The organism is Kribbella jiaozuonensis (assembly GCF_005233875.1).
Classification (GTDB): Bacteria; Actinomycetota; Actinomycetes; order Propionibacteriales; family Kribbellaceae; genus Kribbella; species Kribbella jiaozuonensis.
Map to the genome: position 1 here is coordinate 168,116 of NZ_SZPZ01000002.1, position 57,671 is coordinate 225,786.

Annotated in this window: 41 protein-coding genes, 1 tRNA gene, 1 pseudogene and 1 riboswitch (2 of these 44 running past the window's edge); of the genes and pseudogenes, 26 read left to right on the forward strand and 17 right to left on the reverse strand. The window is 68.5% G+C overall.

Annotated elements, in window-relative coordinates:
• Positions 1-679, reverse strand: partial view of an aldo/keto reductase gene (locus FDA38_RS12485; protein ID WP_137253992.1) — the 5' portion only. 194 nt of this gene lie to the left of the window's left edge; 679 of the gene's 873 nt are visible here — the first part of the coding sequence; it begins with the start codon at positions 677-679; its stop codon lies beyond the left edge, outside the window.
• A gap of 755 nt (positions 680-1,434) precedes the next feature.
• Here FDA38_RS12485 and FDA38_RS12490 point away from each other — a divergent pair.
• The 8 genes from FDA38_RS12490 (at position 1,435) to FDA38_RS12525 (ending at position 11,829) form a co-directional block, all read left to right on the forward strand.
• On the forward strand, positions 1,435-2,397 hold the full coding sequence (locus FDA38_RS12490; RefSeq protein ID WP_170989672.1) for a conjugal transfer protein: 963 nt from the start codon (positions 1,435-1,437) through the stop codon (positions 2,395-2,397).
• Positions 2,398-2,449: 52 nt separating this feature from the next.
• Complete coding sequence (locus tag FDA38_RS12495) at positions 2,450-2,734, forward strand: hypothetical protein (RefSeq protein WP_233714649.1); 285 nt, start codon at positions 2,450-2,452, stop codon at positions 2,732-2,734.
• On the forward strand, positions 2,734-3,297 hold the full coding sequence (locus tag FDA38_RS12500; RefSeq protein ID WP_137253994.1) for a hypothetical protein: 564 nt from the start codon (positions 2,734-2,736) through the stop codon (positions 3,295-3,297). Before FDA38_RS12495 ends, FDA38_RS12500 begins: the two co-directional genes overlap by 1 nt.
• A complete protein-coding gene (locus FDA38_RS12505; RefSeq protein WP_137253995.1) occupies positions 3,294-6,614 on the forward strand; it encodes an ATP-binding protein in 3,321 nt (1,106 codons plus the stop codon). The genes FDA38_RS12500 and FDA38_RS12505 overlap by 4 nt, the downstream gene beginning before the upstream one ends.
• On the forward strand, positions 6,611-8,638 hold the full coding sequence (locus FDA38_RS12510; protein ID WP_137253996.1) for a YgjV family protein: 2,028 nt from the start codon (positions 6,611-6,613) through the stop codon (positions 8,636-8,638). The genes FDA38_RS12505 and FDA38_RS12510 overlap by 4 nt, the downstream gene beginning before the upstream one ends.
• Positions 8,639-8,788: 150 nt before the next feature.
• Positions 8,789-9,568, forward strand: a complete 780-nt coding sequence (locus tag FDA38_RS12515) for a hypothetical protein (RefSeq protein ID WP_137253997.1) — start codon at positions 8,789-8,791, stop codon at positions 9,566-9,568.
• A gap of 15 nt (positions 9,569-9,583) precedes the next feature.
• Positions 9,584-10,729: a hypothetical protein gene (locus FDA38_RS12520; protein WP_137253998.1), complete on the forward strand. Its 1,146-nt coding sequence runs from the start codon at positions 9,584-9,586 to the stop codon at positions 10,727-10,729.
• A gap of 44 nt (positions 10,730-10,773) precedes the next feature.
• On the forward strand, positions 10,774-11,829 hold the full coding sequence (locus FDA38_RS12525) for a M48 family metalloprotease (RefSeq protein ID WP_170989673.1): 1,056 nt from the start codon (positions 10,774-10,776) through the stop codon (positions 11,827-11,829).
• 452 nt (positions 11,830-12,281) lie between these two features.
• On the opposite strand, the pseudogene FDA38_RS43660 reads toward FDA38_RS12525, so the two are convergent.
• Positions 12,282-13,082, reverse strand: a pseudogene (locus FDA38_RS43660) (winged helix DNA-binding domain-containing protein); the annotation flags it as partial.
• Positions 13,083-13,130: 48 nt separating this feature from the next.
• Entirely contained in the window at positions 13,131-13,688 is a 558-nt protein-coding gene (locus FDA38_RS12535) for an RBBP9/YdeN family alpha/beta hydrolase (RefSeq protein WP_137254001.1), read from the reverse strand.
• Positions 13,689-13,770: 82 nt separating this feature from the next.
• On the opposite strand from FDA38_RS12535, the gene FDA38_RS12540 reads away from it, so the two are divergent.
• From FDA38_RS12540 to FDA38_RS12575, 8 genes are all read left to right on the forward strand, one after another.
• A complete protein-coding gene (locus FDA38_RS12540; protein WP_137254002.1) occupies positions 13,771-14,226 on the forward strand; it encodes an Lrp/AsnC family transcriptional regulator in 456 nt (151 codons plus the stop codon).
• Between the two features lie 133 nt (positions 14,227-14,359).
• Positions 14,360-15,826, forward strand: coding sequence for a M4 family metallopeptidase (locus FDA38_RS12545; RefSeq protein WP_137254003.1), 1,467 nt, complete (start codon positions 14,360-14,362; stop codon positions 15,824-15,826).
• Between the two features lie 40 nt (positions 15,827-15,866).
• A complete protein-coding gene (locus FDA38_RS12550) occupies positions 15,867-16,796 on the forward strand; it encodes an oxidoreductase (protein WP_137254004.1) in 930 nt (309 codons plus the stop codon).
• A gap of 58 nt (positions 16,797-16,854) precedes the next feature.
• Entirely contained in the window at positions 16,855-18,432 is a 1,578-nt protein-coding gene (locus FDA38_RS12555) for an alpha/beta fold hydrolase (protein WP_137254005.1), read from the forward strand.
• Positions 18,429-19,583, forward strand: coding sequence for a lactonase family protein (locus FDA38_RS12560; protein WP_233714650.1), 1,155 nt, complete (start codon positions 18,429-18,431; stop codon positions 19,581-19,583). The genes FDA38_RS12555 and FDA38_RS12560 overlap by 4 nt, the downstream gene beginning before the upstream one ends.
• A 79-nt stretch (positions 19,584-19,662) precedes the next feature.
• A complete protein-coding gene (locus FDA38_RS12565; protein ID WP_137254006.1) occupies positions 19,663-22,143 on the forward strand; it encodes a LamG-like jellyroll fold domain-containing protein in 2,481 nt (826 codons plus the stop codon).
• A gap of 68 nt (positions 22,144-22,211) precedes the next feature.
• A complete protein-coding gene (locus FDA38_RS12570; RefSeq protein ID WP_137254007.1) occupies positions 22,212-23,012 on the forward strand; it encodes an aldo/keto reductase in 801 nt (266 codons plus the stop codon).
• Between the two features lie 3 nt (positions 23,013-23,015).
• A riboswitch (guanidine-III (ykkC-III) riboswitch) is annotated at positions 23,016-23,083 on the forward strand.
• Between the two features lie 26 nt (positions 23,084-23,109).
• On the forward strand, positions 23,110-23,358 hold the full coding sequence (locus tag FDA38_RS12575; protein WP_137254008.1) for a CBU_0592 family membrane protein: 249 nt from the start codon (positions 23,110-23,112) through the stop codon (positions 23,356-23,358).
• On the opposite strand, the gene FDA38_RS12580 is transcribed toward FDA38_RS12575, so the two are convergent.
• Positions 23,355-24,206 carry a hypothetical protein gene (locus FDA38_RS12580; RefSeq protein WP_137254009.1) on the reverse strand — a complete coding sequence of 284 codons (852 nt, stop codon included), beginning with the start codon at positions 24,204-24,206 and terminating at the stop codon, positions 23,355-23,357. The two genes, FDA38_RS12575 and FDA38_RS12580, sit on opposite strands and share 4 nt — an antisense overlap.
• Before the next feature lie 240 nt (positions 24,207-24,446).
• On the opposite strand from FDA38_RS12580, the gene FDA38_RS12585 reads away from it, so the two are divergent.
• The 4 genes from FDA38_RS12585 (at position 24,447) to FDA38_RS12600 (ending at position 28,107) form a co-directional block, all read left to right on the forward strand.
• A complete protein-coding gene (locus FDA38_RS12585) occupies positions 24,447-25,481 on the forward strand; it encodes an AAA family ATPase (RefSeq protein ID WP_137254010.1) in 1,035 nt (344 codons plus the stop codon).
• Positions 25,482-25,510: 29 nt separating this feature from the next.
• Positions 25,511-26,473, forward strand: coding sequence for a DUF58 domain-containing protein (locus tag FDA38_RS12590; protein ID WP_137254011.1), 963 nt, complete (start codon positions 25,511-25,513; stop codon positions 26,471-26,473).
• Positions 26,473-27,426 (forward strand): VWA domain-containing protein, encoded by a 954-nt coding sequence (locus tag FDA38_RS12595; RefSeq protein WP_137254012.1) that lies wholly within the window; start codon positions 26,473-26,475, stop codon positions 27,424-27,426. The genes FDA38_RS12590 and FDA38_RS12595 overlap by 1 nt, the downstream gene beginning before the upstream one ends.
• A 183-nt stretch (positions 27,427-27,609) precedes the next feature.
• Positions 27,610-28,107, forward strand: a complete 498-nt coding sequence (locus tag FDA38_RS12600; RefSeq protein WP_130446981.1) for a DUF3145 domain-containing protein — start codon at positions 27,610-27,612, stop codon at positions 28,105-28,107.
• A 211-nt stretch (positions 28,108-28,318) separates the two neighbouring features.
• Here the strand turns inward: FDA38_RS12600 and FDA38_RS12605 are convergent, their stop codons facing one another.
• The 6 genes from FDA38_RS12605 to FDA38_RS12630 form a co-directional block, all read right to left on the reverse strand.
• Entirely contained in the window at positions 28,319-29,743 is a 1,425-nt protein-coding gene (locus FDA38_RS12605) for a carboxyl transferase domain-containing protein (RefSeq protein WP_137254013.1), read from the reverse strand.
• Between the two features lie 16 nt (positions 29,744-29,759).
• The gene (gene fabF, locus FDA38_RS12610; protein WP_137254014.1) at positions 29,760-30,995 is read right to left on the reverse strand and encodes a beta-ketoacyl-ACP synthase II; all 1,236 of its coding nucleotides are present in this window, start codon (positions 30,993-30,995) and stop codon (positions 29,760-29,762) included.
• A gap of 115 nt (positions 30,996-31,110) precedes the next feature.
• Positions 31,111-31,359, reverse strand: coding sequence for an acyl carrier protein (locus FDA38_RS12615; protein ID WP_130446978.1), 249 nt, complete (start codon positions 31,357-31,359; stop codon positions 31,111-31,113).
• A gap of 90 nt (positions 31,360-31,449) precedes the next feature.
• Entirely contained in the window at positions 31,450-32,439 is a 990-nt protein-coding gene (locus tag FDA38_RS12620; RefSeq protein ID WP_137254015.1) for a beta-ketoacyl-ACP synthase III, read from the reverse strand.
• The gene (locus FDA38_RS12625) at positions 32,436-33,629 is read right to left on the reverse strand and encodes an acyltransferase domain-containing protein (protein ID WP_137254016.1); all 1,194 of its coding nucleotides are present in this window, start codon (positions 33,627-33,629) and stop codon (positions 32,436-32,438) included. Before FDA38_RS12625 ends, FDA38_RS12620 begins: the two co-directional genes overlap by 4 nt.
• A gap of 78 nt (positions 33,630-33,707) precedes the next feature.
• Complete coding sequence (locus tag FDA38_RS12630; RefSeq protein ID WP_233714651.1) at positions 33,708-34,904, reverse strand: PucR family transcriptional regulator; 1,197 nt, start codon at positions 34,902-34,904, stop codon at positions 33,708-33,710.
• A gap of 48 nt (positions 34,905-34,952) precedes the next feature.
• Here FDA38_RS12630 and FDA38_RS12635 point away from each other — a divergent pair, with 48 nt between their 5' ends.
• Together FDA38_RS12635 and FDA38_RS12640 are read left to right on the forward strand one after the other, a co-directional pair.
• Positions 34,953-35,996, forward strand: a complete 1,044-nt coding sequence (locus tag FDA38_RS12635; RefSeq protein ID WP_137254018.1) for a PHP domain-containing protein — start codon at positions 34,953-34,955, stop codon at positions 35,994-35,996.
• On the forward strand, positions 35,993-37,000 hold the full coding sequence (locus tag FDA38_RS12640; RefSeq protein WP_137254019.1) for a pirin family protein: 1,008 nt from the start codon (positions 35,993-35,995) through the stop codon (positions 36,998-37,000). Before FDA38_RS12635 ends, FDA38_RS12640 begins: the two co-directional genes overlap by 4 nt.
• Here the strand turns inward: FDA38_RS12640 and FDA38_RS12645 are convergent.
• The 5 genes from FDA38_RS12645 to aceE form a co-directional block, all read right to left on the reverse strand.
• On the reverse strand, positions 36,966-37,499 hold the full coding sequence (locus FDA38_RS12645) for a hypothetical protein (RefSeq protein WP_137254020.1): 534 nt from the start codon (positions 37,497-37,499) through the stop codon (positions 36,966-36,968). The two genes, FDA38_RS12640 and FDA38_RS12645, sit on opposite strands and share 35 nt — an antisense overlap.
• Positions 37,500-37,573: 74 nt before the next feature.
• Positions 37,574-39,208 (reverse strand): LuxR family transcriptional regulator, encoded by a 1,635-nt coding sequence (locus tag FDA38_RS12650; RefSeq protein WP_137254021.1) that lies wholly within the window; start codon positions 39,206-39,208, stop codon positions 37,574-37,576.
• 35 nt (positions 39,209-39,243) lie between these two features.
• Entirely contained in the window at positions 39,244-40,329 is a 1,086-nt protein-coding gene (locus FDA38_RS12655; RefSeq protein ID WP_137254022.1) for a flavin-containing monooxygenase, read from the reverse strand.
• Positions 40,330-40,397: 68 nt separating this feature from the next.
• Positions 40,398-40,931: a GNAT family N-acetyltransferase gene (locus tag FDA38_RS12660; protein WP_137254023.1), complete on the reverse strand. Its 534-nt coding sequence runs from the start codon at positions 40,929-40,931 to the stop codon at positions 40,398-40,400.
• A gap of 98 nt (positions 40,932-41,029) precedes the next feature.
• On the reverse strand, positions 41,030-43,756 hold the full coding sequence (aceE, locus tag FDA38_RS12665; RefSeq protein WP_202877664.1) for a pyruvate dehydrogenase (acetyl-transferring), homodimeric type: 2,727 nt from the start codon (positions 43,754-43,756) through the stop codon (positions 41,030-41,032).
• Positions 43,757-44,065: 309 nt separating this feature from the next.
• Between aceE and FDA38_RS12670 the strand changes: the two genes are divergently transcribed.
• The 3 genes from FDA38_RS12670 (at position 44,066) to FDA38_RS12680 (ending at position 45,066) form a co-directional block, all read left to right on the forward strand.
• Positions 44,066-44,509, forward strand: coding sequence for a DUF3052 domain-containing protein (locus FDA38_RS12670; RefSeq protein ID WP_137254024.1), 444 nt, complete (start codon positions 44,066-44,068; stop codon positions 44,507-44,509).
• On the forward strand, positions 44,506-44,970 hold the full coding sequence (locus FDA38_RS12675; protein WP_202877621.1) for a peroxiredoxin: 465 nt from the start codon (positions 44,506-44,508) through the stop codon (positions 44,968-44,970). The genes FDA38_RS12670 and FDA38_RS12675 overlap by 4 nt, the downstream gene beginning before the upstream one ends.
• 21 nt (positions 44,971-44,991) lie before the next feature.
• Positions 44,992-45,066 (forward strand) — tRNA-Val (locus FDA38_RS12680).
• Between the two features lie 7 nt (positions 45,067-45,073).
• On the opposite strand, the gene FDA38_RS12685 is transcribed toward FDA38_RS12680, so the two are convergent.
• Together FDA38_RS12685 and FDA38_RS12690 are read right to left on the reverse strand one after the other, a co-directional pair.
• Positions 45,074-46,162, reverse strand: a complete 1,089-nt coding sequence (locus tag FDA38_RS12685; protein ID WP_137254025.1) for a serine hydrolase domain-containing protein — start codon at positions 46,160-46,162, stop codon at positions 45,074-45,076.
• Between the two features lie 85 nt (positions 46,163-46,247).
• Positions 46,248-47,705: a carboxylesterase/lipase family protein gene (locus tag FDA38_RS12690; protein WP_137254026.1), complete on the reverse strand. Its 1,458-nt coding sequence runs from the start codon at positions 47,703-47,705 to the stop codon at positions 46,248-46,250.
• A gap of 413 nt (positions 47,706-48,118) precedes the next feature.
• Here FDA38_RS12690 and FDA38_RS12695 point away from each other — a divergent pair, with 413 nt between their 5' ends.
• Positions 48,119-57,671: the 5' portion of a non-ribosomal peptide synthetase/type I polyketide synthase gene (locus FDA38_RS12695; protein WP_137254235.1), read on the forward strand. Its footprint extends 1,130 nt past the window's final position; 9,553 of the gene's 10,683 nt are visible here — the first part of the coding sequence; the start codon lies at positions 48,119-48,121; its stop codon lies beyond the right edge, outside the window.

The following is a 57,671-nucleotide window of genomic DNA, read 5'->3' on the forward strand; positions in this document are numbered from 1 at the left end:
AGCGCTGTTCGTCGAACGGCCGGTACCAGGTGTCGTACGCCTTGTCCTCGCCGTCCTGCCAGTTGCGTCGGGCAATCATCTTGATCGTCATCAGCGCTGCGTCCGACGCCTTCACGGCCTCGACCAGGCCGGCGTAGTCAGCTGCGTACTGCGGGTCGGTCGAGAGCTTGTAGTTCAACGGGGTGAGCACGCTGTCGAAATCGAACCGGCGCAGGCCCTCGGTGTGCACCGACGGCGCCTGCTCGGTGTGACCGGTGATGCCGATCGCCCGGACCATACCTTCGTCCTTGGCGCGGATGGCCGCTTCCAGCGAACCGCCCTTGCCGGTGACGAGATCGAGGTTCTCCATGTCGCAGACCGCGTGCATCTGAATCAGATCCACGTGGTCGGTCTGCAGCCGCTCGAGCGAGCGGTTGATCTCGCTCCAGGCCTCCTCGACCGTCCGGCGGCCGGTCTTGGTGGCGAGGAAGATGCGGTCCCGGATCTCCGGCATCCGCGGCCCGAGTCGCAGCTCGGCGTCGCCGTAGTCCGCGGCGACGTCGAAATGATTGATACCGGCATCCAGAGCTTCCTGGATCGAGGCATCCGCCCGGTCCTGGTCGACTCCGCCGAGCGACGCGGCGCCGTAGATCAGTACCGAGCTCTGGTGTCCGAGTCTGCCCAGTCGGCGAGTTTCCATCCTGGTCCTCCACGGGGTAGCAGGGTCACTCCGACCCTATGCCCGGAAGCCTCTTCGGCAAGCGGTTGTCCACAGGCTAATTTGACCCCCTCGCCACGGGAGAGTTTTCCACAGGCGGATCGTCGCATCGGTTACTCTTTGTGATCAGTTGGTGCATTCTTTACCATGTTGTTCGCACGGATATTCGAAACCTGTCCACGGCGTGTGGCATGGTGTGCGCTGCCCGGTCGACCTGAACGGTCATGAGAGAGGAGCTATGACGACGGTGCCGAAGGTGTCACGCTTGGCCGGTAATAGTGACGGTGAGGGTGACACTGCCCGCGAGCGGGGTAACAGTATGGCTGCGGGGAGCGATGGACCATCCGGATCCTGGGCTCAGGTCTCCCAGTGGACGGTTGCTTGCCGTATCCTCCCGGCTACTGTCCGCGTAACTGCTGTCTGAGGGGCGGGTAGGGATGAGTTGGTGGCGCACAGTACTGAATCTGCCGCCAAAAGGTGAGCATTGGTCGGACCAGCGCCGGACTAAGAAGCCCGGCAAGGGACGCCCGCAGAGCACCGCGCCGGAGTGGTGGGCCCACCCCGGTGGCCCGGTGCAACCTACCCCTCGGCAAGCGCAGGGCGTAGCAGCGCAGTATTCGGCTCCGCAGCAGCAGACACCGCCTCCGCCCGGTGGCGTGATGGCGCCGCCGCGTCGGCCGGCAGCTCGTCCTGCGGACGTGCCGCAACAGGATCCCGCGCACCGTACACCCGAACGTTTGAAACAGCGTTCCCCGCACGGCGCACATGGTGCACACGCCGCGCCGGGGCCGGTCCGCGAAGTGCTGGAGCCTGGGCAGACACCGTGGTCGACCGAGCCGGAGTCCTCGTTCTCCACGTGGGCCAGGCGATTCTTCCGCGGCCTCGTGGTCGTCGTGCTGCTGCTGGCAGCGATCAGCGGCATCCGTTCCTGGATCGCTCCGAACAAGGCGCCGGAGACCGTCGTCAGCGGGCAGAGCAGCTTCCCGGCCGACGAGTCGCGCGCGGTCGCGACGCGGTACGCCGTCTCGTACCTCTCCTGGGACGAGAACAACCCTGACGCCCGCCCGGCCCAGGTCGGTCTCGACCTGGCCGCCGGACTGGACAGTCGCGCGGGGTGGAACGGCCGCGGTAAGCAAACGGCTGATGTCGCCTACCCGGGACAGGTCACGGCCGACTCCAACGGTCTGACCGCAGTTGTCGATGTCCGGGTCCGGGTGCATACGTTCACCCGGCTGGGCAAGGGCTGGAAGACCGGACCGGTCGTCTGGGAACGCGTGTCGGTCCCAGTGGCCCGGACCGCGGCCCGGGTCGTGGCCAGCGGACCGCCGACGTTCGTGCCGGACGTGCGGGCAGCGCTGCCCGACAACATGCCGTCGGCCGGAGCTCCCGACGACGATCTGACCGCAGCGACGCAGAAGGACGCGGAGGCGTTCTTCGGCGCGTATGCGGAGTCGGACAACAAGGTGTCGGCGGTGACCGCGCCGGGCTCGACCATCCGTAGCCTGAACGGTGCGGTCAGGTTCGGTGAGCTCAAGGATTGGCAGGTCTACACGGGCAACGACGACGAGCGGCGGGCGACCGCGGCCGTCACCTGGGACGGGGTCGGTGACACCACCTTGGACCAGACGTACACGCTCACGTTGAGGCGTACTGTCGCCACCGACGGAGCAGAACGATGGCAAGTGGCTGCCGTCGGATGAATCCAGCGACCGGCCATCGGATGACCGAGGTAACAAGGGAGACACCGCAATGATGACGCACGAACTGGCTGCGAGCGTGGTTCAGCTTGCCGTGCCCATGGCCGACCCCAATGTCCCAACGGGCGCGGACTTCAAGGACTGGGTCCTGGTCATCGCGGGGAACATCTTCATCGCGATCCTCGTGTTGCGTGCCATCGGCCACTACTTCAAGCGCGAGTGGGGCGAGCTGTTCGGCCACATCGCGGCCGGGGTACTGGTCGGCGGGCTGATCTACGCGAACAACCAGACCATCAACGTGCTCAAGGGCTTTTGGGGATTGCTGTCCGGAGGTAATTGATGCGCGTCGGCCGTACCCTTACCCACCACTTCGAGATCGAGACCCGGCAGTACGACCTGCTCGGGATCGACCTCGGAGAAGGCGCCAGGCGCCGGATGATCATCTTCGGTGCGGTGATCATCATCCTCTGGATCGCGTTGCTGTTCCCGTTCATCGGCGTACCGAAGAAGCCCACGGTCAGCCTGTACGTCGTGCCGCCGTTCGTGATCACCGCGTTCGGCTGGCGGCCGGGCAAGTTCCACGAACGCCGCCGCCGGGTGACGGAATGGGCGCTGGCCGTCCGGTACGCGTTGCGGGCGCATCGCCCGATCATCGGTCTCGGCGCGCGGGCCGCCGACAAGACGGAGTACCTGCCGTGGCGTGAGCGCGTCGCGACCCGGAAGGTGGCCGACCTGGCGAAGGCCAGAGTGACGCCGGAGTGGGAACGCGAGGTCGTGGTGGAGCTCGATCCGATGGTCCGCGCGGGTGCGGACATCACCGTGAACCAGCGGGCGCGATTGCTGGGTTCGGATCACGTACAACGGGTGAGTCGCAGGACGTCGTCAGGGAAGGGCCGCGAATGAAGATCGCTGACAAACTCCTGAACCTGGTGGGGGTCGGCCGCGAGCGCGGCCTGCCGCCACCTCGTCTTGTTGCCATCGCCGACGGCCTGCTCGTGACCGAGCGCAGCGCCGAGGCATGGTTCCTGATCTCGGTGGCGAACACGGACCTGGCCACCGAGTCGGAGCAGGACGCGGCTCTGGATGCAGCCGTCAGCGCGGCCGCGACGATCCTCGGCGACCGGCTCAGCCACCTGAAGGTGGTGTGGGGCCGTTCGACCGGTCAGGACTACATCGACTCGGTGGCCGGCCATTACCGGCTGGGCGATCACGAGTCGTGGGCGCAGACGCGGGCCGACCGGATCGACGAGATGCGGATGCCGGAGCGGTACGTGGCTCTCGGCGTACATCTGAGCGACCGTGACCCGCGGGCGACCGCGCAGGTGCGGGGTTCGATCAGTGACGCTCTCGGTACGACGTCTTGGCGGGTCAGTGCGCGTGAACTCGCGCACCTCGACGAGCGGGTGCGCAAGCTCGCTCGCCAGCTGGGCTCGACGGTCTGGCGTGCGCACACCGCGCCGGCCGAGGTGATCTCCTGGCTGATCAGCCGGGAGATGCATCGTGGTGCGGTCGCAGCGCCGCGGCGTGGTCTGATCACGGGTGCTTCGTTGGCTCGGCTGACGTCCGGGCGCGTGGTGCCGTACACCGATCACCTGCGGATCTACGACACGCGTGGGCAGATCGCGGCGTACACGACGGTGCTGGCGATGACCGATTTCCCCGAGGAGCTCGAGACGCCGGGAGCGGGGGAGTGGCTGCGGACGCTGTCCGAGATCAAGGCGATCGATGACGACGGCGACGAAATCGACGTCACTGTTGAGGCGTCGGTCCGCTTTCGGGTGCTGACGAAGAAGACTGCGCGCCACCTGGTCGACGAGACCCGGAAGAGCGCGAAGGAGCAGCGCCGTTCGGCCGCGAAGGGTACGGCGGAGGAGACCGCCGACGAGATCGTGGAGACCGAGCGCGTGATGCGTGAGGTCAAGCGCGACATCAACCGCAGTGGCCTGACTCTGGTCGAGGACCACCCGCGGTTGCTGGTCAGCGCGGACACCCGTGAGGACCTCGAGGCGTACGTCGACGCCGTCATCGCGCACTACGCGGACCGTGGCATCACGGTCGCCGCGGGCGCGGACGAGCAGCGCGACCTGTGGCTGGAGTCCTTGCCGGGCGACCAACTGCGCGTGCCGGACCTCGGGCATGTGCGCGAGTCGACTGCGTTCTTCGGGTCCTGGTTCTGGGGCGGCGCGTCGATCGGTGACGCGACCGGTCCTGCCATTGGCTATCTGACCGGGTCTACGCCCGGCCTGGTGCGGTTCGACGCGGCTGCCGGTTCTGCGCTTGGTGACGCGACGACGACGCTCTTCCTCGGCCGGTCGGGTCGAGGCAAGACGACAGCCGCGATGCTGGGCGGTCTGGACTCGGCGTTCGCCGGCGCTTGGGTGCCGTTGCTGGACCTGAAGGGCGATGCTGCAGGTGTGTCGGCGGTCGCCGCGGAGTACGGCGTACCGACCGCCGTCATCGAGATCACTGCCCAGTTCTCAGGTGCTGCTGACCTGTTGCGGGTGTTGCCTGTTGATGACGCGTTGCTGCAGGCGCCGTCTCAGCTGATGCTGCTGCTGCCACCGCATCTGCGTGGTGCGGCCGAGGCTCCGGTCATGGCGGCGACCCGCGCCGAGATCCAGTCGCCGGACCCCTCGTCGTGGGGCGTCATCCAGCGGCTTTGTGCTTCCGACTCGGAGACCATTCGTACGGTCGGCTTCGCCCTGCGCGACCTGGTCGAGACCGGTCTCGGCTCAGTCGTCGCCGGGCCGCCGTCCGGCCTGTCGTCCCTGACCACGAACCCGGGCCTCTGGGTCGTGCAGATGCCCGGCCTCACGCTGCCGTCGCCCGAGTCGGCGCCCGAGTCGTGGTCCCCGATCGAACGCGTCGGCATGGCCTGCCTGCGCGGCTGCCTCGCCTGGATGGTCCGTACGACGGGCCGCCGCGAGTTCCGCGGCCGCTCGAAGGTCGTCATCGTCCCCGAGGTCCACCTGCTGACGAAGACCCCCGACGGCGCGTCCTTCCTGGACTACATCGCCCGTGTCGGCCGTGCGCTGGGTGCTTCGCTCGTCCTGGACACCCAGGACCCGGCGTCGATCTTGAAGCTTCCTGGTCTGGTCGAGCAGATCACGACGCTGTTCGCGTTCAGCCTGCGTTCGCGCGAGCAGGTCGATTCCCTGCTCGAGCTCCTCGGCCGCCCGCAGACCGCGCCGTACCAAACCCTGGTCCGCGGCATCAACACCGCCGCCAACGGCAAATCCATCCGCCACGGCCACTGCATCATGCGCGACCGCTGGGACGAGGTAGCCACCGTCCAGATCGACATCCCCAGCGAACGCGTAGCAGCCCTCCTCCGCACCACCCCCGAATCCGAACACGCCAACACCCCCGCCCAACCGGCGATCCCCGCGGCCGCCCCCGAAGACCCCTTCGCCGAAGACGAGGCTCTCTTCGAGCCAGCCGCCACCGCCACAGCCCAATCCGAGGCCCACACACAACAGGCCCCGGCCTACGACGCCACTCCAGCGTCGCCGTACGAGGGCGCCTCGCCTCAGGACACCGTGCCTGTCTCACCCCAGGACAACGCCGCTAGAGCGCCGCACAACGGCGGCTCACCTCGGGACACCGCCGCTGCCACGCAGTACGGCGCCGCTGCCTCACCTCGCGACACCGCCGCGGCCGCGCAGTACGGCGCCGGTGTCTCACCTCGGGACGCCGCCGCGGGCCAGCCGCCCGCTCCGCAGCACGCCACACAGCACCCAGCTGCCGCGCCTCAGCAACCAATCGCGCCGTCGCAGCCCACTCCGTCAGCAGCGCCGTCCGCGCCCGAACCGACGTACACCCAACCGGCACCCCAGCCCGCCGCGCCGGCCACTCCGCCCCTGCCCCAGCAAAACGGTCACCCCCCGGCCCCCAACGGCCAGGACCCCCACCCGGCCACCAACGGCTCACACCCCCAGCACCAGCCCCAACAAAACGGCCAGGCCCACGAACCCGCCCAGCCCCTCCAAAACGGCCAGGCTCACGACCCCGCCACGCCGCACCAAAACGGCCACCAGCCTCAACCCAACGGCCAAGAACCCCGCCGCAGCCTCCGCCACGAGTCCCCGATCGGCCCCGACGAGGTCTACGACCAAGAGGCCGACGAAGCCGCGTACAACGAAGCCATGTACCCGGCCCACGGCGACGACCCCACCCCCGACCCAGACCGCCCCACCGGCAACAAGGAGCACGTCGCATGAGGTGGCCCCGCCGCCTCCGAACCGCGGCCACCGTCCTCTCCATCTCCTTCATAATCACAGCCCAAGTAGCCCTAGCCGCCGACCCCAACCAGGGCCCCACCAACCCCACGGGCTTCGCCGACCTCCTCCCCACCCCCGACCTAACCCACGGCGACACCCGAACTCTGTTCGAGCAGTACAGCCCGATGAATTACGGCCTGGATTTCGACACAGGTCTGACCGACACCTTCAACATGATCTTCAACGGGTACGCCTACATCGTCATGATGTACATCCTGGCGATTACCCGCGCGGCGATCTCTGTCGGTTGGTGGCTGTTCTCGTTCACCGACGTCAAGCCGCTGACTGATGCGACCGCCACCACGATCGGTGCTACGGGAACGCAACTCGTCGGATGGTTGTTGCCGTCGGCCCTCGCATTCGGTGCGGTGGCTGCGTACACGCAGCGTCGTGCAACAGGCAGTGCGCTGGGGCAGATGGTTTGGGTTCTGGTCGCGGGTGTGCTGAGTGTCAGCTTCGCAGTGGCACCGGCAACGTGGTTGCGCGGAGTGGACGGCGCGCGCCAGCTCGGGGCAGGTGCAGTGATGAGCGCATCGTCAGATGCTTTAGGGCCGACGATCCAGAGCCCGATTCCCTGGCCCGAGCCGGGTTTCACCGGCACACCTAGAGACACCCTGCTGCGGAAATCAGCCGACGCCAGTTGGCGAGGGTTCGCCGTGACGCCCTGGTGTATCGCAGAGTTCGGATCGATCTCGGCCTGCGAGCGTTACGGAAAGGGCATGCTCGACGTCGGTGTGAGCGCGGACGCACGGAAGGACTACGTCAACAAGGTAATCGTTCCGGCCGAGGGTGGTGATGACGCTCCAACGGTCAAGTGGGTCAAGGGTGACAATCCCTTCGGACGTACAGCTGTCGTCATGCTCGCCGCGATCGCGGCCACACTGTTCGGGTTCTTGAACATCGGCTTGGCGTTCACGGCGCTGATGGCGTTCATCGGCGCACTCCTGCTTCTTGTTGTGGGAGTGTTCTTCGCTTGTCTTTGGATCATCCCTGGTCGTCCCCGGCAATGGGGATTGAACTGGTTCGAGGCACTAGTGGGCCTCGTATTGCAGTCCTTCTTGGCGATGCTTGTCTTCGGAACCGCGCTGACCCTTGTCACAGCCGTGTTCACATTGACCGGCCCGTTGGGATGGCTGCCGGTTACAGGCCTGGCAATTGTCGTGTTGATCGTCGGATTCCGGCTGCGGCGTTTGCTGGATAGCCTTACGACGATGATGCGGCCTGGTGCCGGCAGCATCATGTTGGGTGGGCTTGCGCGTCGTGGCGCGATGGGTGCGGTCAGGCGAGTTATGGGTGCCCTGAGCAGTCGGGGTGCGGCGCCGGCACCTGCGGAGCGGAGTCGGGATCGCATCCGGACCACCGAGCCGGCTTCTCAGCGGGTCTCATCTGTGCGTGTGTATCGACAGGCTCCTGTGGTTGGTTCTCTGGCGAGGAGTTCTGCGGGTAGCTCGCCACATGAGCTCACCTCGGGTGCTAGCGGACGCCGCATGGATGGTGCGGGAGGAAGTCCGAACGGGCAAGGTCCTGGCGGTCAGCATGCGGCCGCTGCTGGTGCTGCCGGTGGGGCAGCTGGTCGGCTCGCGGCTGCGGCCAACCCGACGCGCTCAACCTCGGGTCTCAACCTCGCTCGCGCGCGTTCGCAATCGAAGGACGCCGATAGGCGTCCGACGATCACGGTCACAAGCGCGGGAGTCGCGTCGTCGAACAACTCTTCGTCGGGTGGAGCACGGCGCGCTAGTGGTGACGCGCAGAAGGCCCGGCATTCTCGGCGGCCCATTCCTGCGCCCTCCAACGACGTCCGTTACGAGCCGCGTGCCCATACGCACTCCGCGAGCCTGCGCGAAGGTCCGCCGAAGGGCCAGCGGGTACGGCGGAAGGCCGCCAGCTCGCAGCCGCGGAGGTTCCGCGAGTACTCGACTGTCACCAAGGACGGCGTGACGGTGCACGTGCCGACGCGTAGGTGATGTCGGATGGCCCGGAAACCACGATCGCCCCACGACCGCCGGGAAGGCGCCAGTCAGTCCCGGCATCGTGCACCTGACCCCGACGGTTCGGATTCGGACCGTCGGGACGGTCGGCCGCGCCCGGATGCCCCCGAGGGCTGGCGCTCGCTGATGAGCAACGACTACGACTATCCGGAAGAGTTGGACGAGCTCAACGGCCGCGAGCGACGCCGCGCGAAGAAGAACTGGCGCCGTGACGATCATGCGCAGCGCATGGCCTGGCTGCGCAATCAACGCCAAGCCGAGCCGACGAGTCCCGCGGCAATTGTGGTCCTGGTGGTCATCCTCGCCGTGGTCATCCTCGGTGTCGGCGGTGGACTGCCGCGACTTCTCGGCAGTAAGGACAAGGACAAAGAGACACCGATCAGCTTGCTGACGCCTGGCCGCTCGGTGGTCCTCCCGACTGCGCCGTCGACCGAGTCGAACCAACCCGTCGCCCCCACGAGCTCTGCACTCACGACCCCACCGCCCCAGACCCAGCGACCGGCAGCCGAGGCGACGGCCATGGCGAACGATGTCGTTGGTGCGTGGGCGCGAGCCTTCTACACCCGCGACCCGGCAACGGAGACGTATGCCGCCCTCGTGGCGAAATGCGCGAAGTACATGACCTCTGAGGTGGCATCGAGCTTCACCGCAGCCGGTGATCCGACGTACGAGGCGCTCAAGACCGATGGCGGTAAGTCGACGGTCCTCTCAGCTCCGGTCACTGCTCCACCCGCGAATGCGCAAGCCCCGGTCGACACTCCCAGCCGCATCACCCGTTTCGTCAAGGTCACCATCGACGTCACCGGCAAGCACGCCCAGCGATTCGACGTACCTCTGCTCATCACGCTGGCCAACGAGAACGGCCAGTGGGTCATCAGCGACGTGTCCGGCGGGACTGGACCGTGACGGCGGAGGACTGCGATGTTCGACGAGCGTGATCTCAGTCGTGGGCTCCTCTCGGTCGTCGGGCGCGGATGGTTCGCCAAAGGTGCAGCCGCGCTGGCGGTGATCGGAGTTGCGAGCCTGCTGATGCTCGCTCCGTTCGGTGGCGGTACGACGACCCAGGCCGCTTGCCCCGCTGGGATTCCCGGTCAGCCCGGTGATCCGAAAGCTAGCGGGCCGCTTCGTGGCACACAGGTCGCGTTCGCCAAACTGATCGACAGCGTTGCGGTGCAGCGAGGCCTTCCGGGCAAGGCGACGCTGATCGCATTGATGACGGCATTGGTGGAGTCGGATCTCCAGAACCTCACCTACGGTGATGCCGACTCGGTCGGTCTGTTCCAGCAGCGACCCGCGGCCGGCTGGGGCTCGCGAAACCAGATCATGAATCCGCGGTACGCCGCCAACGCGTTCTTCGGTGGGTCCCAGGCGCCAGATCCGCCTGGACTCGTGGACATCAACGGCTGGCCCTCGATGGCGCTCGGTGATGCTGCTCAGGCGGTCCAGGTATCCGCGTTTCCCGACAGGTACGCCGTACGTGAGCAAGAGGCCCGCGACATCGCCTCCGCAGCCGGCATCGATCTGACCAGAGCTGGGAACCCGTACGCCGGTCGCACCGGCGCGCCGGCCGGAGGGTCGGTCGTCGACGGATTGCAGGACGACGACAACTGCGGGCAATCGGGCGGACTGACCGCGGGCAAGCCTGTCAATGGCGTCTGGCCAGAGCAGAAGGCGACCGTCGCAGACCCGACCGGTACCGGAGGTCTGGTGACGCCGCGTACGGCGGCCTGGGTCGCGGCGGCACGCAAGAATCTCGGCAACCTGAGCATGAGCTGCTGGGACGCGCACGCATGGAACCCGACCAGCGACCATCCACGCGGCCTGGCCTGTGACGTCATGGTCGGCACCGACTCCAGAAAGTCCGCGCCCGCTCGCGCCCGCGGCGACCAGATCGCAAACTGGGCCGTGACCACCGCCGGCCAGACCGGAGTCCACTACGTGATCTGGTACGGCAAGATCTGGTCCGCCCGCCGCGGCACCTGGATCCCCTACAACGGCGGCGGCGTCTACAACCCATCCGACGCCACCGGCGGCCACTTCGACCACGTCCACGTCTCCCTGTACTGATAATGGACGGACCCACCCCGCCCAACCCCGAGGAGAAGCATCCAATGGCCGGCCCCGGTGAACCCCACGACCCGAATGGTGCTGAGGGGTTCAGGCCCGGCCCGGTGCCGCCGTATCCCGGCGCACAAGGCTACAACCAGCCGCCGCCGCAGCCGCAGCCACAATTGCCTGGTCCGGCCGGGGGGCATTCTGAATCTCGGCCACGCAACTTGCCCGAGGCCTCTGCCTGGACGGCGCTGTTGTCGGCCGTACCGTGGTTTTTCTGGAGCCTGGTCCTCGTCATCTGGATCGCAGGTGCGATCGGGTTCAAGTGGGGCTGGATCGTCATCGCACTCTGGATCCTGTCCGGCGCCATGATCCTGCTGCCGTCAACCGAGGAACTGCTGGCGAAGTATCTCTTCCGACTGCGTCGGCCGACCCTTGTTGAGCAACAACGGCTCGGACCGGCCTGGCAGCACCTTCTCGGCCGAGCGGGCGTGCCCGAAGGACGGTTCTCATTGTGGATTCAGGAGTCGGATGAGGTCAGTGCGACACCGACTCCCGGCCACACCGTCGCGGTTACGCGATGGTCGCTTTACACCCTTCCTCCACAGCACCTGGAAGCCGCTCTGGCGCACGAGCTGAGCCACCACCTCGGCGGGCGGGCATGGCTGAGCCTGGTCAACTTCTGGTACTCGATCCCGGCGCGCTGCGGGTTGATCGTCGTGCGCGCCATAGCCCGCCTGATGAGGCGCGTGCCCGCCCTTGGATGCATCATCGGGGGCTTCATGATCATGGCGTACGCCGGAATCGTGCTTGCGGCGTTCACCTTCGGCCACGGGTATATCTGGCCGGTCCTGTTCCTCACCCCGTTTATCGCCCCGCCACTCCTTGCGTGGCTCAATCGCTGGCATGTCAAGGAGGCGGACCGGAAAGCGGCGATGCTCGGCTACGGCGCCACATTGGTGCAGGTCTTGTATGGATGGCAGATGCAGCATCAACAGGATCTGGGTCGCGAGACCAGCCGTCGAGCGCAGGTGATGTCGAGCACGCCCTCGTTGGTGGAGCGAGTCCACACCCTTGAGCAAGCCGGCGGCATTCCACCCGCCGCATGGAGCTGACTGTCACAGAGCTGGATCAGGCGTCGAATCAAAGGATGAGCAGACCGCGGCGCACGGAGTCGGATCCGAAAATGCGCCGCGGTCTCATCGGCATCAACGGTGTTTGGCGCACCTCCGCCGACAGCCGAACCATATCGGCTCGCCGGAGAGGTTGAGTTCGTCAGGTCTCGGCGCGGGTGAGCGTGTGGGTGGCTTCTGGGTTGGTGAAGGTTAGGAGGTTGTGGGCTTCTGACTCGATTGATTGCCAGGCGTTGTGGGGGAGGTTGGTGAAGGGGGCTATCTCGAGGGTTGCTTGGGACTTGGTGGTTTTGGTTAGTTTCCAGAGGGCTTTGGCTTGGCCGTTGTGGAGGATTGAGCCTTTGGTGAGGACCTCTTGGAGGGTTAGGCGGGGTGTCTATCCAGCGGGTGCGGTCGGCGTGGGAGAGGAGGAGGTTGTCGTATTCGGGGAGGAAGCGGGTGGGGGGTTCGGTGTCTTCGGGTGGGAGGGGGATGTGGGGGAGGTCGTAGAGGGGGCGGTTGGAGTCGGGGGTGGTGTAGGTGCGGAGGTCCAGGCCGTCGAAGATTTCGGTGAGGTGGGTGAGGCCGGACCAGGTTTGGGCGTCGGCTACCGTCGCGGGGCCGTAGGCGGCCAGGTAGCGGAGTACTAGGTCTTCGGCGGAGGGCTTGTCGGTGACGGGGGAGTTGAGCCAGAGGTCGGCGGTGGTCATGGTGGGGTTGCCGCCTTTGTTCCAGATGCCTCGGGGTGGGATCTGGATGGTGGGGAGGAGGCAGCGGACGGCGTGGGCCAGGGCGGCGGGGTCGCGGTCGGGCCACAGTGGGCCGAGGTACTCGCGGAGTTGTACGGCGGTCGCGGGGCTCTCGGTCATGCGGTCGATGCCGGCCTGGAGTACGGCGTCCATGTCGAGGCCCTCGAGGCGGTGCCGGCCGTAGGTGATGTTCTGGTAGATCTCGCGGTCCAGCCGGGGCTGGATGAGCGGGCGGAACGCGAGGAAGTCGCGGCTCGAGACCAGGTGGATGGTTGCCCGCATCAACGAACCGCGGACGGCCTGGCGGTCCTCCAGGAGCTTGACGAGTTCGGCCGGCTGGAAGTTCGTCAGCCGGGTCCACAGGCCGACGTACGGCGCCAGCGGGGCCTGGGCCTGCATGCCGGCCAGGTGTTCGATCGCTTCCAGGGCGGTTGCGTCGTGGCGTTCGAGCAGCCATTGGCGGTCGAGCGTGGCACGGTTCAGTGCCTGCAGGCTCAGCTTCGTCATGACGGGATCCTCTCCTGAGTGTTGCTCCAACGCTAGGAGAGGTAGCGGTCAGGACCTGTCCGCTAACCCGAGTCCGGCGACGAATGCACGCAGGAGATGACGGCCCTCGGTCCAGGAGCCGATATTGCTGTCGCTGTTGATGTGGCCGAGTTCGTCGAGCGCGATGAGCGGGGCCGCCCAGCCGTCGGCGAGGCGGGCAGCGGCGTCGATGCTGCAGTACGGGTCGTCGGTGCTGGCGACCAGCAGGGACGGGACGGAAAGCGGTACGGCGGGAAGCGCGGCGAAGGTCGGCAGCCGGTCGACGGGAAAGGTCGGCGCGAGCGGGTCCGGGGGCGCGACCAGGAACGAGCCACGCAAGCGGGCGTCGACCCTGCCGATCAACCAATGGGCGAGTGCGTGGCAGCCGAGGCTGTGCGTGACGAAGACGATGTCGTCAGCCGTGCTCTCGACGGCCCGCGTGATCGCGAGGGACCAGTCGTCCAGGTCGGGAGCGGACCAGGAGGACGGCTGGATCCGGCGTACATCCGGCAGCCATTCGTCCGACCAGCGGGACTGCCAGTGGTGTTCGTCGGAGCCGTCGAGGCCGGGGATGATGACGAAGGTCATGAACTCTCCTTTGCGGGTCAACGCCTGCCATCATGGAGGAGTCATCGCCGTACGGCGCCGTGAGCTGATGAAATGAAGGTCGATGAGCGAGGCAACGACTGGTTCATTGGACGCGATCGACCGGGAGATCCTGGCGATCCTGCAGTCCGACGGCAGGTTGAGCGGGGCCGATATCGGCCGGAAGGTGAACCTGTCGCAACCCGCCGTGTCGGCGCGGATCCAGCGGCTGGAGCGGTCCGGCGTCATCACCGGGTATCGCGCGGTGGTCGATCCGGCCAAGGTCGGGCTCAACATCCACGCCGTCGTACGTGTCCGGACGACGCATGCCCGCATCCCCGAATCGCTCGAGTTGTTCGCGACGTTGCGGGAGGTCGTCTCGACGTACCGGCTGACCGGTGAGGACTGTTTCCTGCTCGACGTTCACACCCCAGATGCGGCGCGGCTCGAGCAGGTGGTCGACGCGATCGGCCGGCTGGGGCCGGTGAGCACCTCGCTGGTACTGCGTGAGTACCCGGCGAAGCCGCTCGCCCTCGGATAACAAGGATTTCCCTTGCCGCCGTGAATTCCGCAGAATCACGCGGAGTTCCGCTTCCCAGCGGGCGGTACGCCGAACTAGGGTTCGACGGATCGTAGTGGTTGCGTTACGCAACAGGAACGTGGGAGGGAAGCGTATGTCGAAAAGCCGCAAGGCACTTGTGGCCGCCACCGCAGGACTGGCTACTGTCGCGCTGGGATTGTCGTTCACCAGCGCCGCGGGGGCCGCGCCGGAGGCAGCGGCAGCCAATCCGAACGGGCTCAAGCTGATCAAGACGAAGACGTCACTGCTCGGCAAGCACTACTGGTACCAGCAGACCTTCAAGGGCCTGCCGGTCGTCAACGGGTACTACGCCAAGCACGTCGACAAGAGCGGGTCCGTGCAGATCGCCGACGGGCGGGACGCCGTACCGGCGAACCTCGACGTCAGCGCGAAGGTCGCACCCGCATCCGCGACACAGGCCGCGAACGCCACCGTCACCGCGCAGGCGAACCGCGCGCGGATGGCCGGGCCGAACAAGAGCTTCGCCAAGCAGCCCGAGGCGACCAGCGGTGCCGCGCAGCTCGCCGTGGTCGGCGGACCGGACGCCCGCCTGGTCTGGAACGTCACCAGCCGGTCGACCGAAGGCGTCAGCCAGTCGCTCGTCGACGCGAAGACCGGCAGTGTGGTCGCGTCGAAGGTGATCAGCGACAACGTCGACGGCCGCGGCTCGGTCTTCGATCCGAACCCGGTGGTCAGCCTGAAGAACGAGAAGCTGACCGACATGAACGACAAGAACCAGGACATCCTGTTCACCGCGCAGAAGAACGTGATCCTGCGCAACCTGGACGGTTCCGGCAAGCTCAACGGCGCCTTCGTCAACATCAAGGAAGGCAACGGCGGGGTCGCGCAGAACAAGAACAACACGTTCGTCTACCAGCGCGCGAACAACAAGTTCGAACAGGTGATGGTGTACTACCACATCAACCAGGCGCAGGAGTACATCCAGTCGCTCGGGTTCAAGGACGCGAACAACGAGTCCCAGGACTTCTCGGTCGACACGATCCGCGACGACAACTCGTTCTACGACCCGTCGACGGACATGATCACCACCGGCGACGGCGGTGTGGACGACGCCGAGGACGCCGAGGTGATCTGGCACGAGTACGGTCACGCGATCCAGGACGACATCGTCCCGGGGTTCGGCGAGTCCGAGCAGGGCGGCGCGATCGGTGAGGGCTTCGGCGACTACTGGGCCGTCACCATGTCGGTCCCGGTCAGCAAGGGCTTCAACCTGCCGTGCGTGATGGACTGGGACGCCACGTCGTACACGACCGACGAGCCGCACTGCCTGCGTCGTACCGACACCGGCAAGACCACCGACGACATCGACGGTGAGGTGCACGACGACGGTGAGATCTGGTCGAACGCGCTCTGGGACATCCACCAGGCGCTGGGCCGGACCAAGGCGAACAAGCTGATCCTCGAGGCGACGTACTTCTACGACCCCGACACCTCGTTCGCCGCCGCGGCCCAGGACACCGTCCAGGCTGCCCGGCTGCTGTACGGCAAGGCCGCCGCGCAAACGGTGACCGACGCCTTCAAGGCCCGCAAGATCCTGTAGTGACGATTCCAGCTCGTGCGCCCACGACTACTGTGGGCGCATGAGCTGGAGTACTGCGGACATCCCTGACCTGACCGGGAAACTGGCGCTCGTGACGGGCGCGACGAGTGGACTCGGGTACGAGACCGCGTTGGAGCTGCTGAGACACGGCGCGGATGTGCTGGTCGCCGCGCGCAATCCGGAGAAGGCGGCGCAGGCCGCGCAGACATTGACGCAGCAGGCGGGGAGAGCGCCGACGGTGCTCGAGCTGGATCTCGCTGATCTTGCGAGTGTCGAGAAGGCCGCGGGCGAGGTCATCAGGTCGTACGACCGGCTGGATCTGTTGATCAACAACGCCGGTGTGATGGCGCCGCCGCATCGGGAGACCATCGACGGGTTCGAGCTCCAGATCGGGACCAATCATCTCGGTCACTTCGCGCTGACCGGTCGGCTGATGCCGGTGCTGGTCGGCGGCAGTCGCGTGGTGACCGTGAGCTCGTTCATGCACAAGACCGTGCGCGGCATCAGCGAGGCCGATCTCCGGCGGCCGGCCGGCAGCTACCGCAAGTGGGAGGCGTACGGGAAGTCGAAGCTCGCCAACCTGCTCTTCATGCTCGAGCTCGATCGCCGGGCGCGCGCGGCCGGGGCCGATCTGCTGAGTGTGGGCGCGCATCCCGGGTACGCCTCGACTCATCTGCAGGCCGCCGGGCCTGAGCTCGCGGGCAATCACCGCCAGGCGCGGCTCTGGGCCGCTGCGACCCGTCTCATCGCACAGTCGGCGGCGGCCGGCGCATGGCCGAGCCTGTACGCCGCGACGTACCCCGGCCTGCGGCCTGGCTCGTTCGTCGGGCCGGGCTTCTTCGAGTACCGCGGTACGCCGAAGGTCGTGCTGCCGACCCGGACCGCACAGGATGCCGAGCTGGCGCGCGAGCTGTGGGACTGGTCGGTCGAGGCGACCGGGGTCGATCCGGCACTCACCGTGCTGAGGTAGTGACACAGCGGCAACTTTCTGGTTACCCTCCGGTAATTCCTACTGCCGGAGGTCACCAGTGCGCAGACTTGCAGCCGCCCTCGCTGTCGCTCTGACTCTGATCACAATCGGTCCGCGTGCTGCTGACGCCGGCCAGGCCGCGCCGGGTTTCAGTACGGCGTACCAGCGCATCCCCGGCGCCGGTGGGACCGAGATCGGCGCGGTCGTGCTCACGCCGACCGGGCAGGGCGACGGCCCGTTCCCGCTCGTGGTGATGCCGTCGAGCTGGGGTGTGCCGAACGTGGAGTACGTCGGCCAGGGTACGAAGCTGGCCACGGCCGGGTTCCAGGTCATCTCGTACTCGAGCCGCGGCTTCTGGGACTCCGGCGGCGGTATCGACATCGCCGGGCCGCCGACGGTCGCCGACGTCAGCAAGGTGATCGACTGGGCCGGCCAGCACACGCCGGCGGATACCAGCCGGGTTGCCGCAGTGGGGATCTCGTACGGCGCGGGTACGTCGCTGCTCGCGGCCGCGAAGGACTCGCGGATCAAGGCGGTCGGCGCGCTCAGCGGATGGGCCGATCTGATCCGGTCGCTGGATCCGAACGACACCGTCGCGCTGCAGTCCGTTGCCGGTCTGCTTGCCCTGGGCAACATCACGGGGCGGCCGGGGCCGGAGATGGCGTCGCTGCAGACGAAGTTCGTCACCGGCGACTTTGACGGCGCGATTGCGGAGGCGAGTCAGTTGTCGCCGGAGCGGTCTGCGGCGACGATGGTAGACCAAATCAATGCGAAGAAGCCGGCTGTGTTCCTGGCGAACGCGTTCGAGGATTCGATCTTTCCGCCGTCGCAGTACACGGACTTCTTCACGAGTCTGACCGGGCCGAAGCGGTTGTTGCTTGCGCATGGCGATCATGCGACGCCTGAGGTGACCGGGGCGGTTGGTCTACCAAATGAGACGTGGGACGAGCTCGCCGGCTGGTTGCGGCATTACTTGACTGGTGCCGACAACGGTGCGGATGCCGAGGCGCCGGTGGAGTTGAAGTCGCAGCGTGGGGTGTGGCGTGGGTATGCCGATTGGGCTTCGGTTGGGCAGGCGCGTACGTCGTACTTGACCAAGGGTGGGGCGCTTCAGGGTGGTGCGTCGACTGGGTGGAGTCGGTCGATCGGGGCTGGTATACCAACGGTCGCGGATAGTGGGGTGGCGCTGGTGTCCGGGGCGTTGCAGGGGTTGTTGTCGATTCCGGTCGGGGTGGCGACGCCGTTGGTGGATCGGTCGTTCGCTGGGGTTTGGTCGGGGCCGAGGTTGAGTTCTGCGACGGTCGTGAATGGTATGCCGAAGTTGCATCTGGCCGTGAAGCCGTCGGCGGCTGATACGTCGCTGTTCGCTTATCTGTACGACGTTGATGCGTTGGGGGTTGGGTCGTTGATGTCGCACAAGCCGTACACGTTGCGCGGGGCTACGCCGGGGAAGTCCGTGTCGCTTGATGTGCGGTTGGAGGCGACGAGTTGGGAGGTGCCGGCCGGGCATCATCTCGTGCTGGTCGTGGACACGGTTGATCCGCGGTATCTCGGGCGAAGTGTGATCGGGTCGACGGTCACGTTCAGTTCGCCGGCTGGCGATCCGTCGTGGGTGAGCGTTCCGGTGGCGGCGTGACTGTCAGTCGCCGAGGATTCCTCGGCTTCACCGCTGCCGCCCTAGCTCCCATCCATCAAGCCGCAACCCGCGAGGCACCCGAACCCGGAGCACCCGAACCCGGATCGCAGGCCGGCACAGCCCAGCCCGGTGAGGCCCAGGCCAGCGCAACCCAGCCCGGCGAGGTGCAGCCCGGCAGGGTGCAGCCCGGCGAGGTGCAGCCGGGCGTGGGCGATCGCACGCTGTATCTCGGGACGTACGGGGACGGCATCGGCATCGCGACGTACGACGATGCCGGGAAGATCACCTCGACCGGCAGCATCGCTGGTATACCAAACGCGTCCTTCGTGATCCGGTCCGGCAACTTCCTGTACGCCGTCAACGAGCAGGACGCGGGCGCCGTCACCGCGATCGACATCTCGGGCACCCCGCGAGTGCTGAATCGTCAACCCAACAAGGGATCCGGCCCCTGCCACCTCGCCAATGTCGGCGAGTACCTGCTCAGTGCGAACTACGGATCCGGCGACATCGCCGTCCATCCGATCGCCGCAGATGGGAGCCTCGGGCAACAAACCGATCTGGTCAAGCACGCGGGCTCGGCGCCGCACGCCCACCAGGTCGTGCAGGCCGGCGAATACGTGCTCGCAGTCGATCTCGGCACCGACACGATCTACACCTACATACTCACGGACGGCAAGCTCGCGCTGCAGCACCAGGCAAAGGTCAAGACCGGCGCCGGCCCGCGACATTTGGTATTCCATCCATCCGGCAACTACGTGTACGTCGCCGACGAGCTCGACAGCACCGTCACGGTCTGCGCGTACGACGCCGGCGTACTGAGCGTGCTGGAGTCGATCCCGGTCGCCGAGGGTGAGAACTACCCGGGCGAGGTGGTGATCTCCGCGGACGGACGCTTCGTCTACGTCACCAACCGCGGGCACAACAGCATCGCGATCTTCAGCACCGACGGCCCGCATCTCGAGCTCGTTGGTATACCAAACTGTGGCGGCGACTGGCCGCGGCACTGTGCATTCGACCCGACCGGCCGGCTGCTCTTCGTCGCGAACCAGAAGTCGAACAACATCACCACATTCTTGGTAGACCAAACGACGGGCGGCCTGACGCTGACGAGCGACTCCAGCACCCCGACCCCGGTCTGCGTGAATGTTTGATTGTGCGCGAGCTCTTGCGTTCGTGTGATGACAGCGCTGTCATGGGACTGCCTTTCTCCGCCCCGAAAGGAACGTTCCAATGTTCAAGCCGCTCGCGGCCGCCCTCGTCCTGCTGTCGACAACCCTGGTCCCAACAGCCCAAGCCACAGCCCCGGCCCGACCCGCAGCCCAACCGGCATGGCACCTGGGCACCCCGCCGCTCACCACCCCCTGGACCAACGACGTCTCGCCGACGAACGCGCTCCCGGAGTACCCGCGCCCCCAACTGACCCGCCCCGACTGGCGCAACCTCAACGGCCTCTGGGAATGGGCGCCGGCCGCAGTCGGTGAACAGCCACCGATCGGCCGCACGCTCAACGAGCAGGTGCTCGTCCCGTACCCGATCGAGTCCGCGCTCTCCGGCCTCCAGAAGCACCAGGACCGGATGTGGTACCGCCGCACCTTCACCGTCCCAGACAACTGGAAGGGCAAGCGCCTCCTACTGCACTTCGGCGCTGTCGACTACGACGCCAAGGTCTGGGTCAACGGCCGCCAGGTCGCCACGCACCGCGGTGGGTACGACGGCTTCGACGTGGATGTCACCACTGCGCTGCACGCCAAAGGCCCGCAGGAGCTGATCGTCTGGGCCGAGGACCTGACCGATGAGACGTACCAGCCGATCGGCAAGCAACGCGAGGTCGGCGACCACGGCATCTTCTACCAGGGCAGCTCCGGCATCTGGCGGACCGTCTGGATGGAGCCGCTGAACGTCGCATCCATCGACCGTCTCCAACTCACGCCCGACCTCCCGAACCAGACCCTCAAGGTCACCGCCGAAACCTCAGGACCGGCCGGCCTCGACGTCGAGGTCACCGCGTACGACGGCCGCAAGGCCGTCGGCCAGGTCCGCGGCAAGGCCGACACCGAACTCCGGCTGCCGATCCGGAATCCCAAAACCTGGTCCCCGGACCACCCGTTCCTGTACGACCTCAAGGTCCGCCTGATCGACCGCGGCAAAATGGTAGACCAAGTCGGCTCGTACGCCGGGATGCGATCGGTCGGGCTGCAGAAAGGTGCCGACGGCAAGCTCCGGATGGCGCTGAACGGGAAGATCCTGTTCAACCTGTCGACCCTCGACCAGGGCTTCTGGCCGGACGGGCTCAACACCGCACCGACCGACGCGGCGCTCCGGTTCGATCTCGAGCAGCACAAGCGACTCGGGTTCAACACCGTCCGCAAGCACATCAAGGTCGAGCCGGATCGCTGGTACTACTGGGCCGACAAGCTCGGCCTGATGGTCTGGCAGGACATGCCGGCGACGAAGACCGACGCGATGCCCGACCCGTGGCGCGCGCAGTTCGAGTCCGAGCTGCACCAGATGGTCGACCAGCACAAGAGTTTCACCTCGATCACCGTCTGGGTCCCGTTCAACGAAGGCTGGGGTGAGTGGGACCGGGCCGCGACCGGCCGGATCGCGGACGACGTCAAGGCGCAGGACCCGTCCCGCCTCGTCAACGCGCACAGCGGCGTGAACTGCTGCAACTCGCACGGCGACTCCGGTCGCGGCGACCTGATCGACAACCATGCGTACCTCGGCCCGGCGACCACGGCGCCGACAGAGACCCGAGCGGCCGTGGACGGCGAGCATGGCGGGTTCGGTCTGAAGGTGCCGGATCACATGTGGTTCGGCGACGGATCGGCGTACGAGATGGAGCCCGACTCGGCGACCCTCACCCGGCGGTACGTCGAGAACCAGACCGACGTCCTGAAATCCGCCAAGCAGTGTGGGATCAGCGGATCGGTCTACACCCAGATGACCGATGTCGAAGGCGAGCTGAACGGGTTCTACACCTACGACCGCCGGGTCCCGAAGATGGACTTCGCGCAAGTGCGCACGATCAACCAGCAGATCATCGCCGGCGCCGACGGGACCGGCAGTGGTATACCAAACCCGGGACCCGGCACACCTGGTGCCGACGGCATACACTTCTATCCGCTCGACGGCACCGGAGAAGATGCCGTAGGCAACAACGACGTAACCCTCCAGGGCGGCGCGACCTTTGCCCCCGGCAAGAACGGCCAGGCGGTCGCGCTCAACGGAGACGGGCAGTACGTCGACACCGGCGCGGCCCTGCTCGACACCAGCAAGAACTACACCGCCAGCGCGTGGGTGAAGCTGAACAAGGCGGACGGCGCGTTCCAGACCTTCGTCAGCCAGGACGGCGATCGCGACAGCGCGTTCTTCCTGCAGTACTCCGGCCAGGACCAGCGCTTCGCGATGAGCTTCCCCGGCATCCGGGCGCTGTCGCCGACGAAGCCGAACCCGGGGCAGTGGTACCACGTCACCGGCGTACGCGATGTCGTGAAGGGTGAGCTCAAGCTCTATGTCGACGGCGAGCTCGTCGCCACGAAGAGCGCGTGCGCCCTGGACTCCAGCTCGACCGGCAACACGGTGATCGGCCGGGCGAAGTTCGGCGGCAACCAGGTCGACTTCCTCGACGGCATGATCGACCAGGTCCACCTGTACGACCGCGCTCTCACCGACGCGGAGGTGCGCACCCTCTACGAATCCGGCCGGTAGGCGTTCGGGATGCGAAGTCATCGCGTACCCCCGATCCTGGTAGATACCGACCAGGGGAGGTGAGTGCGATGGCCGCACCCAGCCAGGTGCTCGCACCCCAATCGACGATCCGGTTCCGGCCTCCGCGGTTCGGGCTCGGCGGTTCGCATCTCGGCGAGCCGCCAGGCCCGGACGGCGACGCGACCGCGGTCGCCACCGTCGACGCGGCATACCAGGCCGGCATCCGGTTCTTCGACACCTCACCCGCGTACGGCGACTCGGAACGACGACTCGGTACGGCGCTGCAGAAGCGCCCGCGTGGCGAGTTCCTGGTCTCGACGAAGGTGGTCGGCGACGATCCGAAGGCCTCGATCGACAAGAGTCGCGAGCAACTAGGACTCGCGATCGACCTCGTCCTGGCCAAGGACGAATCGGTCTACCCGAAGCTCGACCGGCTGCGGCGCGACGGGACCATCAAGGCAGTCGGAGCGGTGTCGGACCACTGGCAGGAGCTCGACCGCCTCGTGCGAGACGTCGAGCTCGACTGCGTGCTGCTGACAGCGCAGTACAGCCTGCTCGACCGCGACGCCGTACCGCTGCTCGATCGTTGCCTTGCACGCGGAGTCTCCGTGATCGTGTCCGGCGTACTCACCCCGCAAATCCTTCAGGCAGACACCGTCCAGGCGCGACGCATCTCGGCCGTCTGCGAGCGGTACGGCGTCTCGCTGCCGCAAGCCGCACTCGCCTTTCCCAGCAGGCATTCCGCGGTCACGTCCGTCCTGATCGCGGCGTCGTCACCGGCCGAGATCCGCGCCGACGCCGCGCTGGTGCGCCAGCCCGTACCGGAGAAGCTCTGGCGGGATCCGGAATTGCTGCGCTTGCTATCCTGATAACAGGAGTTCGACGCAAGCGGGCTCCCCGGACGAGCGGCGCCGTACCCGGTCTGTCAAGACGACGCCTCACCCTTTGACGGAGGGGGTCGTCCTCATGCATCTACTCGACGTTCTCGAGATCGTTGGCGCGGTCACCATTCTGATCGCGTTCGCCGCCGCGCAGGCGGGTCGCTTACGCCAGCGCACCATCACGTACCAACTCCTGAACCTGCTCGGCTCCGGAGTCCTGGCCACGATCGCCGCGATCCAGCTCTCCTGGGGCTTCCTGCTCCTCGAGGGCACCTGGGCGGTCATCAGCCTGATCGGCCTGCTGACCCTGAAACGACGGCAACAGACCGACTAGAACTTGTCGCCCGGATTCGTCGCCGTCGGGATGGACCCCGTCGGGAGAGTGGTGGGCAGACCGGTCGGCACCGGGCTCGGGCTCACCGTGATGGACGGCGAGGTCGAGCCGGTCCCCGGCGGGGGCGTGGTCGGGGTGATCGTCACCGTGGCGGTGTTGGTCGGCGTCGGGATGACGGGTTCGGGCTCGAGCGGCTGCGCATGGCGGAACAGCAGCCACGCCAGGAACACAGCGAGAGCCATGATCAGCGCCATCGTGAGCAACGCGAACGCCAGCGCCCACCGCGATGCCGGCCGCAAAGCGTTCGGCCACGGCAGCGGCCAGATCCGGAACAGACCCGGACGCCGGCGGCTCTCCCAGTAGTGGCGGAACTCCGGCCCGCGCAGTTTGCCGATCTGCGGGATCCGGTCCATCAGTACTGCGGACAGGATCTCCTCGCCGCGACGCTCCGCGATCAATCGCTCGTCGGAGGCCGCGCTCGACCCGTCGTCCTCCCTGATCGGCCCGACCGCGACCCAGAGCGCGAGGTCGTCGTCATCGGAGTCGTTGTGGCCTAGGACGGCATCCTCGGGCAGGTCGTCGACGGCGTACACGAACCGGTCGCGGGCGGCCGCGTCGTCGGCGGAGCCCTCGGTCATCATCGCGACGACCACGTTCCGGCCGGCCTCGTCGCTGGCCGTGTAGAGGTAGCCGGCCGCGTTCGCGCCGAGTCGCCCGCGGAGCCAGAACTCGCCGACCCGCGGCGGGTCCTCCGGCTGCAGCGGGAGCGGCTCCGGAATCTCCAGCGCAGGGCGCTCCTCCGGCGCGTCCGCCGGCTGCACCTCGGTCTGGGATTCGGTCGCAGTCATCACCCCAATCCCACCACATCCCTGGTAGCACTGTCGCCACGGCCGCCCGCCGCTTGCTGCTGGGCCAGCAGCCAGGCCCAAAGCTCGGCGCGCGGGATTTGGCCGGGAGGGGCAGGATGGTGGAGGACCCGGTGGGCCCTGCGCCCGCTGGCCCCGGCGATCTGATGGAATGGCCGGTGTTGCGAAGTGGGGAATGACGGTGTTTGACACGGTCCGCTCGCGGGCCCCGGAAGGACATGCATGACCGAGACGACGGTGCCCACGGGTTCGGTGGCCCAGCAGTCCAGGCTGATCGGCGAGGCCCTCGGTGAGGTCAAGCGGGTGATCGTCGGCCAGGAGCACATGGTCGAGACCCTGATGGTGTCACTGCTCGCGAAAGGTCACTGTCTGCTCGAGGGCGTGCCGGGCGTCGCCAAGACGCTGGCCGTCCGCACCTTCGCCAGCGTCGTCGGCGGCACGTTCGCCCGGATCCAGTTCACCCCGGACCTGGTCCCGTCCGACATCGTCGGCACCCGGATCTACCGCCAGACCCGCGAGACCTTCGACATCGAACTCGGCCCGACGTTCGTGAACTTCGTGCTGGCCGACGAGGTCAACCGCGCACCGGCCAAGGTGCAGTCCGCGATGCTGGAGCTGATGGCCGAGCGGCAGGTGTCGATCGGCGGCCAGACCTTCCCGATGCCGAAGCCGTTCATCGTCATCGCCACCCAGAACCCGATCGAGTCCGAGGGCGTCTACCCGCTGCCCGAGGCGCAGCGCGACCGGTTCCTGGTCAAGATCGACGTACCGCACCCGCGTGGGCACGAGGAGTTCGAGATCCTCCGCCGGATGAGCGTCGACCCGCCGGAGCCGCGGCAGGTGCTGAAGCCGGAGACGATCCTCGAGCTGCAGCGCTCGGCGGAGCAGGTCTTCGTCCACAACCTCGTCGCGGAGTACGCCGTGCGCCTGGTGATGGCGACCCGTACGCCGACCGACTTCCACCTGCCCGACCTGGAGCCGATCATCGAGCTCGGTGTCAGCCCGCGCGCGACGCTCGGCCTGATCGCGGCCGGCCGGGGCCTGGCGCTGATTCACGGTCGGGACTACCTGCTGCCGAGCGACATCCAGACGGTCGCGCTCGACGTGATGGGCCACCGTCTCGGCCTGACCTTCGACGCGGTCGCGGACAATATCGACCCGCGGGCCGTGATCGAGCGGATCCTGGCCACCGTCCCGCCGCCGCAGCCGGTCTGGCGCGACGGCGCCGACGGGACCGGCCGCCCGGAGTTCGTCTAGTGCCCAACCGCCGAGACCCACGAGTTGCGATGACGATCTCGCAGCTCGCCCCCGAGCGTGCGTTGCGGCGGCTGGAGCTGACCGTCGTACGGCGTCTCGAGGGGTACCTGCACGGGGAACACCTGGGGCTGCTCCCGGGCCCGGGCACCGAGTTGGCCGAGGCACGTGAGTACCAGGTCGGCGACGACGTACGGCGGATGGACTGGGCCGTCACCGCGCGGACCACGATCCCGCACGTCCGCGACCTGATCGCCGACCGTGAGCTCGAGACCTGGGCGCTGGTCGACCTGTCCGGCTCGATGGACTTCGGTACGTCGACGCTCGAGAAGCGCGAGCTCGCCGTCGCGGCTGTTGCCACTGTCGGCTTCCTGACCCACCGCCTCGGCGACCGCTTCGGCGGGCTGATGCTGCGTGACTCGGCGCTGCGGCGCTGGCCGGCGCGGTCCGGGCGGCTCGCGCTCTACGGTCTGCTGCGCGCGCTGCTGGCCGAGCAGTTCAGCGGTGACGAAGAGGCGCATCGCAGCGACCTGGCCGCCGCGCTGGAGTCGATGGCGCGGACGCAGCGCAAACGTGGACTACGGGTGATCGTGTCCGACTTCCTGACCCCGCAGGACGGTGAGGTCGCGAGCCAGATCGAGCCGTCCTGGGAGCGGGCGATGCGCAAGCTGACCGCTCAGCACCAGGTGCTCGCGGTCGAGATCGTCGACCCGCGCGAGCTGGAACTGCCGAACATCGGCGTCGTCACGATCGGTGACCCGGAGACCGGCGAGGTGCGCGAGATCGACACCCGGCGGCGCAAGGTCCGGGAAGCATTCGGAGTAGCAGCTCTCGCTCAGCGGGAACGAACCAGGGCCGCCCTGCGTAGGGTAGGTGCGGGGCACCTTGTACTGCGGACCGATCGTGACTGGGTCGCCGACACCGTGCGGTTCGTGCTCGCCTACCGGCGAGTGGCGCCCCGCCTGCACCAACCGCCGAAGGGAGTGGCTCGCTGATGGAGTTCCTGTCTCCGGCCAGATTGTGGTTCCTGCTGCTGATCCCGGTGATCATCGCGGGGTACATCTTCCTCCAGCACCGGCGCTCGCAGTACGCGCTGCGCTTCACCAACATCGCGCTGCTGGACCGGGTCGCACCGCGGCGGCCGCAGTGGCGGCGGCACCTGGCCGTCGGGCTGGCGCTGCTCGCCGCGCTGACCTGCATCCTGGCGTTCGCGCAGCCGAAGGACAAGGTCAAGGTGCCACGCGAGCGGGCCACGATCGTGGTCGCGATCGACGTGTCGCTGTCGATGATGGCCACCGACATCGAGCCGAACCGGCTGGAAGCGGCGAAGGAGTCGGCGAAGGAGTTCGTCAACAACCTGCCGACCAAGTTCAACGTGGCGCTGGTCAACTTCGCCGGCACGGCGTCGATCATCGTGCCGCCGACCACGGACCGTGCCACCATCGACCGGTCGATCGACGGGCTCGAGCTGGCCGAGTCGACCGCGACCGGTGAGGGCATCTTCACCTCGCTGCAGGCGCTCACCCAGGTCCCGCCGGACCCCGCGCACCCGAACGACCCGGCCCCGGCCCGGATCGTGATGCTGTCGGACGGCAAGCGGACGGTCGGCCGGACGGCGCAGGAAGGCGCGCAGGCGGCCAAGGCGAAGAACACCCCGGTGTATACGATCTGCTTCGGCACCGACTCCGGCTTCATCGAGATGGACGGCATCCGGCAGCGGGTACCACCGGACCGCACCGAGCTCCGCAGCATCGCCGAGACCACCGGCGGCGAGGCGTACACCGCGGAGTCCGCGGGCGAGCTCAAGGACGTCTACAAGGACATCGGCTCGTCGGTCGGGTACGACGAGGTCGACAAGGAGATCACGGCCCGGTACGCCGGTATCGCGATGCTCTTCACGCTCGCCGCCGCCGGCGCCTGCATCGCGCTCGCGACCCGCTTCCCGTAATCCGGCCGGCCCCGGAGCCTCGCCGCTCGTCGACCTGAATCGCGACACGATGGTGATGTAGTTGACACGGCGAGGTTACTGGTGTTGAAGGTGCTCGTGGTGCAAGATGTACGAGTCTGCCAGGACTGACAGGTGTGTTTCGAGAACGCTGGGGAAGGCGCCCCTCGAGCACAGGAGGTCCCGGTGGCGACAACTCGTGGCGTTCTGTACGTCCACACGGTGCCGTCAGCGTTGTGCCCTCATGTCGAGTGGGCCGCGGGCGGCATCCTAGGCGTGCCCGTGAAACTGGATTGGACACCGCAGCCTGCGGCCCAGGGCACGTACCGGGCCGAGCTGTCCTGGCAGGCCGAGGCCGGTACCGCGGCCAAGCTGGCATCCGCCCTGCGCGGCTGGCAGAAGCTGCGGTTCGAGGTCACCGAGGAGCCGAGCAACGGCGTCGAGGGCGAGCGGTACTCGTTCACGCCCGAGCTCGGGGTCTTCCACGCGACCACCGGCGTACACGGCGACATCATGGTGCCGGAGGAGCGGCTGAAGGCGGCCATGCTCAAGGCCGCCAGCGGCGAGGCCGACCTGACCGAGGAGGTCGAGCGTTTGCTCGGTCGCCCTTGGGACGACGAACTGGAGCCCTTCCGCTACGCCGGCGACGGCGCGCCCGTGCGGTGGCTGCACCAGGTTGTCTAAGCCGTTCCTGAGAACTTCAGAAGAATGCCGTGAAGGGCAGAGCTTTCCGCGAACTTTTCGATGAGACTGAGCATCAGACGTTCTACCAGGGTGGGAGGGGCCGTGGCCGCTGGGCCACCGGGTGTCGGGACACCCCCGGTGGTTGTTAACAACAGCGGCCGCACCACGTGAGGGGCACGGATCCATTGGATCCGTGCCCCTCGAGCCGTTTCTAGAGCGGGATGTTTCCGTGGTTCCCGCGGATCGGTCCGCCGACCTCGGCCTTCGCGAGGGCAGTTGCCAACGCTGTCCGGGTGCGGGTCGGTTCGACGACCTCGTCCACCACGCCGATCTCGCGGGCGCGGTCGATGCCGCCGGCAATCTTCTCGTGTTCGACGGCCAGTTCGGCTTCTACCTGCGCCCGCAGTTCAGGGTCGACCTCGGCCAGCTTCCGCCGGTGCAGCACGCGGACCGCCGCGACCGCACCCATCACAGCCACCTCGGCCCGCGGCCACGCGAACACCCGCGTCGCCCCGAGCGATCGCGCATTCATCGCGATGTACGCCCCGCCGTACGTCTTCCGCGTCACCAACGTCACCCGCGGTACGACGGCCTCCGCGAACGCATGCAGCAGTTTCGCGCCCCGTCGTACGACGCCGTCCCACTCCTGCCCGACGCCCGGCAGATAACCCGGTACGTCGACCAGCACGACCAGCGGTACGCCGAACGCGTCGCACATCCGGACGAAGCGTGATGCCTTCTCCGCCGACAGTGCGTCGAGGCAACCACCCAGCCGGAGCGGATTGTTGGCGATGACACCGACCGTCCGCCCGCCGAGCCGGCCCAGCGTGGTGACGATGTTCGGCGCCCACCGTTGGTGGAGCTCAACTGCAGAAGACGAGTCGAGCACCCCTCCAACCAGCGGATGGACGTCGTACGCGCGCTTGGCCGACTCCGGCAGGAACCCGGACAGATCGGTGTCCGGGATGTCCGTGGACATCGAGCCCTGATTCGCGAGCAGGTCCGTCAACCGGCGCGCCTGCTCGATCGCCGCGTCCTCGGAGTCCGTCGTGATGTGGACGACGCCGGACCGGCGGCCGTGCGGCTCGGGGCCGCCGAGCCGGAGCATGTCGACGTCCTCGCCGGTGACCGAGCGGACCACGTCCGGCCCGGTGACGAAGATCCGTCCCTCGGGACCGAGGATGACGATGTCGGTCAGCGCCGGACCGTACGCCGCGCCTCCCGCGGCCGGACCGAGCACCACCGAGATCTGCGGGATCTTCCCGGACGCCTGCGTCATCGCGTAGAAGATCTTGCCGACCGCGTGCAGGCTGAGCACGCCCTCGGCCAGACGCGCGCCGCCCGAGTGCCACAGGCCGATGATCGGCACCTGCTCCTCGCGGGCGACCTCGTACGCCTTGACCACGACGTCACAGCCCTCGTCGCCCATCGCGCCGCCCATCACGGTCGCGTCGGAGCAGAACGCGACGACCTTCGCCCCGGCAATCCGCCCGCGGGCCGCGATCATCCCCGACAGGTTGTCGGGGGTGATCAACTCCAGGCTGCCCGGGTCCAGCAGGTTCGTCAGCCGGGTGAGCGGGTTCCGCGGGTCCTGCTCACGGGGGAGTTTGGCGGGTCTTGCCGGGGCAACGGTCATGGGTGTCCTCCGGGGATTACAGCGTTTTGAATGCGATGGCGGCGTTGTGGCCGCCGAAGCCGAACGAGTTGTTCAGCGCCGCGATGTCCCCGTCGGGCAGCTTGCGCTGCTCGGTCGCGACGTCCAGGTCGATCTGGTCGTCGAGCTTGTCCACGTTGATGGTGGGCGGTGAGACCCGGTTGTGCAGGGCGAGCACGGTCGCGACCGACTCCACCGCACCGGCACCGCCGAGCAGGTGACCGATCATCGACTTCGGCGCGGTGGCGACCGCGTGGTCGGCCTCCTTGCCGAGCGCCTGCCGGATCGCGATCGACTCGGCGATGTCGCCCTGCGGCGTCGACGTGGCGTGTGCGTTGATGTGGAAGATGTCGGCCGGGGTCAGATCGCCCTCGGACAGCGCCCGCTCCATCGCCCGCCGCGCACCCGAACCGGTCGGGTCGGGCTGCGCGATGTCGTGGCCGTCGGCCGAGATGCCCGCACCGGCGAGCTCGGCGTAGATCTTCGCGCCGCGCGCCTTCGCGTGCTCGTACGACTCCAGGATCAGTACGCCGGCACCCTCGCCGAGCAGGAAGCCGTCGCGGTCCACGTCCCACGGCCGGGAGGCGCGCTCCGGCTCGTCGTTCCGCTTGCTCAGCGCCTGCATCATCCCGAACGCGGCCAGCGGCAGCGCCATGATCGCGCCCTCGGCGCCACCGGCGATCACCACGTCCGCGCGGCCGAGCCGGATCTGGTCCAGACCCAGCCAGATCGCCTCGTTACCGGACGCGCAGGCCGAGACCGGGGTGTGGACGCCGGCCTTGGCGCCGAACTCCAGGCTCACGTACGCCGCGGACGAGTTCGGCATCAGCATCGGGATCGCCAGCGGTGACACGCGCCGCGGGTTCTTCAGCAGCGCGTCGTAGTTTGACAGCGTGGTGTGCAGGCCGCCGATACCGGACGCGACCGCGACGCCGAGCCGCTCCTTGTCCAGGCCGGAGTCCTCCAGGCCGGAGTCGGCCCACGCCTCACGGGCGGCGACGACGGCGAGCTGCGCCGTCCGGTCCAGGCGGCGGGCCTTGACCCGCTCGATCACCTCGGTCGGGTCGACCGCGGCCGGTGCGGCGATCTGCACCGCCAGGTTCTGCACCCACTCGTCGGTCAGCCGCCGCGCGCCGGAGCGTCCGGCCAGCAGCCCTTCCCAGGTGCTGGACACGTCGCCCCCGAGCGGGGTCGTGGCTCCGAGCCCAGTGATGACGACTCGGGTCTTCGACATGGTTACCTCATCCTTCACATCAGGGATCTGCGGTTGGGAGCGAGGGGTGTGTACTGCGTGGTGCTCATCGAGGCAGCCCGATGAGCACCCCGGGCCAGCACGGTGACGGCGTAGGTCAGCCGTTCTGGGCGCGCTCGATGAACGCGACCGCGTCGCCGACGGTCTTCAGGTTCTTGACCTCGTCGTCGGGGATCTTCACGTCGAACTTCTCCTCGGCGGCCACCACGACCTCCACCATGGAGAGCGAGTCGACGTCGAGGTCGTCGGTGAAGGACTTGTCCAGCTGGACGTCCTCCACCGGGATGCCGGCGATCTCGTTCACGATCTCGGCGAGGTTGGAACGGATCTCTTCGGTGCTGGCCATGTTCTCTGGTTCCCTTTCGGATTTCTGCTGGCTGTACAGCTTTGGTACAGCCGGGTGCGGCCACCTGAGCCGCCCCCGGACAACTATGGACTACGGCAAGCGGATGACCTGGGCGGCGTACACCAGCCCGGCGCCGAAGCCGATGATCAGTGCGAGGTCGCCGCTCTTGGCTTCGCCGGCCTCGCGCATCGCGGTGATCGCGAGTGGGATCGACGCCGCCGAGGTGTTGCCCTGGCGCTCGATGTCCCGTGCGACCTTGACGTGCTCCGGCAGCTTCAACGCCCGCCGCATCGCGTCGGTGATCCGCATGTTCGCCTGGTGCGGCACGAACAGGTCGAGCTGCTCGGCCTTCACGCCGGCCACGTCCAGCGCCTGCTGCGCGGTCTTCGCCATCTCGAACGACGCCCAGCGGAACACCGGGTTGCCGTCCATCGTGAGGTGCGGCCAGTTGTGGTTGCCGTGCACCTCCTGCCAGGACTCCTTCTGGCTGATCACCTGGTGCTGCGTACCGTCCGAGCCCCAGACGACCGGGCCGATCCCCGGTTCGTCGGTCGGGCCCACGATCGCGGCACCGGCGCCGTCGGCGAAGATGAACGCCGTACTGCGGTCGGTCCGGTCGGTGATGTCGCTGAGCCGCTCGACGCCGATCGCCAGCACGTACTTCGCACTGCCGCCGCGGACCAGGTCGTTGGCCATCGCGATGCCGTAGCAGAAGCCCGCGCAGGCGGCGGAGATGTCGAACGCCGCGGCGGTCGGGGCGCCGACCGCGACCGCGATCTGGGTCGCGATCGCCGGGGTCTGGTAGAGGTGGGTGACGGTCGAGACGATCACGCAGCCGATGTCGGCCGGGTCGATACCGGAGTCGGCCAGCGCGTCCTTGGCCGCGTTCACCGACATCATCAGCACGGTCTCGTCATCGCTCGCCCAGCGCCGCTCCTTGATCCCGGAACGGGTCTGGATCCACTCGTCGCTGGAGTCGATCTGCTCGAGGATCTCGGAGTTCGGCACCACGCGCCGCGGCCGGTACGAGCCGATGCCGAGCACTCCGGCGTACGTCGAACCTGTCGACGCCGTGATCATGCGGGGCTCCCGGCGGGGTGCAGACGGACCAGCGGCTGTCCCGGGGCGACCGGGTCGCCTTCCTCGGCGAGCCACTCGACCACGATGCCGCCGTGCGGCGCGCTCACCTCGACCTCGTCGCGCAGGCTCGCCACCTTCGCCACGACCTCACCGGCCGCAACGGTGTCACCGGACTCCCGGCGTACGTCGACCTCACGGGTGAAGGTGCCCTTGATCGGGGCGACCAGCAGCCGCCAGGTCGGGGAGGCGTCGATCTCGGACGGGCTGCCGTGCTTCTCCACGAACGCACGGGCGTCGTCGAGCTGGTCCGGGGTCTTGAGCGCGAACGTCTCGACACCCTTCAGCGCGCGGCGCGCGATACCGGTCAGCGTGCCCGCCGGCGGCAGCTCGAGGATGCCGGTCACGTCGAGGTCGGACATGGTCTGCATGCACAGGTCCCAGCGGACCGGCGCGTTCACCTGGTTGACGAGCCGCTGCAGGACGTCGCGACCGTCGTGGACGACATGGCCGTCGCGGTTCGAGATCAGGCGGGTCCGCGGGTCGTGCGTGCTGATCGCGGTGGCGTACTTCGCCAACGTCTGCACGGCGGGCTCCATGTGCTTGGTGTGGAACGCGCCCGCGACCGACAGCGGGATCAGCCGGGTCTTGGCGGGCGGGTCGGCGGCGAGCGCGGCCAGCTCCTCAACGGTGCCTGCGGCAACGATCTGGCCGGGGCCGTTGTCGTTCGCCGCGGTCAGGCCGTGCTCGGCGAGCTTGGCCAGGATCTCCTCGCGGTCACCGCCGAGGACTGCGGTCATCGAGGTCGCGGTCTGCGCGGCCGCGGCGGCCATCGCCTTGCCGCGCTCGCGGACCAGGACCATCGCCTGCTCGGCCGTCAGTACGCCGGTGCCGGCCGCGGCGGCGAGTTCACCGACGCTGTGGCCGGCGACCGCGCCGACCTTGGTGAAGGCGTCGGCCGGGTGCGGGAACACCGCCAGCGCCGCCAGCATGCTGGACGCGACCAGCAGCGGCTGCGCGATCGCGGTGTCGCGGATCGTGTCCGCGTCCGCCTGGGTGCCGTAGTGGGCGAGATCGAGACCGGCCACCGCGGAGAGCCAGTTCAGCCGGCTCTCGAACACGGGATCCGCCAGCCACGGCTCGAGGAATCCTGGGGTCTGGGCACCCTGACCGGGTGCGACGATGACGAGCACGTGCCAACTCTCCCTCAACAGGGCCCGTCGAGAGCCGCAGGGCGAGCACGAATTCTCGGAGGCCGGTTTGTAGAGATCCTACAAAACGGCGGTTCCGGGCTCCGGATTGAGCAGGCGACCCAAGGTCAGTGCGACACGCAATGTGAAAGCGTCGCGGGGATCGAGCGGGTTGTACGCCGTGATGTCCGCCACACGCTTCAACCGGTACCGGACGGTATTGGCGTGGATGAACATCGTCCGGGCCGTCGCCTCGATCGATCCGCCGGAGTCCAGGTACGCCGAAACCGTGTCGAGCAGCACGCCATCGCCGATCGTGAGCGGGCCGTAGACCTCGTTGGCGAGCTGGCGGCGGGCGTGGCCGTCTCCGGAGAGTGACCGTTCGGGGAGCAGTTCGTCGGCCTGGACCGGTCGGGGCGCGTTGGGCCAGGCGGCCGCGGCGCGAAGGCCGGCGACGGCGGCGCGGGCCGAGGTGACGGCCGACATCAGGTCCTTCACGACCGGGCCGACGACGATCGGGCCGGGTCCAAACCATTGAGCCAGTTTTTGTACGATCTCCACAGGTTTGCTCGTACCCCCGAGTACTACGACCAGGCGGTCGCCCTGGATCGCGCACAGGGCGTCGGCGCCTGCCTCACGGGCGGCCTGGCGGACCATGTCGGCCACGTTCGAGGTGGTCTCGGTGTCCGCGGCCCGTCCGACCACCACGGCGACCTCGGCCGATCCCGTCGTACCGGCGGCTCCGGTCCAGCCGAGGGCGGAGGCGCGGGACCGGACCGATTCGTCGGCCTCGCCGCGGATCACGGAGTCGACGAGGAGGGCTTCGAGCCGGGCGTCCCAGGCACCGCGCATCTCGGCCGCCTGCGCGTAGACCGTGGCAGCGGCGAAGGCTACCTCACGGGCGTAGCGCTGGATGGCTTCGTGGACGATCGGTACGTCGTCGGGCGGGAGCAGCGTGCCGATCGTCGTCTCGATGGTCTCGATCGTCGTCCGGACCAGGTCGACCGTTTGATGCAGCGAGATGACCCGGGTGAACTCGCGCGGCGCCGACCCGAAGATCCGGGTCGGCATCGAGGAGTGCGCGTCCGGGTCGCGGAACCATTCGACGAACGCCGAGATCCCGGACTGCGCGACCAGCCCGATCCAGGACCGGTCCTGCGCCGAGAGCTTCGCGAACCAGGGCAGCTTCTCCTCCATCGCCGCCATCGCAGCGGTGGCGAGCGCCCCGGTCGCGCCCTGCAACCGCTCCGCCCGCGCCAGATGCGCACCCTTAGCCACGGACCGACCATAGACCTCCCTGTCGGCCCCCGCTGCCATGATGGAGACATGACGGACAAGGCAGGCGTCGAGGACGCGATCGCGGCACTGCGCGCCATCGGGTATTACCTCGAGCGGGACCGGCAGCCGACGCACCGGGTGAAGGCGTACCGGCGGGCCGCCGACACCATCGCCGCGCTACCGGCCGCCGAGGTGCGCGCCCGCCGCCGTGCCGGGACGCTGACCGAGATCGCCGGTATCGGCCCGAAGACCGAGGCCGTCATCGTCGAGGCGATGGACGGCGCGACCCCGTCGTACCTGGTCAAGCTGGAGGAGGCGGCCGGCGAGCTGACCACCGCGGGCAAGCAGATGCGCGCGGACCTCAAGGCCGACCTGCATCTGCACTCGGAGTGGTCCGACGGCGGCAGCCCGATCGAGGAGATGGCGCGTACGGCGCATCGTCTCGGCCACTCGTACGTCGCGCTGACCGACCACTCGCCCCGGCTCACCGTCGCGAACGGGCTGTCCCGCGAACGCCGGCTCCAGCAGCTCGAGGTCGTTGCCGAGCTCAACAAGAAGCTGGCCGACGAGTTGGACGGCTTCCAGATCCTGAACGGGATCGAGGTCGACATCAACGAGGACGGCACGCTCGACTGCGACACCGAGATCCTGGCCCGGCTGGACGTGGTCGTCGCCAGCGTGCACTCGAAGCTGCGGATGGCGTCCGAGCCGATGACCGAGCGGATGGTCCGCGCGATCGCGAACCCGCACGTCGACATCCTCGGTCACTGCACCGGCCGGCTGATCACCGGCGGCCGCGGTACGCGTCCCGAGTCGGAGTTCGACCCCGAGGTGGTGTTCGAGGCCTGCCGTCAGTTCGGTACGGCGGTCGAGATCAACTCCCGGCCCGAACGCCTCGACCCGCCCAAACGCCTGCTGTCGATGGCGGTCGAGATGGACTGCATGTTCTCGATCGACACCGATGCGCACGCACCCGGTCAGCTCGACTGGCAGGTCTACGGCTGTGAACGCGCCGAGGACTGCGGTGTCACACCTGACCGCGTCATCAACACCTGGGACCAGCAGCAACTCCTGGAATGGACGGCATCATGAGCGATCTCGAGAAGGATCCGGCCGAAACCATCGGCACCGGTGACTGCGAAGGGCCCGCACTGGAGCTGCTCGAGGCGCGGGAGGTCGTGCTCGGCAGGACGACGAAGGTGCGGCGCCTGCTGCCCAACAAGAACCGTCGCATGGTCGGCGCGTGGTGCTTCGTGGACCACTACGGGCCGGATGACCTGACGCAACGCGTCGACTCGTACGACGTACCGGGGGAGCGCGGCATGCAGGTGCCGCCGCATCCGCACACGAGTCTGCAGACGGTCAGCTGGTTGTTCGAGGGCGAGATCGAGCACCGCGACAGCGTCGGCTCGCACGCGTTCGTCCGGCCGGGCGAGCTCAATATCATGACCGCCGGCAACGGCATCGCCCACTCCGAGATCTCGACCCCGACCGCCCCGCCGATGCTGCACGGCGCGCAACTGTGGGTCGCGCTTCCCGACTCGGTGCGTACGACGACGCCGCCGGCCTTCAACGCGTACGCCGACCTCCCGGAGCTCGAACTCGACGGCGCCCGCGCGACCGTCATGATCGGCACGGTCGCCGGTGTCACTTCACCAGCGCCCGCCTACACCCCGCTCGTCGGCGCCGACATCACCGTCGAGCCCGGTCGCACGCTGGCGCTCCCGCTCACCCCGTCCAACGAGTACGCCGTACTCGTCGTCGACGGCTCGCTCTCCGTCGGAGACCTGCACCCCGGCTTCGGCGAGATGGTCTACCTCGGCGCGAACCGCGAGTCGATAAATCTAGTTGCCTCCGACAACGGTGTCCGTTTCCTCCTGCTCGGCGGCGAACCGTTCGAGGAGCAGCTGGTGATGTGGTGGAACTTCATTGGCCGCTCCCACGAAGAGATCGTCGCCGCCCGCGAGTCCTGGCAGGCTGCCATCGCCGCGCGCGGCAACGACCGCTTCCCGATGGTCCCCGGCTACGACGGCGACCCGCTCCCCGCCCCGCCGCTGCCTGCTATCGCACTGAAGCCACGACCGCGGTCGCGCTGACCCGGCGCCGGTAGTACGCCCAGGTCAGGACCAGCAGCGCCGGACCCCACAGGTAGAGCGGCAGGTAGCAGGTAAGCATCAGCGCCTTCCACGCCGTGCTGGAGAACGGGATGAAGTGGTCCGTCCACACATCGCGGAAGCCGTAGGTCCAGATCGCGATCAGGGACAGGGCGCCCAGGGTCGCGGGGATGATCGCGGCGTACGGCGCGACCCGCCGGCCGCCGATGAACGGGATCCAGCCGGGGGCGACCTCGCCCCAGCGCTGCACCAGGCCGAGAGCCGTGAGCGCGACCAGCTCGGAGAAGATCGTCAGGCTGACGACGTACACCTTGCCGCCGAGACCCTCGAGGTAGGTCGGGTTGCCGTTGGCGTCGATCATGCCCATCGACGAGCCGAAGACCAGGCCGAGTCGCCACAGGCCGGACGGCAGGGTCAGCAACGGGACGATGTGCGCAAGGCGGTAGGCCCAGCGGGGGACAGGGCGTTCAGTCGTGTTCACCGTTCGAGCATCCGGCGAACCAGCCCGGCGCCACCTCACCCGCTGGAGGGAACGCGCTCCCTCCGGAGGACCTTTCAGAGCAGGTCGTGGTCGCGGGCGTACGCCACGGCCGCCGTCCGTGAAGGTACGTCGAGCTTCGCGAAGATGTTGGTGAGATGCCGCGCCACCGTCTTGTCGCTCAGCACCAGCAGCCCGGCGATCTCGGCATTGCTGTTGCCCACCGCAACCAATCGCAGCACGTCCAGCTCCCGGCCGGTGAGTCCGCTTGTACTGCGGCCGATCAGCTTCTCCGCCTCCTGACGCGCTGCGACGGTCCCGAGCTCGGCGAACGTCCGGCACGCTGCGGTCAGCTCGGCAGTCGCCGAGTCGTCGTCCCCGAGCAGCCGGACCGCCCGCCCGACCAGCACCTTCGCACGCGCGGCCTCGTACGGCGCCCGCAGCTCACTCCACAACTGTGCCGCCGTCCGAGCCTGCGGCAGCGCCCGGTCAGAATCCTCGGCCGCCAATGCCACGAGAGCCGAGCAGTACGCCGCCGACGCCCGCAGCCCCGCACACCCGAACTCCTCGGCGATAGTCGACAACTGACGCGCCGCCTCCTCGGCCTCGGCCGGCTCATCGCCCGCGATCAGTACCTCGACCGCCCCGGCCAGCAACCGCGATCGATGCACCGGATCACCCGTCTCCGCAAGCAACCGCCGTACGGCGGCAACCGCGCCCGACACCCGCCCACGCGCCACCATCAGCAGCGCACGCCCCGGCTGCGCCTCGTACCCGTAGCTGGCGGCCTGGTCGTACGACGACTCCGCGAGAGCGTAATCACCACGGATCCGCAGTACGTCGCCGCGCTCGCTCATCGCCAGCCCTGCCGCCACGTCGTACCCCAACGCCGCGTACCGCTGGCAGGCGTCCTCGAACTCCTCCAACGCCTCCGGGTACGCCGCATGCAACCGCAGGATCTGCCCTCGATGGACGGCGCACTGGCCGGTGAACGGCACCAGATCCGGCTGCGAGTCGCACCAGCGGGTGAGTGCCGTCGTCCACGCCGAGGCGCGCCCGAAGTCGAGCACCTCCTGGCACGCGTCGATCATGGCGCAGTAGACGGTGCCGGCGAAGACCGGTGAGAGCTCGCCGGCCGCGACGCCGACCATCGCCTCGTCCAGGGTGGCAAGGCCTTCCGGCACGTGACCGGCGTACATCATCATCCGGCCCTTGCACACCAGCCCTTGCGCGAGCAGATCAGGATCACCGTGCCGGCGCGCGACGCTGACGATCTCGTCGCCTACGGCCACTGCGCCGTCCAAGTCGCCGCGATCCACGCAGCGGAAGAAGTCGTGGATCAGCAGGTACCCCCGCTCGACCACATCGTCGGGCTGGTCGGCCAGCAACCGTTCGGCCCGCGCGGCCCACCCGCTGCCGACCGCCCCCTCGCCGCGGCCGTTGTGCACGCGGGCGAGCCAGAACGCGAACCGCACTGCGCCCGGCACCTCGCCGTTGTCGATCCGCAACCGGTATCCGCGCTGCAGAGCGCGGATGCAGTCGTCGATATCGCCGAGCAGGAACGCGGACATCGCCAGCGTCATCAGATCGTCCGCGCCGAGACCGGCCGACGACGGTTCGCCGTCGGCCGCGGTCAGCCGGTCATACGCAGCGGCCCAGTCGCGTCGCTCGAACGCGATCCGGGCTCGCTGCAGATCGTCGACAATCCCCATCAGCTGTCCCCCACTGGCGAGCATGCCCTGTCGGCTCAGGCGACGGCAAGACTCCGCTCGGTGCGGACCCGCGCCGCGATCCGCTTGGCGACGTACGCCGCGTCCCGGCCGACCCCCGGTAGCACCATCGAACTGAAGGAGTACTGGAACGACAGCCCGCAGAAGAACAGCCCGGGTGCGTTCTCGGCCACCCCGCGGTACTCGCGCGGCCAGCCGTCGGCGCCGACGAGCGGCATCTTGATCCAGTCGAACACCTGGCGGAACCCGGTCGCCCAGACCACGTTCGCGACGTCCAGCACCCGGCCGTCGGCCAGCATCGGCAGACCGTCCTGCGTTCCAGTCACCCGAGCCGGCACCCGCTCGACCCCGCGCTCGAGCAGATCTGCCCGCTTGACCCGGATCATCGGCCCGCCGTGGTGCCGGATGTGGCCCATCTCCTTCCGGCCCATCGGCGTCCGGCGGGTGAGCACATGCCGCCACGCGAACAGCATGAGCGGCCAGAAGAAGGCCTGGTTCGGCTTGCCCGGTGTGAACGGCACTTGTCCGGGATCGCGACCGCACAGGATCGTCTGGTGTGTCTGCGCGACCTCGTACGCGATGTCGGTACCGGAGTGCGAGCCGCCGACGACGAGAACCGCGCCGTCCTTGAGCTGCTCCGGCCGCTGGTACTCCGACGAATGCAGTTGCCGGATCGCCGGGTCGAGGTCGACCGCGAAGTCCGGGAGGTACGGCGTACGCCCGAAGGTGCCGGTGGCGACGACCACGTTGTCGGCGGTGAGCTGCTCGCGGCCGATCGTGACGATCCACTGGTCGTCGAGCCGCTCGAGCTTGTCGACCCGGGTGTTCGGCCGGATCGGCAGGTCGAAGCGCTCGGCGTACGACGCGAGGTAGTCGGCGACCTCGTCCTTGCCCGGGTAGTGCCACGGCTCGGCCGGGAACGGGAAGCCGGGCAGTCCGTCGTACTTCGCCGGCGAGTAGAGCTTGAGGCTGTCCCAGTGCGACCGCCACTGGTCTCCTACGCGGGCGTTGCCGTCGAGGATCGTGAACGGCTCACCGAGCCGCTGTAGGTGGTAACCGGTGGCGAGCCCGGCCTGTCCTGCGCCGATGATGATCGTGTTCATGCCTCGACGCTAGGAATTCCGGGGCACCTGCCGCGTCGGACGGAATGCGCAACTTGCTCGGGTGCCGACTACGAGGTTTGTCGTAGGTCGATCCAGTAGCGGCGGGTCAGGCCGAGCCAGGTGTCGCGGACGTCCTCGAGGACGCCGCCGTTGCGCTCGATCGTCCGCGCCGACGCCACGTTGTCGTCGTCGCAGCTGACCATCACCCGGTCCAGGCCGCGGGCACGGGCCTTGCCGAGCACCTGACCCAGGGCCCAGGACGCCAGACCACGGCGACGCGCCGACGGGCGAACGCCGTACCCGATGTGGCCGCCGCCCTCGAGCAGCTTCTCGTTGAGCGTGTGCCGGAGCGTGATCGCACCCAGATAGGTGCCGTCCTCAACGATCCACCAGTACGACGCGTGCACCCGGTCGGCCGGGATCTGCAGGTTGTCGTCGCTCTGCTCGCGGAGACGCTCGATCCAGTCGGCGAAACCCTCGGCGGTGCTGAGATCCGTGGCCTCCCACAGGCCGGCGCCGTCCTGGTGCTCGTCGCCCCACTCGCGGGACGACTCCAGGAAGGAGTCGCGCAGCTCGGCGGTCGGTTCGATCAGCTCAGGCATGGTCAGAAGGGTATGGCCGGTCCGCCGGGCATTCCCACCGAATATGCAAGCGGGCCGCTCACCCCGGTGTGGGATGAGCGGCCCGTGATGCTTCGGCGTCAGGCGCCGGCGCCCTCTTGCTTCACGCCGGCGACCGCGGTCGGGTCGTCGATGCGGAACTTGCGGGCAGCCTCGGCGGCGACCTCCGGCTTGACGTCACCGCGCTTGGCCAGGATCTCCAGCGTCGCGACGACGATCGACTCCGCGTCGACCTGGAAGTGCCGACGGGCCGCGGCCCGGGTGTCGGCCAGACCGAAGCCGTCGGTCCCGAGCGAGGTGTAGTCGTTCGGCACCCAGCGGGAGATCTGGTCCTGCACCGCGCGCATGAAGTCGCTGACGGCAACGACCGGGCCCTTGGTGTCCTTCAGCTGCTCAGTCACGAACGGCACCTGCTCCGGCTCCTCCGGGTGCAGCAGGTTGTGCTGCTCGGCGGCGACCGCGTCGCGGCGCAGTTCGTTCCACGAGGTCACGGACCAGATGTCCGCGGCAACGGAGTACTCCTCGGCGAGGATCTGCTGGGCCTTCTGCACCCACGGCAGCGCGACACCGGACCCGAGCAGCTGCACCCGGGGTACGTCGTCGCCCTCGGCGGTCTGGTACTCGTTGAAGCGGTACATGCCCTTGAGCAGCCCGTTGACGTCGAGGCCTTCCGGCTCGACCGGCTGGGCCACCGGCTCGTTGTAGACCGTGAGGTAATAGAAGACGTCCTCGCCGACCGGCTTGTCCGCGTCCAGGCCGTAGCCGTACATCCGGCGCAGGCCGTCCTTCACGATGTACGCGATCTCGTACGCGAAGGCCGGGTCGTAGTGCACGACGGCCGGGTTGGTCGAGGCGAGCAGCGGCGAGTGTCCGTCCGCGTGCTGCAGACCTTCACCGGTCAGCGTCGTCCGGCCGGCGGTGGCGCCGATCAGGAAGCCGCGGCCGAGCTGGTCGCCGAACGCCCACATGAAGTCGCCGGTGCGCTGGAACCCGAACATCGAGTAGAAGATGTAGAACGGGATCATCGGCTCGCCGTGGGTGGCGTACGCCGTACCCGCCGCGATCACCGAGCCCATCGCGCCGGCCTCGCTGATGCCCTCGTGCAGCAGCTGGCCCGCCGAGGACTCCTTCCACGACAGCAGCAGGTTGCGGTCGACGGCCTCGTAGTTCTGCCCGTGCGGCGAGTAGATCTTCGCCGTCGGGAACATCGAGTCCATACCGAACGTGCGGTACTCGTCCGGGGCGATCGGGACGATCCGGTGCCCGATCTCCGGGTCCTTCATCAGATCCCGGAACAGCCGGACCAGCGCCATCGTGGTGGCGATCGGCGCGTGGCTGCCCTTGGACAGCGGCTTGTACACGTCGTCGCCCGGAAGCTTCAGCGTCTTCGGTGCGACCTTGCGCTGCGGCAGCGAACCGCCGAGCTGCTTGCGGCGGTCCATCATGTACTGGTACTCCGGCGAGTCGGTGCCGGGGTGGAAGTACGGCGGGTTGTACGCGTCCTCGAGGTCCTTGTCCTCGATCGGCAGGTAGAGCCGGTCGCGGAACGCCTTCAGGTCGTCCGAGGTCAGCTTCTTCATCTGGTGGGTCGCGTTGCGGCCCTCCAGCGCCTCGATCGTCCAGCCCTTGATCGTCTGGGCCAGGATCACGGTCGGCTGGCCGACGTGCTCGGTCGCGCTCTTGAACGCGGCGTACACCTTGCGGTAGTCGTGACCGCCGCGGGGCAGCTTGCGCAGGTCCTCGTCGGACAGGTTGCTGACCATCTGCTGCAGCCGCTGGTCGCCGCCGAAGAAGTTGTTCCGGATGTACTCACCGGACTCGACGGAGTACGTCTGGAACTGGCCGTCGGGCGTGGTGTTCATCTTGTTCACCAGCGCGCCGTCGTGGTCCTGGGCCAGCAGGTTGTCCCACTCGCGGCCCCAGATCACCTTGATCACGTTCCAGCCGGCGCCGCGGAAGAAGGCCTCCAGCTCCTGGATGACCTTGCCGTTGCCGCGGACCGGTCCGTCCAGCTGCTGCAGGTTGCAGTTGATCACGAAGGTGAGGTTGTCGAGCTCCTCGCGCGCGGCCAGGCCGATCGCGCCGAGCGACTCCGGCTCACCCATCTCGCCGTCACCGAGGAACGCCCAGACGTGCTGCTGGCTGGTGTCCTTGATGCCGCGGTTGTGCAGGTACCGGTTGAAGCGCGCCTGGTAGATCGAGTTCAGCGCGGCCAGTCCCATCGAGACGGTCGGGAACTCCCAGAAGTCCGGCATCAGCCGGGGGTGCGGGTACGACGACAGGCCCTGGTGCGGGCCGCGGGAGACCTCCTGGCGGAACCCGTCCAGGTCGTCCGCGGACAACCGGCCCTCGAGGAAGGCGCGCGCGTACATACCGGGGGAGGCGTGACCCTGGATGAAGATCTGGTCGCCGCCGCCGGGGTGCTCCTTACCGCGGAAGAAGTGGTTGAAGCCGACCTCGTACAGGCTGGCAGCGGACTGGTAGGTGGCGATGTGGCCGCCGACCTCCAGGCCCTTGCGGTTGGCCTTGCTCACCATCACCGCGGCGTTCCACCGGATGAAAGCCCGGATCCGGCGCTCGATGTGCTCGTCGCCGGGGAACCAGGGCTCCCGCTCGGGCGGGATCGAGTTGATGTAGTCGGTGCTCCGCAGTGCGGGCACGCCGACCTGTCGCTCCCGGGCTCGCTCGATCAGTTTGAGCATCAGGTAGCGCGCTCGCGCCTTGCCCCGTTCGTCCAGGACGGCGTCGAGCGATTCGACCCATTCACGCGTCTCGTCGGGGTCGATGTCGGGGAGCTGGGTGGGCATCCCCTCGGTGATGATGGCTGGTGGTTCGTGTCCGGAAGCCACGGTGTCCTGCCGTTCTCTCTGGTTGCTCTTCACCGCAATCCTGTCACCTGTTCGGAATGCGTTCTACTTCGCCTTCCCTTCCGGCCCGATTCCGGCTGGCCGGACCTGATCCCAGCGGACACGCCCGGTACCCGCCACGCGGATACCGGACACGTCACGGATCCCTGGTGCATACTTGCGCGACGCGGTACGTCACGATGGACTATCGCTAGCTGAGTGGTAACTGACACCTACCCCCGGGCAAGCGGGGACCACGGAGGAGGACACGTGAGCGCGACCGCGGACCACGCGGACGGCAAGGGCGGAGTGCCGAACATGGCCTCCCGGCTCGGCCTGGAGGCCGGCTGGGTCGTCCAGGAGATCGGGTACGACGATGACTGCGACGACGAGTTCCGCGATGCGATCCGGGAGATCACCGGCGAGGCCTTCGTCGACGAGGACACCGACGAGGTCGTCGACGTCGTCCTGCTCTGGTTCCGCGAGGACGACGGTGACCTGGTCGACGCCTTCTTCGACATCCTGACCGACCTGAAGGCCGGCGGGGTCGTCTGGCTGCTGACGCCGAAGGTCGGTCGCGACGGGTACGTCGAGACCAGCGACATCACCGAGGCCGCCCCGGTGGCGGGCCTGGCCACGACCAGCACGCTGAGCGTCACCGACGACTGGTCCGCGACCAAACTGGTGGTTCCGAAGTCCGGCCGCCGCGGGTGACGATCCCGGCTGCCGGCAGCCGGGCCCCCGATTTCAGCACTCGGAACCAGTACGGCGAACAGGTCCGGCTGAGCGACCTCACCGGCAGGCGGGACGTCGTACTGGTCTTCTATCCGTACGCCTTCAGCCAGGTCTGCACCAGCGAACTGGCCGCCCTCCGGGACCGGCCTTCTTTGCTGGCGGCAGCCGAGTTCCTGGCGATCTCGTGCGACCCGATGTTCACCCTCCGCGCCTACGCGGACAACCAGAACCTCGGCTTCAGCCTGTTGACAGACTTCTGGCCCCACGGCGAGATCGCGACGTCGTACGGCGTCTTCGACGCGGAGCGTGGTTGCGCCCTGCGCGGCACGTTCGTGGTCGACCGTACGGGCCTGATCCGCTGGTCCGTCGTCAACGCGATCCCGGAGGCGCGCAACCCCGACGACTACGCGGAGGCTTTGGCAGCCCTGAACCTCAGGTAGACTCCTCCGGTCGTTTGATCCGGGCGGATAGCTCAGCGGTAGAGCGCTTCCCTTACAAGGAAGATGTCGGGGGTTCGATCCCCTCTTCGCCCACCAGTTCGGTTCAGAAGACCGCCTTCACCAGGCGGTCGAGCGCGGGCGGGAAGACCTGCAGCAGGTCCACCTCCGCGTCGCCCATCGTGATCAGGGCGGTCAGCGTCCTCGTACCGTCCGCGCTGCTGAACATCAGGGCGCCGTACCCGCCTGGTGCGCTGCCGTTGTGGTGGTAGATGGTCTCCGAGCCGGTGTCCTGCGCGAACAGGCCCAGGCCGTAGTTGAGCGGACCGCTCTTCGGCTCCGGCGTCCGCATCTCGGCCAGCAGGTCGGCGGGCAGGAGCTTCCCGCTCTGCAGCGCGGACATGAACACCTGCAGGTCCTGCGTGGTCGAGAGCATGCTCCCGGCGGCGAACAGGAGCGAGGGGTTCTGGTCGGTGACGTCGACCAGCTTCCAGTCGTCACCGTCCTGGTAGCGGAAGTACCCATGCGAGTGGGCTCCGGGAAGGTCGGTCCGGTCACCCGGCTCCAGCGTGCCGCTCAGGTCGAGCGGCTTCAGGATCCGCGACTCCAGCTCCGCGGCGAACGAGCGGCCGGTGACGGCCTCGATCAGCAGCGCGGCGACGGTGTAGTTGGTGTTGGCGTAGCTCCACTCGGTGCCCGGCTCGAACCGCGCCGGCTTGGCCAGCGCGAACTCGACCAGCTCGTCCGGCGTGTAGCCCTGCAGGCGGTGTTCGGCCCAGTCCTTGCCGGTCGCCGGGAGGCCCGGTACGACGGTGCCGTCGGGGAAGTACTCGCCCGTGTAGTTGAACAGCCCGCTGGTGTGGTTGAGCAGCATCCGCACAGTGATTCGCGGGTCCAGCTCGAACCTGGTGAGGTGTGGCGCGACCGGGCCGTCCAAGTCGAGCTTGCCCTCGGCCACCAGTTGCAGCACGACGGTCGAGACGAAGGTCTTCGTGACGCTGCCGACCCGGCCTTGCCCGTCCAGCGGCGGCTTCTCCGCGCTGCCGAGCTCACGGATGCCGGCGGTACCGACCCACTCTCCGTGTTCGTCGTGCACACGCAGTTCGAGTCCGCCGAAGCCGGCATCGACGAACTCCTGAGCCGCCTTCTGCAGCTCCGGGCGGTCCTGGTGGTTGGTGGGGGTTTGCGTCGACATATTCGTGCTCCTCAGTCTGTTCGTTGCTGTCGAGAACCACGCTGCCGATGTGCCCTGACACCGGACCGCCATCGCGCTGACACGCCTAGAGCGGTGCGAACGAATGCCCGGCCCACAGACGCCGCGACACCTCCTCGGGGTACGGCGTGATGGTCAGCTCGGTGGTGAATAGGGCGACCTGTCGGTGTGTGGCGTCGTACTGCGGCCAGCCGGGGTCGCCGGTGTGGGCGAACGCGGTCCACGCCGTCCGGAACAGCTGCGAGACCTGCTCCGCCGCGGGGAGTTGCTCGGGGTCGAGGAGGAAGCCGAGCAGGGGTGTGGTGCCGAAGACGAGAGGTACGTCGAGGCCGTGGCAGGCGCCGAGGCCGGTGTCCGGCCAAGCCAGCTCATAGACGTACGCGCGACCACCGCCGACGATCTGCGCTTCGGCCAGCCGATGGCTCGGCATGCGGAAGAGCCAGTCGGAGTGGACGAGCTCATAGATCCGCTCGGCGGTCGCGTCCGGGTAGGCCTCGCGGTAGCCGGCCGGTGCGAGGATCTCGAGGGCAGTTGCGGCGTCGTTCTCGGTCAGGTTGCCGAGGCGGCCGTCGGCGGCGAGGAGCAGGCGGTACTCGTCCCGCGTGTGGCCGGCGATCAGCTCGACCTCGCGGGCGGCTCCATCGGCCAGCGCGTCGAACGGCGTACGCGGGAGGACGTCACCGTCGACGACAGGCGCGAACGGGATGCCCGTATACGCCGCCGCGCCCCACCGGCTGATCTCCGGCTGCATCGCCGTGGCGAACATGTCCGAGGCGGCGACGAGGTCGGCCGTCGGGATGCGGCGCAGATCGTCGACCGTCGGCGCGACGTCCAGCAGGGCAGCGATCTCGGTCAGGATGTCGGCGGCCAGCGGCGGCGAGAAGGACGTCCCGGGCGCACTCTGCGTGATCGCCCGGCGGAACAGGCCGGCCGCTCGGGGCATGGCGAGGAGTGAGGCAACAGAGCCCGCCCCGGCCGACTCTCCGAACACGGTGACCCGATCCGGGTCGCCGCCGAACGCAGCGATGTTCGCGCGCACCCACTCCAGCGCGGCGACCTGGTCAAGCAGGCCGCGATTCGCCGGCGCGCCCTCCAGTTGCCCGAACCCGTCGACCCCGAGCCGGTGGTTGAACGTCACCACGACGACATCACCTTCGGCGGCCAGCCGGGTCCCGTCGTACGACGGATCGCCGGACTGCCCGATCGCATACGCGCCGCCGTAGATCCACACCATCACCGGAAGGGCTGCGTTGAGCTGCGGCGACCAGACGTTCACGGTCAGCCAGTCGTCGCCGGTCGCCGGGTTGGACGGCGGTCCGAAGACGAGCGATTGCGGCGGCGGTGGCCCGAACGAGAACGCGTCGCGTACGCCGTCCCACGGATCGGCCGGCTGCGGCGCCGCGAAGCGCAGTTCGCCCACCGGCGGCCGGGCGAACGGGATGCCGCGGAACACCGACAATCCGTTCTCGCTGCGGCCCCGAACGAGTCCGGTAGTCGTGCGGACCTGGGGGCCCGTCTCACTCATCGGCCCATGTTCCCGCCGTACGCGCGACCTGTCGCCAGGTTTGTCACGACGGGCCGTATCGGAACGCGCTGACACTCGTTGTGATCGGTGTCGTGAGTCGCACAATTCTTAACCATCGGCTGGTGAGAACGGACTCCTCCAGGGCGGGTCGCGGCTGGTAGGGTTCACGGCTGTCGGTCGGCGCGATGACATACCGGGTGCGCCCGGTCACGGCATCGTCCGGTCGGCGGAAATACGGGGCTGCTTTCGGTGTGAAGTGAGGCGGGTCTGCCCTGAACCCGCTCCGTCCAGTTCGGGAGGCGCGTGTCCGTGGGTCGCCAACTGGTCGGCGTCTCTACGCTCGTAGCCGGCGTGTGCATGCGTCCCGTCGTACCCGCACCTGACCCCGAGTTGCCGCTGGTGGTGGCATCGGCGTGAGAAGTGGTGCAGACCGGCCGGCGATCTCCACCGGGCCGGCATTGATGATTCCCGCGGGCTACCCACGCGACCTGCCGAGCGCACTGCTCCGGGCCGCGCGTGACTTCAGCGGTGCCGGAGTGGTCGAGATCGGGCCGGACGGCCGCGAGACCAAGCTGGACTTCCCGACGCTGCTCGAGCTGGCCGCCCGGATACTGGCCGGCCTGCGCGCGAACGGCGTACGTGCGGGTGATCCCGCGGTCGTGCACTGCACCGAGCCGGTCGGGTTCTTCGCCGCGTTCTGGGCCTGCACGCTCGGCGGCATCCGTCCGCTGCTCGTCGCGCCGAACCCCGGCGGCGACCGCACCGAGGAAGGCCGCGAGCGGCTCCGCAAGATCACCGACCTGCTCGGCTGGACGGTCCTGATCGGCCGCCCGTCCGACCTCCCGAACGACCTCGGCCTGCCGGTCCTCGACCCCGACGCGATGGCCGGCCACGAGCCGACCTCGGACTTCCACCGGCCCGCCGCGGACGATGTCGCCGTACTGATGCTGTCGTCGGGATCGACCGGTACGCCGAAGATCGTGCAGCTGACGCATCGCGGGCTGGTCGAGTTCGCCGCTGGTACGCCGGCGATGCTGCCGGTGCGGCCGGGGCAGACGACGCTGAACTGGTTGCCGCTCGATCGGAGCGGCGCGTTCCTGCTGTACCACCTGCTACCGGTGTTCACGGGGTGCACGAACATCCACGTGAACACGGACTGGGTGCTCGCCAACCCGCTGCGCTGGCTCGACCTGATGGACCAGCACCGGGTCAACCATTCGTGGTCGCCGAACTTCGGGTACCGGCTCGCGACCGCCGCGGTGGCGGGGGAGCCGGACCGGCATTGGGACCTGTCCGCGCTGCGCAGTCTGGTCAGCGGCGGCGAGCAGATCACCGTGCCGGTGATGTCGGAGTTCTTGCGCGTGACGAACCGGTTCGGCGTCGTACCGGAGACCTTCGTCGCGGCGTGGGGGATGACGGAGACGGTCACCGGGATCACCTTCGCGCGGCCGGGTCTGACACCGAACGTGCATCGGGTCCGCATCCCACCGACCGGCGTGGTCGAGTGGGTGGACCAGCGGCCGTCGTCCGGCAAGGTCGCCGTCGCGCGGCCGGGCAAGCCGCGGACCGAGATGCCGGGTGTGTTGTCGCTGGTGTCCGTCGGGGCACCGGCGCCCGGTACGACGGTGCGCATCGTGGCACCGAACGGCGCCGTACTGCCGGAAGGGCGGATCGGTCAGCTGCAGGTCGCGTCGGCTCGGGTGACGCCTGGGTACCTCGGGAACCTGGAGGCCGATCGCACTGCCTTCCCGGTGGGGAACTGGCCGGCGCGCAAATGGCTCGCGACCGGCGATCAAGGGTTCATCACCGGTGGGCAGGTCGTCATCACCGGCCGGGACAGCGAACGCATCATCATGTCCGGCAAGCTCCACTACGCCCACGACATCGAGTCCGTCGCGACGACCGTGGTCGGCGCCGAACACGGACTGGTCGCGGCGTGCGGCGTCGCGGACGAGGAGTCCGGGACCGACCGCCTGGTCGTGTTCTACGCGCTGACGCCCGAGTCGGTCCCCGGCATGGACCAGGCCATCCGCAGCCTGATCCAGACCCGCCTCGGCCTCCCCGCACAGGTCATCGGCGTACCGCGTCGCGACTTCCCGACGACTCCCGGCGGCAAGATCCTCCGCCCGCTACTGAAGCAACGATGGATCGACGGCACCCTCCTCCAACCCCCCGCCGCCCCCCACGTAGAACCAGCCGGCGCCACCCCCAACTCAGGCCCCACCGGCCAAGGCCCGTCCGCCACCCCCGAGACCACGCCGTACGCCGACGAGGACCCCTCGGAACGCACCACCGAACTCCCGGTAGTCCGCCTGGCCTGGAAACGCGAACTCCAAAACTCCATCCCCACACCCCCCTCCCGCCCCACCCTCGGCACCCCACCTCCCGAGCCCACCGCCCCCGCGACACCCAACGCCGCCCCGGCCGACTTTGAGGCGGAGGCCTCTGCGGCACCAACCGCCGCCGAGGCGGAGGCCTCTGCGGCACCAACCGCCGCCCCGGCCGACCACGCTCCGACCGCTCCGGCTCCGACCGCCCTCGCCCCAACTGTGGAGTCGCCGGAGTCCGCGACCCCGGCAACCAACCCCGCGGCCTCCCCCGAGCAGCCGGTCGCCGATCCTGCCGCGCGCGACACCGTCGCCACCGACATCGCGCCGACCGATCACGCCCCGACCGGCCCCGCGCCAACCGCGCCTGCCTCGGAGCCGGCCGAGTCCGCGACGACTGAACCCGCGGCGTACGACGATGCGTCGGCCGCCGAGCCCGCATCCTCCGACCCAACTGCGGACCAGCCAACCGCAGACGAGGCGACGGACGCGTCAACCGCGGACGAGGCGACGGACGCGTCGACCGCGGACGAGGCGACGGACGCGTCGACCGCGGACGAGGCGACGGACGCGTCAACCGCGGACGAGGCAACCGGGGATGACCCGATCGCGGACGAGCCGGCCGCGCAGAAGTCGGGTGCGCCTGCTCAGCCGGTGCCCGGCGGTCGGGCGTCCGACCCGTCGGCGTCTGCCCCCTCAGGCCCTGAGCTGTCTGTTCCCGAGCCGTCCGACGCCGAGCCGCCGACGGCCGTGCTCACCCGTATCGACCCGACCGCAACGAAGGCCCCCGAAGAGCCCTCGGCAGCCTCCGTGGACCAGCCCGTCGGCGACGCAACCGAAGTACCCGCAACCGAAGTACCCGCAACCGAGGCCGACTCGGCCGACGCCGCGTCGTCGTCCCAGGCACCGACCGCCGCCGCAGAACCGCCCGCGCTCAGCGAATTCATGTCGCCCACCGCCGGTCCCGAGACGGCACCATCACCTGCGGCCGAGCCGACCACTGCCGCTGACGCCGATCCGGCCACCAGCGCTGACGCCGATCCGGCCACCGCCGCTGACGCCGATCCGGCCACTAGCGCTGACGCCGAGCTGACCACCGCCGCTGACGCCGTACCCGATGCAGACCGCGAGCCGACTGCGGAGACCGCGGAGCCGGTGGAGCCCTCTGCACCTGAAGCACCCGAAGCCACCGCGGAGTCTGCCGGTGAGCATGAGTCGAACCCGACCCAGTCCGAGCAGACGACGGCAGCATCCGCACCGGAAGCCGTCGCCGTACCTACGACCGAGCCTGAGGTACGCCGGGACGAGCCCGAGCCCGCGACTCAACACGTCGGATCCGAGGCCGCGCCGTCTTCGTCCAGCGCAACCGCAGCAGCTGAGCCGAGCCAGGAGCAGTCCGCTTCGAAGGCTTCACCCGCAGCGGAGAGCAGTGGCGCCGCAGCAGCCGTAGTACCTGGAGCTGGCGCCAACGCGAACTCGGAGCAGACAGGACCGGCGACAGGAGCCGGACCCGACTCCGAGCCGACTGCAACACCCGCGGCTGAGAATGAGGCGACTGATAAGGCTGCCGGGTCCGAGACGGACGCGGGGGCTGTGTCTCATCGCGAGGCCGTGGCCGAGCAGACCTCGTCCGACGTCGGCACAGCCGCGGTGGACGCTCCGTCTGCGGCGGATGACGACGTCCAGGAACCAGGCAGCGACGAGTCCACCGTCGCACGGGTCGTTTCGGGCGACTCAGACGACTCAGACGACGAGCAATCTCCGGAGGAGCAGGCGGCATCGGCCTCGGTCGAGGCGCAGGCTGCTGACCAAGAGGACAGCGAGACTGAGCCGGCCGCCCCGTCGACGAACGCCTACGACCCGGAGCAGGCTGACCGCGCACAGGCGGAGCAGGACCGCGAGTACGACGCCACGCAGGCGGATGCTCCTGAGGACAACCGCGAGGACGAGGCGCCTTCGGATGAGCGGATCGCGTCCGACTCGGATGATGTCGAGTCGGACGGCGTACCCGCGGACGCGGATGTAGCTGAGGCGGATGTAGCTGAGGCGGATGTAGCTGAGGCGGATGTAGCTGAGGCGGATGTAGCTGAGGCGGATGTAGCTGAGGCGGATGTAGCTGAGGCGGATGTAGCTGAGGCGGATGTAGCTGAGGCGGATGTAGCTGAGGCGGATGTAGCTGAGGCGGATGTAGCTGAGGCGGATGTAGCTGAGGCGGATGTAGCTGAGGCGGATGTAGCTGAGGCGGATGTAGCTGAGGCGGATGTAGCTGAGGCGGATGAGGCCGAGGCCGGCGAGACGTCAGAGGGTTCGGATGGCGTGGCGGCGGAGGCTGCGGCGGTCGTGGACGAGGCTTCCGACGGTCGGCAGGATGCGGCTGTTGTGGAGGCCGGGGAGTCCAGCACCGGGGAATCCGAGGAAGCTGCTTCCGACCAGGCCGCGGTAGCTGCGTCGGCTGAGGCTGAGGTGACCGCCCCGGGAGAGGCTGGGGCGACCGCGACCGGTGATCTCGAGGCTGCGGAGTCGGAGTCGGCTGAGGGTGCGGAGGTCGAGGAAGCCGGTGACGGTGCCGCCGAGGTAGCTGCGGTTGCGTCCGCGGCGACTACCGCGCCTGCCGGTGCCACGGAGGCTCCTGCCGAGGCGAGTGCTGCGAAGGCTGCCACAGAAGCTGATGCCCGCGAGGCTGGTGGGCCGCGGGTTGAGGTCGGTGTGGTGGAGCCGGTGGCTGTGGTGGGGGTGGCCGGGCGGTTCCCGGGGGCTGAGGGGGTTGAGCAGTTCTGGGAGAACCTCGTCGGGGGTGTGGAGAGTGTTCGGCGGTTCTCGCCGGAGGAGGTTGCGCAGGCTGACGGGGCGGTTGCTGTCAGCGGCGTGTTGGAGCACGTCGAGTCGTTCGATGCGAAGTTCTTCGGGTTGAGTGATCGCGAAGCCGAGCTGATGGATCCGGCCCAGCGGTTGTTCCTCGAGGTTTGTCATCAGGCTCTGGAGCACGGTGGGTACGCCGGTACTTCCGGCCGCGTCGGCGTGTTCGCGGGCTCGGGTATGAACCTCTACCACCGCCAGCACCAGTCACGCGACTCCCTCGCCACCCGCGTCGCCTACCGCCTCGGTCTGACCGGCCCCGCGATCGGCGTGCAGTCGGCCTGGTCGTCCTCGCTGGTCGCAGTACACCTGGCCTGCCAGGCGTTGCGTTCGGGCGACGCGGATCTCGCGCTCGCCGGCGCCGCCGCCGTACAGGTGCCTCAGGCAACGAGTTATCACCCGACGCCGGAGTCGATCCTGTCGCCGAGTGGGCATGTGCGCGCGTTCGCGGCCGACGCCGACGGCACGGTTGGCGGCAACGGTGTCGCCGCCGTACTGCTGAAGCGTCTCGACCAGGCCCTCGCCGACGGCGACACGGTGTACGCCGTGATCCGCGGTACGGCGGTCAGCAACGCCGACGCCCCGTCGGGCAACCAGGTCGAACTGATCGAGCGCGCGCTCGAGCGGGCCGGGTTCGACGCCGACTCGCTCAGCTACATCGAGGCGAACGGGATCGGCAGCCCGACCGCCGACGCGGCCGAGATGCGCTCGCTGACCACCGCGCTCAGAAGGCACACGGACAAGGTCGGCTTCTGCACGATCGGCTCGGTGAAGCCGAACATCGGCCACCTCGACAGCGCCGCGGGTATGGCCGGCCTGATCAAGACGATCCTGATGCTGCAGCACCGGATGCTCGTCCCGACGATCAACTACACCGTGCCGAACCCGGCGCTCGCCCTCGACGGCAGCCCGTTCGTGATCGGGACCGAGGCGCGCGATTGGACCGCCGACGGTACGACGCTGCGCGCCGGCGTCAGCGCGATCGATGCCGGCGGCACCAATGCGCTCGTGATCCTCGAGGAGGCGCCCCGGCAGATCCGCCGCGGCGACGACGGCCCCGTCGTACTCCCGCTCTCCGCGCCCGATCCGGACGCGCTCGCCGACCTCGTCGAGCTGTACCGCACGGACCTCGACCACGGCACCGGGCACCGACTCATCGACCTCGCCGGTACGGCGGCACTCGGCCGCCCGGCGCACCGGCACCGGATCGCGGTCGCGGGCGGCACCGAGGCCGAGCTGGTCGAGGCGCTCGGGTCCGCGCAGGCAACCGAAGCACCGCGTGGTGGACCTGGCCCGCTGGGCTATGCCTTCACCGGACAGGGCGCCGCGCGTCGCGGGATGGCGGCCGGGCTCGCCGCGCGCTTCCCGGTGTTCCGGTCGGTGCTCGACGAGTGCGACCGCGTGTATCACGAGGAGACCGGCGGCAGCCTGCTCGAGCTCCTGCTGACCCCGGCGGCCGGTACTGCGGAAGGCGTGTGGCCGACCGAGACCGCGCAGCCGGCCCTGTTCGCGTTTGAGCTCGCACTTGCGCGGCTTTGGCAGTCGTTCGGTGTGCAGCCCGCGCTCGTCGTCGGCCACAGCGTGGGGGAGTACGCCGCTCTGTGTGTCGCGGGCGCGTTGTCGCTGCAGGACGGCGTACGACTGACCGCGAAGCGTGGCGAGCTGATGCAGCGCGGGACCGTTCCCGGTGCGATGGTGTCGGTTCGCGCGGATGCCGATCGGGTTCGCGAGATTGCGCGCACCGCCGGCGTGGAGGTTGCTGCAGGCAACGGTCCCCAGTCGTTCGTGCTGACCGGGTCCGAGGTGATCGTCGGGCAGCTCGCGGCGCAACTGGATCGGCTGGAGGTCGCCTGGCAGCGGCTGGATGTCGACCGGGCGTTCCACAGTTCGTTGGTCGACCCAATCTTGTCGGACTTTGCCGAGATCGTCGGCGAGATCACGCTGAAGCCGTTGCGGACGCCGATGGTGTCGAGCTGGTCCGGTGATCTGCTCGAGTCCGGGACTGTGCTCGACGGTGACTATCTCGTCGGGCAGTTGCGGCAGCCGGTGCTGTTCGGGGATGCGGTCGAGGCGGTCACGGCCGCTGGATGCCGGCGGTTCCTGGAGCTCGGGCCGGACGCCGTACTGAGTCCTGCCGGTCGACGGATCGCGCCGAACAGCACGTGGATCCCGGCGCAGCGCCTCGGCCAGGACCCGGTGCTCGCGACGATGAACGGGCTGGCCGAGCTGTACGAGCAGGGCACCGAGATCGCCTGGGCCAAGGTCTACCCGGACGGCGGGCGCGTGCCGTTGCCGACGTACCCGTTCCGTCGCGTGTACCACCCGGTGGATCCGTCGGTGACGGTTGTGGTCGGTCCTGGTACGGCGGTTGCCGGGGACAACAATGCGGTCGCGGCGCGGCAGCCGAACGCGTTCGAACGGGCCGCGCGGGCGCAGTCGCCGGTGTTCGACCCGCCGTCGAACGCTGCGGTGAAGCGGATCCCGCTGGACCCGCCGACGCAGCCGGTCGAGCCCGAGCCGGCGGTGGTCGAGGAGAGCGAGCGGTCGCCGTTCGCGCTCCCGGCCGAGACGCATGCGATCGACGCGGACTATTTGACGCAGGCCGGGGCGCTGTCGGGGAGCGAGGCCGAGCGGTATCGCGAATCGCTGAACGTCGTACTGGATCTGACGTGTGAGCAGCTGAACCTCGATCCGTACGACCTGACGGTGGACCACACGTTCGCGGAGTTGGGCGCGACGCCGGCGTCGATGGCGCCGGTCATCGACGAGATCACCAGGCGCTTCGAGGCGGAGCTGACGCCGGACGATCTGTTCCTCACGTACACGACACCGCACAAGCTCGCGACCGCAGTAGCCGTCCAAACCGCCGAGCCGGAGGCCGACGAGGAGCCGGTGAAGGACGCTGAGACGGCCGAGACCGCTGGGTTGCCGGCTGATGCCGGGCCGGTGCGCGGTTCCGGTACGGCTGGGGCGGCGAAGGATGCTGAACCGGCTGAGCGTGCTGGATCGGTGGACGCGGTCGGTGGTACGGAAGGTGCCGAGTCTGCCGAGTCTGTGGAGGGTGCGGCCGCGGGTGATGTTGCGGTCGAGGAGTCCGCTGAGCGGGTGGGTGGGCTGGCGGTTGCGCGGGATCCGCGGGCGGCGTTGGCTGTGCTCGGGTCGGGGCTGGCTGAGCTTGCGGCCAAGGTGGATGAGGCCGCGGCGGCTACCAGCGAGGCCGAGCTGCCGGGGAGCGGTATGGCTGCGCTGATGTCGCAGCAGCTCCGCGTAGCAGGCCAGTTGGTCGACGGCGTCACCCAACTCATGCGCGAACAGCTGGCCCTCCTCGGCGACCAGACAGACGAGTCCGAGAACGCGGACCGCGTCGAGCAGACGATGCAGGCAGACGCCGCCGCGCCGGCCAAGGAGACGCAGCAGGCAGACGCCGCCACGCCGACGGAGCAGGCCGGACGGGACGAGCAGGCCGCAGAGGCGCCGCAAGGCAAGCGAGTCGCGCAAGGTGAGCAGGTCGCGCAAGGTAAGCAGGCTGACGAGCCGGAAGGCGCGCAGGGTAAGCAGGCTGTAGCCGAGGCGTCGGTGGAGGCTGTCGCCGCAGCGGACCAGGCGGACGGTTCCTGGGTTGATGGTGATCTGGAGATTGCGGCGCAGCGGCAAGCAAATGCCGACCAGCGCCGGGCCGATCTCGCCTACTGGAATCAGTTGCTGGCCGGAGCCGAGCCCTTGGTGCTGCCGGCCGACCACGTCCGCCCGGCCGGTGACGACACCGTTGCCTCGGTCAAGCAAGAGTTGGAAGAAGACCTCGGCGACGCAGTCTTCGCCTTCAGCCGCGAGCGCAAGCTCAGTCCGGTCATGACCATGCTCGCCGCAGTCTCCACAGTCCTCGGCCGGTTCACCGCCCAGGAAGACGTGACCATCGGTTCAGCGCTGACCCGCCCGAAGGGCGACACCTCGACCGCACCCCGCCGCGCGCTCCCACTCCGCATCGACCTCTCCGGCGAGCCCGACCTGGGCGAGCTCGCCCAGCGCGTCCGCGACATCACCGCCGGCGCCTTCGACCACGCCGGCACCGACCTCGCCGTACTCGAGCGCGAGCCGCTCTTCCAGATCCTCGTCGACTTCGAGGACGGCGACGACGACCTGCCCGCGACGGTCGACGTCCGGTTCCGCCTGACCCACCACGGTGCCGGCATCACCTGTACGGCGGACTACCGCCCCGGACTGTTCGAGCAGGCAACGATCGAGCGCCTGCTCGACTACCTCGCCGAAGTGTTGCGTAGGGCAACGACCCGGCCGAACCTCCGGATCCCCCAACTCGTCATCCCGATCGAGGCAGACCTCAGGGCGCTCCGCGAACTCGAGGGCGACGTCGACCCGACCGGTCCGATCGGCCGGGCACGCCGCGATGCGGTCGTCGCCGGCGAACTCAGCGGTCTGCACACCCTGTTCGAGCAGCAGGTCGCCCGTACGCCGGACGCAATCGCGCTGGTACAAGGCGATCGTGAGCTCACGTACGCCGAACTCGACCGCCGCTCGAACGCCGTCGCCTGGCAACTGGTCGACCTCGGCGTCAAGCCCGGCCAGCTCGTCGCCGTACGCGTTGCCCGAGGCACCGAAATGGTTGTCGCGGTCCTCGCCGTGCTCAAGTCCGGCGCCGCCTACCTCCCGCTGGATCCCGGCGTACCGGAGTCCCGCTGGGCGTTCATGGTCCAGGACGCCGCGGCGGTCGCGCTGGTCGGCGACGACGCAGCGCTGGCCGATCGGCTCGGCCTCCGACTGGTCCCGG

Bases quoted from the DNA above. Each gene is read 5' to 3' on its own strand.
- FDA38_RS12495 (WP_233714649.1), top strand. From the start codon at position 2,450: ATGACGCACGAACTGGCTGCGAGCGTGGTTCAGCTTGCCGTGCCCATG.
- FDA38_RS12500 (WP_137253994.1), top strand. From the start codon at position 2,734: ATGCGCGTCGGCCGTACCCTTACCCACCACTTCGAGATCGAGACCCGG.
- FDA38_RS12505 (WP_137253995.1), top strand. From the start codon at position 3,294: ATGAAGATCGCTGACAAACTCCTGAACCTGGTGGGGGTCGGCCGCGAG.
- FDA38_RS12510 (WP_137253996.1), top strand. From the start codon at position 6,611: ATGAGGTGGCCCCGCCGCCTCCGAACCGCGGCCACCGTCCTCTCCATC.
- FDA38_RS12515 (WP_137253997.1), top strand. From the start codon at position 8,789: ATGAGCAACGACTACGACTATCCGGAAGAGTTGGACGAGCTCAACGGC.
- FDA38_RS12520 (WP_137253998.1), top strand. From the start codon at position 9,584: ATGTTCGACGAGCGTGATCTCAGTCGTGGGCTCCTCTCGGTCGTCGGG.
- FDA38_RS12525 (WP_170989673.1), top strand. From the start codon at position 10,774: ATGGCCGGCCCCGGTGAACCCCACGACCCGAATGGTGCTGAGGGGTTC.
- FDA38_RS12535 (WP_137254001.1), bottom strand. From the start codon at position 13,688: ATGACCTTCGTCATCATCCCCGGCCTCGACGGCTCCGACGAACACCAC.
- FDA38_RS12540 (WP_137254002.1), top strand. From the start codon at position 13,771: ATGAGCGAGGCAACGACTGGTTCATTGGACGCGATCGACCGGGAGATC.
- FDA38_RS12545 (WP_137254003.1), top strand. From the start codon at position 14,360: ATGTCGAAAAGCCGCAAGGCACTTGTGGCCGCCACCGCAGGACTGGCT.
- FDA38_RS12550 (WP_137254004.1), top strand. From the start codon at position 15,867: ATGAGCTGGAGTACTGCGGACATCCCTGACCTGACCGGGAAACTGGCG.
- FDA38_RS12565 (WP_137254006.1), top strand. From the start codon at position 19,663: ATGTTCAAGCCGCTCGCGGCCGCCCTCGTCCTGCTGTCGACAACCCTG.
- FDA38_RS12570 (WP_137254007.1), top strand. From the start codon at position 22,212: ATGGCCGCACCCAGCCAGGTGCTCGCACCCCAATCGACGATCCGGTTC.
- FDA38_RS12575 (WP_137254008.1), top strand. From the start codon at position 23,110: ATGCATCTACTCGACGTTCTCGAGATCGTTGGCGCGGTCACCATTCTG.
- FDA38_RS12580 (WP_137254009.1), bottom strand. From the start codon at position 24,206: ATGACTGCGACCGAATCCCAGACCGAGGTGCAGCCGGCGGACGCGCCG.
- FDA38_RS12585 (WP_137254010.1), top strand. From the start codon at position 24,447: ATGACCGAGACGACGGTGCCCACGGGTTCGGTGGCCCAGCAGTCCAGG.
- FDA38_RS12590 (WP_137254011.1), top strand. From the start codon at position 25,511: ATGACGATCTCGCAGCTCGCCCCCGAGCGTGCGTTGCGGCGGCTGGAG.
- FDA38_RS12595 (WP_137254012.1), top strand. From the start codon at position 26,473: ATGGAGTTCCTGTCTCCGGCCAGATTGTGGTTCCTGCTGCTGATCCCG.
- FDA38_RS12605 (WP_137254013.1), bottom strand. From the start codon at position 29,743: ATGACCGTTGCCCCGGCAAGACCCGCCAAACTCCCCCGTGAGCAGGAC.
- fabF (WP_137254014.1), bottom strand. From the start codon at position 30,995: ATGTCGAAGACCCGAGTCGTCATCACTGGGCTCGGAGCCACGACCCCG.
- FDA38_RS12615 (WP_130446978.1), bottom strand. From the start codon at position 31,359: ATGGCCAGCACCGAAGAGATCCGTTCCAACCTCGCCGAGATCGTGAAC.
- FDA38_RS12620 (WP_137254015.1), bottom strand. From the start codon at position 32,439: ATGATCACGGCGTCGACAGGTTCGACGTACGCCGGAGTGCTCGGCATC.
- FDA38_RS12635 (WP_137254018.1), top strand. From the start codon at position 34,953: ATGACGGACAAGGCAGGCGTCGAGGACGCGATCGCGGCACTGCGCGCC.
- FDA38_RS12640 (WP_137254019.1), top strand. From the start codon at position 35,993: ATGAGCGATCTCGAGAAGGATCCGGCCGAAACCATCGGCACCGGTGAC.
- FDA38_RS12650 (WP_137254021.1), bottom strand. From the start codon at position 39,208: ATGGGGATTGTCGACGATCTGCAGCGAGCCCGGATCGCGTTCGAGCGA.
- FDA38_RS12655 (WP_137254022.1), bottom strand. From the start codon at position 40,329: ATGAACACGATCATCATCGGCGCAGGACAGGCCGGGCTCGCCACCGGT.
- FDA38_RS12660 (WP_137254023.1), bottom strand. From the start codon at position 40,931: ATGCCTGAGCTGATCGAACCGACCGCCGAGCTGCGCGACTCCTTCCTG.
- aceE (WP_202877664.1), bottom strand. From the start codon at position 43,756: ATGCCCACCCAGCTCCCCGACATCGACCCCGACGAGACGCGTGAATGG.
- FDA38_RS12685 (WP_137254025.1), bottom strand. From the start codon at position 46,162: ATGTCGACGCAAACCCCCACCAACCACCAGGACCGCCCGGAGCTGCAG.
- FDA38_RS12690 (WP_137254026.1), bottom strand. From the start codon at position 47,705: ATGAGTGAGACGGGCCCCCAGGTCCGCACGACTACCGGACTCGTTCGG.